Genomic DNA, 55784 nt, shown 5'->3' with positions numbered 1-55784 from the left:
GGCGGCACTGACCAGGTTCGACGCCGAGGCCGCCGCGGACGCGCCCGCCGGGCCCGCCGGTTCCGGTGCCGAGGTCGCGCTCCGCGCGGAGGCCGTGCAGGAGGACGAGGCGCAGGGGAAGCCCGAGGCGGCCGACGAGCACCAGCGTGCGGCCGCCGAACCCATGGCGGACCTGGAGAGCGCCACCCGCGAAGAGGCCGTCGCCACCGACGCGGCCGCCCAGGAGAAGCCGGTCGCCCCCGAAAGGACCGTCACCGCCGAGGAGACCGCCGCCCCGGAAGGGACGGCCCGCCCGGAAGCGGACGTCACCTCCGAGGACAGCGGCACCCCGCGTGCGGCAGCCGCCCGGGACGCAGGCGTCCCCGAGGCGCGCACGGCCGACCGGGCGGACACCGGCGCGCGGCCGGAGACTGCTCCTGCCACGAGCACGGCCGTCGCCCGGCGAGAGCCGGCCCCCCGGACACCTCAGGCTTCCCCGGCACCTCAGGCTTCCCAGGCCCCTCCGGCGGAACAGTCCTCCCGCCCGCAGCTGCCGGCGCCGGCGAAGTCCCCCGCACCCGTGCACCGGCCCTCCGGGCACTTCACCGTGCCGACCGCCGTGGCCGTCGTACCGGCCGCCGCGCCCGTGCGCAGGCCGACGACGGAGGGCGGGTTCGACTTCTTCGGCATGCAGAAGTCCGCGGAGCCGTCCGCCCTGGACGCCGTGCAGAACGCGGACCTCGCCGACGTCGTCGGCGAGGAGGCCATCGCCGTGCACAAGGCGGCGGAAGGGGAGTTCACCCCGGTGGACCCGAAGTCGCGCGACGCCGGCCAGGTCATCGACCTGACGGAGCACGACGAGACGGAGCAGATCGACCTTCAGGGGCTGCGCAGCGCGGCATCCTGACGGACCGGCAGGTCCGACGCCCGGCGTCCGCTCAGGCCATCCACCTGTCCGGCCGGGCGTCCCTGCGTCCCGTACGGGAACGCTCCGCCTGCCCGCGCAGCAGCTCCCCGGCCTCGCGCGCGTCCCGCAGGCGGGCGGTCACCGACCCGCCGGCCCCCGTGTCCACGTGCACGTCGGCGACCCGCCACAGCCGCTGCCAGGGCCCCTGCGTCAGCCGTACGCTCTGCACCTTGGCGTGCGGCACCAGCGCCACGGTGCGCCGCAGCAGCCCGTGCCGGGCGGCGAACACCGCGTCGGTGACCACCAGTCCGTAGCCCCGCCACCACACCGGCACGCACCGCCCGGCCCGCCGGGGCGGCCGCGCCGCCGCCGTGGTCATGGCCGTGGCGGCCGGCACGCCCACCCCGGGCAGCACGTGCGCGACGACCGCGTCGGCGAGCCCGCGCGGCGCGACCGGTACCAGCACCGAACCGGACGACCCGGCCACCTCCAGCTCCACCCGCACCCAGTCGCGCCGCCGCCACAGCAGCGGTTGCACGATCCGCACGCTCTGCACGCGCCCCGGCGGCACCGTCTCGTGCGCGCGGTCCAGCAGCCCGTGGTCGATGCGCAGCCCGTCCGGCGACTCGCCCAGCGTCCAGTCGTACTCACCGGCGAACCGCCCCACGCTGCGCGCGCCCGCCGCGCCGAGCAGGGGCACACCGGTCGCGAGAACCGTCCACACGCTGTGGGTGGCCAGCCACAGCACCGGCGGTACGACGAGCGCGGCGGCCAGCGCGCCCCAGGTCGCGCCGGTCAGCAGCAGCGAGACCGCGAGGTCGCGAGCAGGCACGCGCAGCAGCTGCCGGGCCGGTGCCTCGCCGACCTCGTGGACCGTCTCGGGCGCGAAACCGGCCGCCCGCGCGAGCAGTTCGGCCCGCAGCCTGCGTGCCTCGCCCTCGCCCAGGAAGGCGAGTTCGTCCTTCTTGTCCGTGCCGACGACGTCGAGCCTGAGCTTGGCGACGCCCGCCACGCGCGCGAGGAGCGGCCGGGTGACGTCGACCGCCTGGATGCGCTCCAGCCGGATGTGCGCGGTGCGCCGGAACAACAGGCCGGTCCGTATGCGCAGTTCGGTGTCGGTCACCGAGAAGTGGGTGTACCACCAGGTGAGAAAGCCGTAGAGGCAGGCGGCCGGGACGAACACGGCGAGCGCGATCAGCAGCGTCGTCGTGGTCAGCCGGGTCAGCTGCGCCTGCGCCTGGTCGGGGTCGTGCGCCGCCCACCCCGCGATCACCGCGACCGGCGCCCACGCCCGCCGGAACGGTGTGACGGGATGCAGCCGCCGCTCGGTCACGGGCCGCGGCGCGGCGACGTCGTGACCGGCGTCCGGCGCCGTCACAGCCCCGCCGACCGGGCTTCGCCCAGCTCGGTGAGCCGGTCGCGCAGCCGCTGCGCCTCGGCCGGTTCGAGCCCGGGGACGGTCGCGTCGGTCGCGGCGGCCGCCGTGTGCAACTGCACGCCGGCCAGCCCGAACCACCGCATGACGGGACCGGAGGTCACCTCGACCAACTGCATCCGCCCGTACGGCACGACGGTCTCCGTGTGCCACAGGACGCCCCGGCTCAGGAGCAGGTCGTCGGCGCGCTCGGCGTACCGCCAGGAGCGCCAGTTGCGGCCGAGCATCACCCAGCCCCACCCGGCCGCCGCCAGCGGCAGCAGCGCGAAGGCCGCCCAGGCAAGCCCCGCCAGCAGTCCGAGCAGCAGTCCCACGGCGAGGGTGATCGACCCCAGCCACACCACCAGCAGCAACCGTCGCATCCGCAGCAGTCCGGGCGGCAGCCCCGTCCACACCACCTGCTCGTCCCCTGTCGCCCCGGCCCCACCCGGGCTCCCCGTCTCCATGGGGCCAGCGTACGTAGGGGAGACTGTGTCCATGACTCCTACGACGGAGACCACGGTCGGGATCGGCGGCGCCGGGGAGAGCACCGACATGGTGCTCAACATCGGGCCGCAGCACCCCTCCACGCACGGGGTGCTGCGCCTGCGGCTGGTGCTGGACGGCGAGCGCATCGTCAGCGCGGAGCCGGTGATCGGCTATATGCACCGCGGCGCCGAGAAGCTCTTCGAGGCGCGCGACTACCGCCAGATCATCATGCTCGCCAACCGCCACGACTGGCTGTCGGCGTTCTCGAACGAGCTGGGCGTGGTCCTCGCGGTGGAGCGGATGCTCGGCATGGAGGTGCCGGAGCGCGCGGTGTGGACGCGCACGCTCCTCGCCGAGCTGAACCGGGTGCTCAACCACCTCATGTTCCTCGGGTCGTACCCGCTGGAGCTGGGCGGCATCACCCCGGTGTTCTACGCGTTCCGCGAGCGCGAGGTCCTCCAGAACGTCATGGAGGAGGTCTCCGGCGGGCGCATGCACTACATGTTCAACCGTGTCGGCGGCCTGAAGGAGGACCTGCCGGCCGGCTGGGCCGGCCGCGCCCGTGCCGCGGTGGCCGCCGTGCGCTCGCGCATGGACGTCTACGACGACCTGGTGCTCGGCAACGAGATCTTCCGCGGGCGTACGCGGGGCGTGGGCACCCTCACGGCGCAGACCGTGCACGCGTACGGCGTGAGCGGGCCGGTCGCGCGCGCCTCCGGGGTCGACTTCGACCTGCGCCGCGACGAGCCCTACCTCGCCTACGGGGAGCTCCAGGACACCCTGAAGGTCGTCACCCGGCAGGAGGGCGACTGCCTGGCCCGCTTCGAGTGCCTCCTGGAGCAGACGCACAACGCGCTGGACCTCGCCGACGCCTGCCTCGACCGGCTCGCCGGGCTGGCGCCCGGACCGATCAACCAGCGGCTGCCGAAGGTCCTGAAGGCACCCGAGGGGCACACCTACGCGTGGACCGAGAACCCGCTCGGCATCAACGGGTACTACCTGGTCAGCAAGGGCGAGAAGACCCCGTACCGGCTGAAGCTGCGGTCCGCCTCGTACAACAACATCCAGGCGCTGACCGAGCTGCTGCCGGGCACGCTCGTGGCGGACATGGTGGCCATCCTCGGCTCACTGTTCTTCGTGGTCGGGGACATCGACAAGTAGGGCGCGCGGGTTTGTGATCCCCACCGGCTGAAGCAGCCACCCGAAGTCGCCCAGCCCCCCGGGCGCGGTCAGTTCGGCGGCCTCTCCGGCCTGCGCGAGAGCGCGGACGTACGCCGCAGGGTCGCTGGAGGCGAGCGCGAGCGGGGGGCGTGCGCCGGTGAGACCCAAGCAGCGCAGCGCCGTGCGCTGCGTGATCCGGCGTGCGCCCGCGAGCGCGCAGGCGTCCAGCGCGACATGCGCCGTGATGTCGCACGAACCGTCGGGCACCGGCGTCGTCCCGCGCCCCTCCCGGAAGCCGGTCAGCGTCCCGAACGGGGGGCGCGCGTCCAGGGTGTGCGCGTAGTCCACGGCCACCGCGAGTCCCCGCGTCACACGGGAGACGGCGGCCGCCCACGCACGGTCCCGGGGGAGCCCGATCTCCGCCCGCAGCCCCTCCTCGTCCGGCAGCGGCCACCAGCGTGCGAGCCAGTCCGCCGCCGCTCCCCGGACCGGTTCCCCGAGCCGCTCGGCACCGTCGGCCCGGACCAGCACCAGCCGCGCCACCCCCGCCGCGTCCACCTCGACGACGTCCACGGGCACGTTGTCCAGCCACTCGTTGGCGAACAGCAGCCCGGTGACCTCCCGTGGCGGCTCGGCCAGCCAGCCGATCCGGGGGTCGAGACCGGACGGACGGTCCGCGATCTCGACGGCGCAGGCGCGCGTGCGGGCGGCGACGTCCGCGGGCAGCGCGGCGAGCACCCCGCGGACCAGCTCGCCGCGGCCGGCGGCCAGGTCGACGAAGTCGAGCGCGGCGGGCCGCCCCAGGGCCTCGTCGACCCGGCACAGCAGCCGGGCCACCGCCTCGGCGAAGAGCGGCGAGGCGTGCACCGACGTACGGAAGTGCCCCGCGGGGCCCTCCGGCCGCCGGTAGAAGCCGTCCGGACCGTACAGGGCGTCCTCGGTCGCCACCCGCCAGCCGCGCCACCCGTCCGCCGGGTCCGTCGTGTCCTGCTCCACCCCGACAGAGTAGGCGTCGTGGTGATCACGGCCTCCACCTTGCGGAGTACGCGCGTCGGGCACGGATCGGCCCTCCGGTTGACCCCCACCCACATCAGGCTTCCCTACGCTGGGTTGCGTGCAGCGCCTCTATGACCTCATCCGCAGACACCCGACCTGGGTCGACAGCTTCTGGGCTGCCGTCCTGTTCGGGATCTCGGTCGCGGGTGGAGCCGCTCGCGGGGAGACCGCGGGCACCGACTCCCCGGTCCGGATCATCCCCGTGACGTTCCTGCTGTGCCTGGTGGTCGCGCTGCGCCGACGTCTGCCGGTGCAGATGCTGCTGCTGACGGCCGTGCTCGGGGTGGCGCAGCTGGTGCTGGACGTCGAGACGACGGCCGCCGACTTCGCCATGCTGGTGATCGTCTACACGGTCGCCGCGACCGGCGCCCGCTGGGCGTCCTGGCTCGCCCTGGGCATGGGCCTGGTCGCGGCCGCCCTGGCCCAGCTGCGGTGGCCGAACGAGAACTCCAGCGCCGTGGGCAACCTGGCGATCGTGATCTTCCAGACCGTGCCGTTCGCCCTCGCCTGGGTGCTCGGCGACTCCATGCGCACCCGCCGGGCCTACTTCGCCCAGCTGGAGGAGCGGGCCGCGCGTCTGGAGAAGGAGCGCGAGGCCCAGTCGAAGGTCGCGGTCGCCGCCGAACGCGCCCGGATCGCGCGCGAGCTGCACGACGTGGTCGCGCACAACGTGTCGGTGATGGTGGTGCAGGCCGACGGCGCCGCCTACGTCCTCGACGCGGCGCCCGACCAGGCCAGGAAGGCCCTGGAGACGATCTCCTCCACCGGCCGCCAGGCCCTCGCCGAGATGCGCCGCCTGCTGGGTGTGCTGCGGACCGGGGAGCATCAGGAGGTCGGGGAGTACGTGCCGCAGCCCGACGTCCAGCAGATCGAGGACCTCGTCGAGCAGTGCCGGGACGCGGGACTGCCGGTCGACTTCAAGATCGAGGGCACACCGCGCCCGCTGCCCAGCGGCGTGGAGCTCACGGCGTACCGCATCGTGCAGGAGGCGCTCACCAACACCCGCAAGCACGGCGGGCCGAACGCCGGTGCGAGCGTGCGCCTGGTCTACTTCGACGACGGCCTCGGCCTGCTCGTCGAGGACGACGGAAAGGGTGCCCCGCACGAGCTCTACGAGGAGGGCGGCGCCGACGGCCGGGGGCACGGCCTGATAGGCATGCGCGAGCGCGTGGGCATGGTCGGCGGCACCCTCGACGCGGGCCCGCGGCCGGGCGGAGGATTCCGTATCAGCGCCCTGCTCCCGCTCAAACCCGCGCACTGACCCCGACGCGCGCCGCCCGTTGACACCTGTCACGCCCCCGCCCGACCCACCGACCGCGAGCAGGCCGCCCGACCGGGAACCGCCCGACCGGGAACCGCCCGATCACGAACTGCTCGCCCACGAACTGCTCGCCCGCGAACCACGAAACGGAAGAGGCTCATGACGATCCGCGTGATGCTCGTCGACGACCAGGTGCTGCTGCGCACCGGATTCCGGATGGTGCTCGCCGCCCAGCCGGACATGGAGGTCGTCGCGGAGGCGGGCGACGGGGTCGAGGCGCTTCAGGTGCTGCGCTCCTGCGAGGTCGACGTCGTCCTGATGGACGTCCGTATGCCGAAGCTCGACGGGGTCGAGACCACCCGTCGGATCTGCTCGGAGCCGGAGCCGCCGAAGGTGCTCATCCTGACCACGTTCGACCTCGACGAGTACGCCTTCTCGGGCCTGAAGGCGGGCGCGTCCGGGTTCATGCTCAAGGACGTGCCGCCGGCCGAACTGCTGGCCGCGATCCGCTCGGTGCACAGCGGTGACGCCGTGGTCGCCCCCTCCACCACCCGCCGTCTCCTCGACCGCTTCGCGCCGATGCTGCCCTCAACCGGCAAGGAACCGCGGCTCGCCGAGCTGGAGCGGCTCACCGACCGTGAGCGCGAGGTGATGGTGCTGGTCGCCCAGGGGCTGTCCAACGGGGAGATCGCGGCCCGGCTGGTGCTGTCCGAGGCGACCGTCAAGACGCACGTGGGCCGCATCCTGACGAAGCTGGGGCTGCGGGACCGGGTGCAGGTGGTGGTCCTGGCCTACGAGACGGGCCTGGTGCGGGCCGGCGGCGGCCACCGCTGACCTCGCCGAGCCCGGAGGACCCGGCCGACCCGACCGCCCCGGCCGACCCGAACGGCACGCCCTAGCGGAGGATGCCCTCCAGGAAGTCGCTGCCCAGCCGGGCCACCACGGAGACGTCCAGCTGGTGCAGGACGTACCGGCCGCGCCGCCGGGTGGTGACCAGGCCCGCCTTCTTCAGCACCCCGAGGTGACGGGAGATCTCGGGTGCCGTCATGCCGTACACCTGGGCCAGCTCGCTGGTGGTGTACTCGCTGCGGGCCAGATGGCGGCAGATGCGCATCCGGACGGGGTGGGACAGCGCGGTCATCCGCAGGGCGAGCTGCTCGACCGGCGGGGCGGAGACCGGCTCGGACGATCCGACCGGGTAGTGCAGCAGCGGCTGCCAGCCGTAGCGGTGCAGCACCGTCAGATGCGGCCGGCCGAAGCTGCTCGGCACCAGCAGGAGGCCGCCGCCCGCCGTGGCCGTACGGCCCTGGACCAGCTTGTCCACGAGGATCCGCCCGGCGGTCTCGTCGACCGTCACGACGGGGGAGACCGCGGCCAGCGCCTCGGCCAGCCCCTTGCGCCGCAGCAGCTCCGTCTTGTGCCGGGCGTCCGCCGTCAGCTGGTGGCGTAGCCGGGACCAGGCCTCGTCGAAGAACGCCTCGTCGCAGTCCTCCAGGAATCGCCGCAGCCAGGCCCGGACGCTGGGCGGGTCGTCGAGCAGCCGTTGCGCGAAGCGCACCTGCTGCGGGCCGCGGGAGGCGGCTATCTCCAGCGCGCGGCGCCGGGCGTCGGCGTCGGCGAGCAGGTCCGGGGCCTGGACGTCGTAGTTCAGCGTGCACGTGAACTCCATGGCCGCGTCCACGAACTGCTCGTCCGTCAGCTGGTCCAGGAGGTCGAGGTCGTCGGCGAGCGTGGCGCCGGGGAGCGTGAGCGTGCCGCGGCCCGGGATGCCCGCGAACGGCAGGAACAGGTCCGAGAACGTCGTGCGCCACAGGAAGTCGGCCTCGCACATCCGGTCGGCCAGATGCGAGTCGAGCCGGCTGGTGACGCTCGTCACCCAGCCCTGGAGTTCGGGATGGTGACCGGGCTCGGCCAGGGCGTGCAGCGCCATGCCGAGCTCGGCCAGCGGGGAGGGCACGACGGTGACCCTCTCCGGCCGCAGCCCCGCGATGTCGATGCTCACGCTCATGTCCCCATGGTGCACTCCACCACCGACAACACTGCCCACGGCCGCCGGCCCCGCGGTCCACGACCGTCGGCCCGGTCCGGGCCCTCCGGGCGGTTCAGCCGTCGCTGTGCCCGTCCGCCCGGTGCAGCCGGGAGACGAAGTCGGCGACGGCCGCCGTCACGTCCTGAGGCGTCCACTCCAGGCCGGTGGCGCGCACACCGACCTCGGTGAAGGCCAGGCCCGGACCGCCGGGCCGCCAGCCGGAGGCGAAGAGCAGGGTCCCCGTCTCCTCGCCCTGGCGCACCGCGACCTCGTTGAGAAGGTCCGCCTCGTACGGCAGCCACACCTGGAACTCGTGGGTGTGCGGCTGCTCCGGGTGCACCCGTGCCCACGGCACCCCCGCCTCGGCGAACCCCGTCCGCAGGGCGGCGGCCACCACGCGCGCGTGACGTACGTAGTCGGGCAGCCGGGGCAGCTCGCGGTCGAGGCCGACGAGGGCCGACAGCGCCGTGGGGAACTGCTGGAACGCCAGGCCGCCGTACCGGTGCCGCCAGACCTTCGCCTCCTCCACCAGCATGGCGGGCCCGGCGAGCGCGGCGCCGGCGAAGGCGTCGAGGGACTTGTAGAACGAGACGTAGACGCTGTCCGCGAGGCCGGCGATCTCCGCCAGGGGGCGGTCGAAATGGACGGTGGACTCCCACAGCCGCGCGCCGTCGAAGTGCACCACCGCGTCCCGCTCGCGCGCCGCCTCCACGACCTCGCCGAGCTCCTCCCAGGTGGGCAGGACGAAACCCGCGTCCCTGAGGGGCAGTTCCAGCATCAGTGTCCCGAAGGGCTCCGGGAAGTCGCGCACCTCGTCGGCGGTCGGCAGCCGGGGCTCGTTCGTCAGCCGTACCGGGCGCAGCCCGCTGACCTGGCTGAGCGCGTGCCGCTCGTGCACCTCGGGGTGCGCCAGCGCGTGCAACGCGACCGCGCTGTCGCCGGTGCGGCCCGCCCAGCAGCGCAGGGCCACCTGCTGGGCCATCGTGCCGGTCGGGAAGAACGCGGCGGCCTCCGTGCCCAGCAGGGCGGCGACCCGCTCCTCCAGACGCTCCACGATCCCGTTGCCGTAGATGTCCGCCGGTTCGTCGAGGTCGTACACCTCGGGTGCCGTCTCGTGCAGGTACGCCAGCCGGTCGCGCAGCGTGGCCCGGGAACCCGTGCGGGACAGCGTGCGCCGGGCCTCCCGCAGGACGGCCGAGCGCCGCTCGGCCAGCGATCCGGGTGACGTCCCGGTGCCCTCCGGGCTCTCCGTGCCCCGCGCGTCCCCCGCACCCTGCGTGTCCTGCGTGTCCCTCGTGCCCTGCCGCGTCGTCTCGTCCATGCCCTGGATCATGCCGTGCGCGGGTCCGTGCGGGCACGCGCGCGCAGCGGATCCGGACCGGTCCGGAAACCCACAGCCTGTGGACAACCGGACCGGGGGAAGCCGATCGCGTTAACATGACGAGAAATCGTCCGGTACCCAGAGCGGACTGGAACGGGAAGGTCGCGGTCGCGTGAGTACAGTCCAACAGCCAGACCCCAGGGACCGCCCCGCGCGGCTCACCGTCGGCGTCGTCGGCGCCGGCCGGGTGGGCCCCGCGCTGGCCGCGTCCCTGGAGCTCGCCGGCCACCGCCCGGTGGCCGTCTCCGGGGTCTCCGACGCCTCCCGCAGGCGGGCCGCGCTGCTGCTGCCCGACGTGCCGGTCGTGCCGCCCGCAGAGGTCCTGCGCCGCGCCGAGCTGGTGCTGCTGACCGTCCCGGACGACACCCTGCCCGGCCTGGTGACGGGACTCGCCGAGACCGGCGCCGTGCGCCCGGGACAGCTGCTCGTGCACACCTCCGGACGGTACGGCGCGAAGGTGCTGGACCCCGCCCTGCGCGCGGGCGCCCTGCCGCTGGCCCTGCACCCCGCGATGACCTTCACCGGCACCCCCGTGGACGTGCAGCGGCTGGCCGGCTGCTCGTTCGGCGTCACCGCCCCCGGCGAGCTGCGACTGGCCGCCGAGGCCCTCGTCATCGAGATGGGCGGCGAACCGGAGTGGATCGCCGAGGAGAACCGGCCGCTCTACCACGCGGCCCTCGCACTCGGCGCCAACCACCTGGTCACCCTCGTCGCCCAGGCCATGGAACTGCTGCGCACGGCCGGCGTCGACGCGCCCGACCGGATGCTCGGCCCGCTGCTCGGCGCCGCCCTCGACAACGCCCTGCGCTCCGGTGACGCGGCGCTGACCGGCCCCGTCGCGCGCGGGGACGCGGGCACGGTCGCCGCGCACATCGGCCAGCTGCGCGAGCACGCCCCGGGGACCGTCGCCGGCTATCTGGCGATGGCCCGCGCGACCGCCGACCGGGCGCTCGCCCACGGACTGCTCAAGCCGGAACTCGCGGAGGACCTGCTCGGGGTACTCGCCGACGGGGCGGACCGCACCGACGGAACCCACGGCACCGAAGGAGCCGCCGGATGACCACCACCTTGCTGCGTACCGCGGGAGAGCTGCACGCACGCGTGCCCGCGGGCCGCCGAGCCGTCGCGATGACCATGGGCGCCCTGCACGAGGGGCACGCCACCCTGATCCGCACCGCGCGCGAGCTCGCCGGTCCGGACGGGGAGGTCGTGGTCACGGTCTTCGTCAACCCGTTGCAGTTCGGCGCGGGCGAGGACCTCGACCGCTACCCGCGCACCCTGGAGGCCGACCTCAAGCTCGCCGAGCAGGCGGGCGCCGACGTCGTCTTCGCCCCGTCCGTGGAAGAGGTCTACCCGGGCGGCGAACCGCAGGTCCGGATCGGCGCGGGCCCCATGGGCGAACGCCTGGAGGGCGCCACCCGCCCGGGCCACTTCGACGGCATGCTCACCGTGGTCGGCAAGCTGCTGCACCTCACCCGGCCCGACGTGGCGCTGTTCGGGCAGAAGGACGCCCAGCAGCTCGCCCTGGTCCGGCGCATGGTGCGGGACCTGAACTTCGGCATCGAGATCGTCGGTGTGCCGACCGTGCGCGAGGAGGACGGGCTGGCCCTGTCCAGCCGCAACCGCTACCTCTCGCCGGGGGAGCGGCACACCGCCCTCGCCCTGTCCCAGGCCCTGTTCGCGGGCCGCGACCGGCACGCGGCCCAGGAGGCGCTGCGCGCCCGGGCCCGTGCGACCCCCGTCACGCACGCCCGTGCCGAGGCGCTCAGCGCCATCGGGGAGTCCCGCGCGGCCGCCGACACCCACGCCGTCGCCAAGGCCGTGCCCGGCTGCGCGGCGGCCGTGCGCGCCGCCGCGCGGCTGGTGCTCGACGAGGCCGCCCGGCTGGACCCGCCGCTCGAACTGGACTACCTCGCGCTGGTCGACCCGTCCGACTTCACCGAGATCGACGACGACTTCACCGGCGAGGCCGTCCTCGCCGTGGCCGCCCGGGTCGGCACCACCAGGCTGATCGACAACCTTCCTCTCACCTTCGGAGCCGCCTCGTGACCAGCACAGGCATACGACTGCACGCGCCCGCGCCCGGGTGGTCCATCTCCGCGGACGTGGTGGTCGTCGGCTCCGGGGTGGCCGGCCTGACCGCGGCGCTGCGCTGCCAGGCCGCGGGCCTGACGACGGTCGTCGTCACCAAGGCACGGCTCGACGACGGCTCCACCCGCTGGGCGCAGGGCGGTATCGCCGCGGCCCTCGGTGAGGGCGACACCCCCGAGCAGCACCTGGACGACACGCTGGTCGCGGGCGCGGGCCTGTGCGACGAGGAGGCCGTACGGATCCTCGTCACCGAGGGCCCCGACGCCGTACGGCGGCTGATCGAGACCGGTGCCCACTTCGACGAGTCCGCCGAGGGCAGGCTGGAGCTCACCCGCGAGGGCGGCCACCACCGCCGCCGCATCGCGCACGCGGGCGGCGACGCGACCGGCGCCGAGATCTCCCGGGCGCTGGTCGAGGCGCTCCACGCGCGCGGACTGCGCGCGATCGAGAACGCGCTCGTGCTGGACCTGCTGACGGACGCCGACGGCCGCACGGCGGGCGTCACCCTGCACGTGATGGGCGAGGGTCAGCACGACGGCGTGGGCGCCGTGCACGCGCCCACCGTGGTCCTCGCCACCGGCGGCATGGGCCAGGTGTTCTCCGCGACCACCAACCCGTCCGTGTCCACCGGCGACGGCGTGGCGCTCGCCCTGCGGGCCGGCGCGGAGGTCTCCGACCTGGAGTTCGTGCAGTTCCACCCGACCGTGCTGTTCCTGGGCCCCGACGCCGAGGGCCAGCAGCCGCTGGTCTCCGAGGCGGTACGCGGCGAGGGCGCCCACCTGGTCGACGCCGACGGCGTGCGCTTCATGGTGGGTCAGCACGAGCTGGCCGAACTGGCGCCGCGCGACATCGTCGCCAAGGGCATCATGCGCCGGATGCAGGAGCAGGACGCCGAGCACATGTTCCTCGACGCCCGGCACTTCGGCGCCGAGATGTGGGAGCACCGCTTCCCGACGATCCTGGCCGCCTGCCGCGCCCACGGCATCGACCCGGTGCACGAGCCCATCCCGATCGCCCCGGCCGCCCACTACGCCTCCGGCGGGGTGCGCACCGACTCCCACGGCCGTACGACGGTGCCGGGCCTGTACGCCTGCGGCGAGGTCGCCTGCACCGGCGTGCACGGCGCCAACCGGCTCGCCTCCAACTCCCTGCTGGAGGGCCTGGTCTACGCCGAGCGCATCGTCGCCGACATCACGAACGGCCGGGTCCGCGACGGGCTGCACGCGCGCGTGCCCGCACCGGTCGCGCAGCCCGAGAAGCCGGCCCACCCGCTGCTCGCCCCCGAGGACCGGTTCGCGATCCAGCGGATCATGACCGAGGGCGCCGGTGTGCTGCGCTCCGCCGGCTCCCTCACCCGGGCCGCCGGACAGCTCCAGCGGCTGCACAGCGAGGCCCGCGACGCCCTCGACGAGAACGGCAAGACCGCCGAGCCCGGCGTCGACACCTGGGAGGCCACCAACCTCCTGTGCGTGGCCCGCGTCCTGGTCGCCGCGGCCGGGCAGCGCGAGGAGACCCGCGGCTGCCACTGGCGCGAGGACCACGCCGACCGCGACGACAGCGCCTGGCGGCGCCATATCGTCGTACGGCTGAATCCGGACCGCTCGCTGGCCGTGCACACCACGGACACCGCAGACTTCCCCCCGACCCTCCCCTTCGCCGCCGGCCCCGCCGGGGCGGCGGGGACCGCCACGCACCGTCCCCAGGAGCAGTGACAGCAGTGAGTACCTCCGACCTTCCCCTCGCCTCGTCCGACGGCTGCGGCGACGGCTGTGCCTGCGGCGCGGACTCCGGCGAGGAATACCTGGAGTGCGGGCTCGACCCCGCGCTCGCGCAGCTCCTGACCGAGGCGGGTCTCGACCCGCTGGAGGTCGAGGACATCGCCAATGTCGCCATCCAGGAGGACCTGGACAACGGCGTGGACGTGACGACGGTCGCGACCATCCCCGAGGACGCCGTGGCCACCGCCGACTTCACCGCGCGCGAGGCCGGTGTCGTGGCCGGGCTCAGGGTCGCCGAGGCGGTGATCTCGGTCGTCTGCACGGACGAGTTCGAGGTCGAGCGGCACGTGGAGGACGGCGAGCGGGTCCAGGCCGGGCAGAAGCTCCTGTCGGTCACCACGCGCACGCGCGACCTGCTGACCGCCGAGCGCAGCGCGCTCAACCTGCTGTGCCGGCTGTCCGGCATCGCGACCGCCACGCGCGCGTGGGCGGACGCGCTGGAGGGCACCAAGGCGAAGGTCCGCGACACCCGCAAGACGACGCCGGGCCTGCGCTCGCTGGAGAAGTTCGCGGTGCGCTGCGGCGGCGGCGTGAACCACCGGATGTCGCTGTCCGACGCGGCCCTGGTCAAGGACAACCACGTGGTCGCCGCGGGCGGCGTCGCCCAGGCCTTCGCGGCCGTGCGCGAGGCCTTCCCCGACGTACCGGTCGAGGTCGAGGTCGACACCCTGCACCAGCTGCGCGAGGTGGTGGAGGCGGGCGCCGACCTGATCCTGCTGGACAACTTCACGCCGGAGCAGTGCGCGGAGGCGGCCGGGATCGTCCGCGAGCGCGCGCTGCTGGAGGCGTCGGGCCGGCTGACCCTGGAGAACGCCAAGACCTACGCCGACACCGGCGTGGACTTCCTGGCGGTCGGGGCGCTGACCCACTCCTCGCCGATCCTGGACATCGGTCTGGATCTGCGAGCGGCGGAGTAGGGAGCGGGGACCGGCCATGCTGCTGACGATCGACGTAGGCAACACGCACACGGTGCTCGGCCTGTTCGACGGCGAGGACATCGTCGAGCACTGGCGGATCTCCACGGACGCCCGTCGCACCGCGGACGAACTCGCGGTGCTCCTCCAGGGGCTGATGGGCATGCACCCGCTCCTGGGGGAGGAGCTGGGCGACGGCATCGACGGGATCGCCATCTGCGCGACCGTGCCGTCCGTGCTGCACGAGCTGCGCGAGGTCACCCGCCGGTACTACGGCGACGTGCCCGCGGTGCTGGTGGAGCCCGGGGTGAAGACCGGCGTGCCGATCCTCACCGACAACCCCAAGGAGGTCGGCGCCGACCGCATCATCAACGCGGTGGCGGCCGTCGAGCTGTACGGCGGTCCGGCGATCGTCGTCGACTTCGGCACGGCGACGACGTTCGACGCGGTCAGCGCGCGCGGGGAGTACGTGGGCGGGGTCATCGCGCCCGGGATCGAGATCTCGGTCGAGGCGCTGGGCGTCAAGGGCGCCCAGCTGCGCAAGATCGAGGTCGCCCGGCCGCGCAGCGTGATCGGCAAGAACACGGTCGAGGCGATGCAGGCCGGGATCGTGTACGGGTTCGCCGGCCAGGTCGACGGCGTCGTCAGCCGGATGGCCCGGGAGCTGGCGGACGACCCGGACGAGGTGACGGTGATCGCCACCGGCGGGTTGGCGCCGATGGTGCTGGGCGAGGCGTCCGTGATCGACGAGCACGAGCCGTGGCTGACCCTCATCGGCCTGCGCATGGTCTACGAACGAAACGTGTCCCGCCTCTGAGGCGACACGAGCGACACGACAGAGCCGGGACGTTCCAACCCGTGGAGCGCCCGGCTCTGTCGTGTCGTCGTGGTCCGGCGTGTGCCGGTGGCACGGACGTCCGCGGGCCCGGGCGCCCGGCGCGTCCGCGGACGGTGGTGCGGAGCGGTCCGGCGGTCGTACGGGGCGGTCCGGCGGTCGTACGGGGCGACGCCGGACGGGCCGTCACGCCCGCCCGGGACCGTGCCGATCACGGTCGGGCGCGGTCGGGTACGGGCGGTGGCCTGGTGCGGGCGTCGGACGGGCGGCGCGGTCCGGGCCGGGCGGTGGTGCGGGGATGCGTCGGACAGGTGTGGCGCGGTCGGCCGGGCAGCGTGCCGATCACGGCCGGGCAGCGCGGCGCCGATCACGGTCGGGTGGCGGCCAGCCGGGTGGACGCGCGCGCCACGCCCATCCGCTATGCGGAATTTGTCTGATTAGCGCGTACCGTCGCTCCATGCCCACGCCATACGGATCCCGCGGCGGCATGGCGTTCGGCGTGGAGGAGCTGCGCGTGCTCCGCCGCGCTCTCGCCCTCGCCCTGAACCCCGCCCCCGCCTCGGCCGAGGACGTCCAGGACTGCCTACGCGTCGCCGAGTCCCTAGACGAGGCGATGCGCGAGGGCGCCAGGCTGCGCGCCTTCCTGGTGGCCGACCTCGCCCGGTACCGCGCCGCCCTGCCCGGCACCGCGAGCGGCTATCTCGCGCTCCTGGAGGAGGCGCTGGGCGCCGGGTACCGCCCCGACCCGGACGACCTCGCCGCGCTCCGGGCGCTGCGGGGCGGCCCCGTCGCCGCCGCCCTCCTCGACCGCTGCCGCACGCTCGCGGAGCAGGACGTGCGCGCCCGGCTCGCCCGCAGCGCCTCCCGGCGGGCCCCGGCGGGCGCCCAGGCGTCCGCGGCCGGCCCCTCGGCCATCTCGTCCACCCCGACCGTCCCCGCCTCCCGTACCCGCCTTCTGGCGCTCCCCGGGGGCCTTTCCGGCGGTTCCGCCGGCGGCCTCGGCGCCGATGTCCGCACGGTCGCCGAGGAGTCGGCCGACAAGCCCCGGAAGGAGCCCGCCGTGAAGCCCGCACCCGCCCGCCCCGGTTCCGCCCCGCAGGAGCCCGCTCCGGCCCGCCGCCCGATCCCCACCCCGGGCGAGGTCTTCCCGCGCCGCAAACCGGCCTCGCCGTCCGGGAGCCCGTCCGAGCGGCTCGCCGTGGGCTGACCGGACCCCGGGGCCGCGGGGCGGGGCCGGCGCCCACCCGCCCCCGCCCCGGCCGGTCGGCGTCCCCCGCCCCCTGCGCGGCGTTCCGGCGTGGCTACCCTGGGGGCATGGACTACGTCTCCGCGCTCGTGCCCCCGGTCGTGATGGCCGCGTTCTTCATCGGTCTCATCAGGGTGATCGTGAAGACCCAGGGCGGAGCCAACAAGGCCAAGGAGGACGCCGCCGTCGACGCGGCCCTCGCGCGCGCCGAGAGCGCCCGCCAGGCCACCTCCGTGCAGTCCGAGGCCTGACGGAACCCGGGCCGCGGGGCCGTGGAGCCCCGCATCCCGCCCCCCCGCACCCCGAGCACCGGCGCCTGTCGGCGCACGACGCTGCCCGCGCGGCCAGGACCCCACCCCGTCCTGCCCGGCGCGGGCATTTTAGCCGTCGTGCGCCCTTTTTGTTCGCGTTTGCAGCTTAAAGTGCACGTCCGGCACGCCATTGCCTGGATCTCCCACTATTGTTCTGAGCTGTGCCTCGCCCATTGGGAGAACTCGAAGACGCGGTCATGACGCGGGTGTGGAAGTGGAACCGCCCGGTCACCGTTCGGGAAGTCCTGGAAGACCTACAGCGGGAACGGACCATCGCCTACACCACGGTGATGACCGTTTTGGACAATCTCCATCAGAAGGGCTGGGTGCGCCGGGAGGCGGAAGGCCGGGCCTATAGATATGAGGCGGTCTCCACCCGTGCCGCCTACGCGGCCGCGCTGATGAACGACGCCTGGGCGCAGAGCGACAACGCCGCCGCCGCTCTCGTCGCCTTCTTCGGCATGATGAGCGACGAACAGCGGCAGGCCCTGTCGGACGCCATGCGCATCGTCCAGGTACCGGAAACGCCCGAGCCCGGCCGGACCCCCGATACGGCCGGCGATGCCGGTGATACGGACGCGCCCGATACGTCGTCGCGGGAGAACCCCGGCTCGGCGGCGAAGGGCGGCGGGCGATAGCGTCCGCTCATGTCAGAGAGCCCCGAAGTCGCTAAAACCATCACCGTCCGGCGGGCCCGGACCGGCGATGTCCCGGCCGTGCGCCGACTCCTTGACGCGTACGCCCGGGACGGCATCCTGCTCGACAAAGCGATGGTGACGCTTTACGAGGACATCCAGGAGTTCTGGGTCGCCGAACGGGACGACAACGCCGAGGTGGTCGGCTGCGGCGCGCTGCACGTCATGTGGGAAGACCTCGCGGAAGTGCGCACCCTCGCGGTGAAGCCCGGCCTCAAGGGCCACGGCGTCGGCCACCGGCTGCTGGGGAAGTTGCTGGACACGGCCCGTCGGCTCGGCGTTCGCCGGGTTTTCTGTCTGACCTTCGAAGTGGACTTCTTCGTCAGGCACGGCTTCGTGGAGATCGGGGAGACGCCGGTCGACGCCGATGTGTACGCGGAACTCATGCGCTCCTATGACGAGGGCGTCGCGGAGTTCCTCGGTCTCGAACGAGTGAAACCGAACACCTTGGGCAACAGCCGGATGCTTCTGCATCTGTGATCGCCGGGCATCGCGAGGTTCCTCAAGGCATATTCCGCCGGGGCACAAGCGGACAACCCAACGGACGCTGCCCAGGTTCCCTATGTCCGAAACGCGCATGTTTCCGGCACGGGAGCGGCCCTTGGGTCTCTGCCGGGGGTTTGTGTTTTTCCCGCAAAAGCGGTTTGCTTTCCGACGTACTGCAGTAGTGGATATAACAAGGGGCGGTGAAACGGCGGACGCCGCAGACCCCCGGCCCTCACGTTTTCGATGAAAGGAAATCCGGTGGCACAGAAGGTTCAGGTCCTTCTTGTCGACGACCTCGACGGCGGCGAGGCGGACGAGACCGTGACGTTCGCGCTGGACGGCAAGACGTACGAGATCGATCTCACGACCGTCAATGCGGACAAGCTGCGCAGCCTTCTCGACCCCTATGTGAAGGGTGGTCGGCGTACCGGAGGCCGCGCTTCTGGTGGACGTGGAAAGGCGCGCGCCGCTTCCGGTGGCAGCCAGGACACCGCGCAGATCCGCGCCTGGGCCAAGGAGAACGGTTTCGAGGTCAACGACCGCGGCCGTGTTCCCGCGATGATCCGCGAGGCCTACGAGAAGGCCAACGGCTGAACGCCCGCGCGCCGCAGCCTGGCACGGTGGCACTGCGTGGCCACCGTGTCCACGAGGCGTGCGAGATCGGGGGCGCCCCCACCGCCCCCCACGGCGGACAGCGTCGGCAGCGACGCCTCGATCTCGCGTCCCGGCGCGGGGGGCCGCAACCACACCGCGGCCCCCTGAAGAGGCCGGCAGCCGTCCGGGGAGAACTGCGGGCCGCCGGTCGGCCCAGGGCCGGGCGGTAGCGGCGCCTCGGTGTGTCCGCCCGCGCCGAGCGCCACCAGATCCGGCGCCAGCGCCCCCCACTCCAGCCAGTCCAGGAGTCCCGGCAGCTCCTCCGCGCTGCCGACGGCCGTCAGCAGCCGCATCCGGTCGCCTTTCAGAGCCACCGGAGAGTCCGGCGCCAGGTGCCTCAGGGCCCCCAGACCCGCCTCGGCGGGTACGTCGAGGACGTCGAAGCGCAGGCCCGTGACCAGCCGTACCGGCTCTCCGGGCACGGTCGTCCACCCCAGCGCGTTCTCGTACCAGTGCCGCGTCCGGCCGTCCGGCGCCGGGAGCGGACGGGAAAGGGGCGCCGCGGTGACTGAGCCAACCATGCCAAGTGCAACCGTCCCAAAACCCCCCGAGTTACGCTGGGTGCACCGATGGCTGCACAGCGTGAGAATTCGAGGGGGCGTACGGGGGTGCGCACAGGCGCGAGGTTGTTCGCCCGTAGCGGAGGGAATCGGTGCGCGCGGCATGGAGTGTCCGCTCCCACGGGTAAGACATCCCTAGTGGGAGGGGGCGACACGCAGGAAAGGCCGTCTCACGTTCGCCATCGGCGTACTGCTGGTGAGGGTAACTGCCTGGCCTGCGGGAACATCGTCTCGCACCATCGGGTTGGAGCAGATGTCGGCGTTCGGGGTCAGGAGGCCAAGGACGGTGTCGGCAGTTGGAATGAGCGGTCCCCGCTCGCGGGACTAAGCTGCGGAAGGACAGGGAGGGGAAGTTCCCCCCACTGCCTGACCGCTCTGAGGAGCGATTAACGATGTTCGAGAGGTTCACCGACCGCGCGCGGCGGGTTGTCGTCCTGGCTCAGGAAGAAGCCCGGATGCTCAACCACAACTACATCGGCACCGAGCACATCCTCCTGGGCCTGATCCACGAGGGTGAGGGTGTCGCCGCCAAGGCCCTTGAGAGCCTCGGGATTTCGCTCGAGGCGGTCCGCCAGCAGGTGGAGGAGATCATCGGCCAGGGCCAGCAGGCCCCGTCCGGGCACATCCCCTTCACCCCTCGTGCCAAGAAGGTCCTGGAGCTGTCGCTCCGCGAGGCTCTTCAGCTCGGCCACAACTACATCGGCACGGAGCACATCCTGCTCGGCCTGATCCGCGAGGGCGAGGGCGTCGCCGCCCAGGTCCTGGTCAAGCTGGGTGCCGATCTCAACCGTGTCCGCCAGCAGGTCATCCAGCTGCTGTCGGGCTACCAGGGCAAGGAGACCGCCACCGCCGGCGGGCCTGCCGAGGGCACTCCCTCGACGTCCCTGGTCCTCGACCAGTTCGGCCGGAACCTCACCCAGGCCGCTCGTGAGTCCAAGCTCGACCCGGTCATCGGGCGCGAGAAGGAGATCGAGCGGGTCATGCAGGTGCTGTCCCGCCGTACCAAGAACAACCCGGTGCTGATCGGTGAGCCCGGCGTCGGCAAGACCGCCGTCGTCGAGGGCCTCGCCCAGGCCATCGTCAAGGGCGAGGTGCCCGAGACCCTCAAGGACAAGCACCTCTACACCCTCGACCTCGGTGCCCTGGTCGCCGGTTCCCGCTACCGCGGTGACTTCGAGGAGCGCCTGAAGAAGGTCCTCAAGGAGATCCGCACCCGCGGCGACATCATCCTGTTCATCGACGAGCTGCACACGCTGGTCGGAGCCGGCGCGGCCGAAGGCGCCATCGACGCGGCTTCGATCCTCAAGCCGATGCTGGCCCGTGGTGAGCTCCAGACCATCGGTGCGACCACGCTGGACGAGTACCGCAAGCACCTGGAGAAGGACGCGGCCCTGGAGCGCCGCTTCCAGCCCATCCAGGTCGCGGAGCCGTCCCTGCCGCACACGATCGAGATCCTCAAGGGTCTGCGCGACCGCTACGAGGCGCACCACCGCGTGTCCATCACGGACGAGGCGCTGGTCCAGGCCGCCACCCTGGCCGACCGGTACATCTCGGACCGCTTCCTGCCGGACAAGGCCATCGACCTGATCGACGAGGCCGGCTCCCGGATGCGTATCCGCCGGATGACCGCGCCGCCGGACCTGCGCGAGTTCGACGAGAAGATCGCCGGTGTCCGCCGGGACAAGGAGTCCGCGATCGACTCGCAGGACTTCGAGAAGGCCGCCTCCCTGCGCGACAAGGAGAAGCAGCTCCTCGCCGCGAAGGCCAAGCGGGAGAAGGAGTGGAAGGCCGGCGACATGGACGTCGTCGCCGAGGTCGACGGCGAGCTGATCGCCGAGGTCCTCGCGACCGCCACCGGCATCCCGGTCTTCAAGCTGACCGAGGAGGAGTCGTCCCGCCTGCTGCGCATGGAGGACGAGCTCCACAAGCGGGTCATCGGCCAGGTCGACGCCGTCAAGGCGCTGTCGAAGGCGATCCGCCGTACGCGTGCCGGTCTGAAGGACCCCAAGCGTCCCGGTGGCTCGTTCATCTTCGCCGGCCCCTCCGGTGTCGGTAAGACCGAGCTGTCCAAGGCCCTCGCCGAGTTCCTCTTCGGTGACGAGGACGCGCTGATCTCCCTCGACATGTCGGAGTTCAGCGAGAAGCACACGGTCTCGCGCCTGTTCGGTTCGCCCCCCGGCTACGTGGGCTACGAAGAGGGCGGCCAGCTGACCGAGAAGGTCCGCCGCAAGCCGTTCTCCGTCGTCCTCTTCGACGAGGTCGAGAAGGCCCACCCGGACATCTTCAACTCGCTGCTGCAGATCCTGGAGGACGGTCGGCTGACCGACTCCCAGGGCCGGGTCGTGGACTTCAAGAACACGGTCATCATCATGACGACCAACCTCGGCACCCGGGACATCTCCAAGGGCTTCAACCTGGGCTTCGCGGCCTCGGGCGACACGAAGACCAACTACGAGCGCATGAAGAACAAGGTCTCGGACGAGCTCAAGCAGCACTTCCGCCCCGAGTTCCTCAACCGCGTCGACGACGTGGTCGTCTTCCCGCAGCTCACCCAGGCGGACATCCTGCGGATCGTCGACCTGATGGTCGGCAAGGTGGACGAGCGCCTGAAGGACCGGGACATGGGCATCGAGCTCTCCCAGTCCGCGAAGGAGCTGCTGTCCAAGAAGGGCTACGACCCCGTGCTGGGCGCCCGGCCGCTGCGCCGCACCATCCAGCGCGAGATCGAGGACACGCTCTCGGAGAAGATCCTCTTCGGCGAGCTGCGTCCCGGTCACATCGTGGTCGTGGATACCGAGGGCGAGGGCGACTCCGCGACCTTCACCTTCCGCGGTGAGGAGAAGTCGGCGCTGCCCGACGTCCCGCCGATCGAGCAGGCGGCCGGCGGTGCCGGACCGAACCTGAGCAAGGACGCGTAAGCCCCAGGGCGACGCCAGAAGGGGGCCGGTGCTGGAAAGCACCGGCCCCCTTCCGCATGTCCGGGAGCGGCCGAGGCCAGGCCCTGGGCAGGCCTTGAGCAGGCCTTGGCAAGGCCTGGGGCAGGCCCTGGGGGCCTGTCCTAGGACAGCTGCCCGTCGTAGTCCGGCAGCTTGTACGTCTTCTCGGCGTGGCCGCCCGAGAGGTCGGTGGCGCTGTTGCCGATGTTCGCGATGATCGTGTAGCCCTTCGACTCGATGTCGACGCGCTGGGCGGTCTTGTAGGCGGCGACGTCCTTGAAGAGGTCGAACAGCCCGCGCACGTAGAGACCGGAGACCTCGTAGCCGTCGTGCTCGAGGTTGTACTCGGTGGGCAGGTAGATGATCCCCGGCCGGGCGGTGACGAAGAAGACGGAGACGCCGTGCGCCTGGGCGTACCGGGCGACCGCCAGGACCGGGGCGTTGGCCGGCTGCGGGTAGCTGAAGCCGAAGTCGGTCTCCAGGGCGGTGTTGTCGATGTCGAGCACGATGGCGGGCTTCTCGCCGGGCCCGGCGGCGGCGATGCGCTGCCGAAGGTACGGCAGGGCCTGGTCCATCACGGCCTGGCAGTCCCGCTGCCAGGTCGCGTAGTCGGTCTTCGCGGCGGCGGCCGAGGCGGTGCCGCTCGTCGTGGCGGCCGAGGCGGTGCCGCTCGTCGTGGCGGCCTCGGCGGGGGCGGCCATCGCCACCAGGGCGGCCGCGGAGACGGCGGCGGCCGATATACGGCGGGTCCAGGAGCCTGTGTTCATGCGTGGGGGGTCCTCTCACATCCGTGCACTGCCGGGATCATGGGCATGATCGTGGGTGAGGGTGGCGCGAGGGGAACCGTAGGGTTACCGGGTAGTAGGCGTACAGAGATGTGCGTCACAAAGCGGCGGGAAACGCGCTCAGTTGAGACGTGAGCGGCCACGGCACCCGTAAGTCGGTCCCGCGGGATGCGATCTGGCGGTCCGTCAGCGTTCCGGCGGCTCGACGAGGCGGTGTCGGACGTCAATGCGGCGCGTGTGGCGGCCGGTTCGCGCACCCGCTCCCGGAGGTCCCGGTGCGGGCTTTCGCGGCGTAGCCCGCGTCACATTTGCGGGCCCCCTGATCTCGTCGCCCGGTGACAAGCGGCACAGGCGATTTGTTCCCTACTATCCCGGTTAGTGAAACCGCAGATAATGACAAATCGGACATTCGCCCCCAAGTCCTCGCGCTCTTTCCCGTGGCCTCGGTGTTGTCGTACCGAATGGGCGTTGTGTCAAGAAGTGTGCATTTTGGTGTTTATTTACTACCTCTCGTCGTAGATCACACGTTTGAGTGCAGATGAGCCCACGGGTTACCAAGGTGTGGCCACTCCGGCGAACGTCTGTCCGCCGGGTGGCGATCCTGTCCCCGAAGTCGTGAGGTTCCTATGTCGCAGCGTGTCCAGTCCCGTAACGCCCGTACGTCCCTGCTCCGCAACCGCGTCGCCGTTCTGGGGGCGGGCCTGGGGATGTCGGTCACGCTGGGAGCCGGGGTCGCGGCCGCCGCGCCCGCCACCGCGCCGGCCGCGGCCAAGCCCGCCGCCAAGTCGGTCGCGCCGGGGAGCGTGTGGGTCAAGCCGGTGAAGTACTACGCGCTGAGCGCCACCTTCAACCAGGCCGGCGGCATGTGGGCGCACAAGCACTCGGGCCAGGACTTCGCCGTGCCGAGCGGCACCAACGTCGTCGCCGCGTCCGGTGGAACGGTCGTCAAGGCCGGTGGCAGGGGTGCCGGTGACGGCTCGGCCTACGGCAACGCCATCGTCATCAAGCACGCCAACGGCCTGTACTCGCAGTACGCCCACCTGTCCCGCGTCGACGTGCGCATAGGTCAGTACGTCGGGGCCGGTCAGCACATCGCCCTGTCGGGCAACACCGGCAACTCCAGTGGCCCGCACCTGCACTTCGAGATCCGTACGACCCCGAACTACGGTTCGGCGGTCAACCCGGTCGCCTTCCTGCGCGCCAAGGGCGTGCTGGTCTGACCGACCGGGTCACGATCCGCCGGACGGGCCCTGGGTCAGGAGCCCCGGTGAGCTTGCGTCACTTGATCGATGGCGACCTCCAGGACGGCCTTGCGCTTGTCCTCGGGGTCGCCTTCGAGGTCCTGCATGACGAACATGCCGGCGTGCAGCGTGAACAGGGCGCTGAGGCAGCGGACCTGATCGACCAGTGCCGCGTCCGGGTCCATGATGATGTCGCGCAGGCCGCGCATCCGGTCCTTGAACGTGTCGCCGATGCGCAGTTCCCGTACCGTCGCCTGGTTCTCCTGCATGAAGCGGAACAGCGGTGACGCGTCTATGAGGGCCTGGTGGTAGCGCCGTACGATCTCCTGCTTGGTCTCCAGGGTGTGCGGCTGCCCCTTGCCCCACTCGATCAGTTCCCCGATGGGCCGCGTCAGGTCCTCGAAGATGCTGACCAGGATCTCTTCCTTGGTCTTGAAGTGGTAGTAGAGGGCGGCCTTGGTGACGTCCAGGCCCTCGGCGATCTCGCGCAGCGAGGTCTTCTCGTACCCCTGCTCGGCGAACAGTTCGAGTGCGACGTCCTGGATGCGCTGGCGCGTGTTCCCGCGGCGCTGCTGCTTGGTGCCGTCCATGATGCCGCCCATCCTCGTACTCCTCGCGCTCCCAGGAAACTTACTTGACGACCGGCTAGTTACGGGTCTATCTTGCCCAGTGTAGTCAACTAGCCGGTCGGCAAGTAAGTACTTGGCCCGGGGGAGTGGGAATGATGGCGGACACACAGGCGGTCGACGCGGTCGACACGGACGAAGAGAAACAGCCCAGGAGCGTGCGGGTGGTCCTGCTCGCGCTGATGCTCACGATGATGCTGGCGATGCTCGACAACATGATCGTCGGCACGGCCATGCCGACGATCGTCGGTGAGCTCGGCGGCCTGGAGCACCTCTCCTGGGTCGTGACGGCGTACACCCTCGCCACCGCGGCCTCCACCCCGATCTGGGGCAAGCTCGGCGACATGTACGGCCGCAAGGGCGCCTTCATGTCGTCGATCGTGATCTTCCTGATCGGCTCCGCGCTGAGCGGCATGGCCCAGGACATGGGCCAGCTCATCGGCTTCCGGGCCGTCCAGGGTCTGGGCGCCGGCGGTCTCATGGTCGGCGTCATGGCGATCATCGGTGACCTGATCCCGCCCCGCGAGCGCGGAAAGTACCAGGGCATGATGGCCGGCATCATGGCGCTGGCGATGATCGGCGGTCCGCTGATCGGCGGCACCATCACCGACAACTGGGGCTGGCGCTGGTCCTTCTACATCAACCTGCCGCTGGGCGCGGTCGCGCTCACCGCGATCAGCATCGTCCTGCATCTGCCGAAGAAGCGCTCCAAGACGCGCATCGACTATCTGGGTGCCGCGCTGCTGACCATCGGCATCACCTCCATCGTCCTCGTCACCACCTGGGGCGGCACGGAGTACGACTGGACATCCCCGCAGATCATGGAGCTCATCGGCCTCGGTGTCGCCGCGCTGGTCGGGTTCTTGTTCTGGCAGACCAAGGCGGCCGAGCCGATCGTGCCGCTGCACATCTTCCGCAGCCTTAACTTCACCCTGATGTCGGTCATCGGCTTCATCACCGGCTTCGCCATGTTCGGTGCCACGCTCTTCCTGCCGCTGTACCAGCAGGCGGTGCAGGGTGCCTCCGCGACCAACTCCGGTCTGCTGCTGCTGCCCATGCTGGGCGCGATGCTCGTGACGTCGATGGTCGCCGGCCGGGTCACCACCAACACCGGTCGCTACAAGATCTTCCCCATCGTCGGCGGTGTGCTGATGGTGATCGGTCTCTACCTGCTGTCGACGATGGACACGGACACCACCCGGTTCATCTCCGGTGTCTACATGGCCGTCCTCGGCCTGGGCATGGGCTGCCTGATGCAGGTCACCATGCTGGTGGCGCAGAACAGCGTGGAGATGAAGGACATGGGCGTCGCGTCCTCCACCACCACCCTGCTGCGCACGCTCGGTTCGTCGTTCGGTGTCGCGATCATGGGCGCGCTGTTCAACCACCGGGTCCAGGACGTCATGGCCGAGCGGGCCGGCGCGCTGGGCGCGAAGATCACCGAGCAGTCCGCGCAGCTCGACGCGGCGAGCCTGGCCAAGCTGCCGGCGGCGGCGCGCGAGGCCTACCAGCACGCGGTGTCGGCCGGTACGCACTCCGCCTTCGTCCTCGGCGCGGCGGTGGCCGTGATCGTGGTGGTGGCGTCGGTGTTCGTCAAGGAGGTCGCGCTCAAGGGATCGGGGCCGAAGCAGGACGGCGCCGAGGGCGACGCGGCGATGGCCGCGATGGCCGAGTCCGTCTGATCCACCGGTCGACGGAGCGGGTCCGGTCCGTTCGGCCGGCCGCGCTCCTCCGATCCAATCGATCCACTCGCTCCACTCGATCCGCCCCGTGCGTTCGGTTCGCCGGATGCGGCGGATGCGGCGGATCGGGCAGTCGACCGAAGGCCCCCGGCTGGTGTCCGCCCCGGGGGCCTTCGGCTGTGCCGTCGCACCGTTCGCCGCTCACGGTCCTGGCGCCGGGCGGCGGCTCAGGGTTCCGGCGTCGGGCGGCCGCGCACCGTCCTGCCCGGGTGGCGCCGCGTACGGCTCCCGCCGGTGGCCGTCGGACGACGCCGGGAGGAACCCGCCAGGGGCCGCAGGGACGGTGCCGGGAGGACCCCGCCAGAAGGGGCCCAGGGACAGCGCCGGGCGGATCCCCAAGGGCCGCAGGGACGGTCCTGGGCGGGACACCCAGGGCCCCGGCCCCCAGGGACGGCCGCAGGCGGATCCCCAGGCCCCCGGGGACGTCCGTAGGCGGATCCCAGGCCCCCGGGGAGGGCCGTGGGCGGATCCCCAGGCCCCCGGGGACGGCCGTGGGCGGATCCCAGGCCCCCGGGGAGGGCCGTGGGCGGATCCCGGGGCCGTAGGGCCGCCCCGGCGCTACTGTCCGGTCGGCAGCATCGGGTGGCTTCCGGTGTTCGTCGGCGCGTGTTCCGGCAGCCACAGGACGGCGACCGCGCCCTCGGCCGGGATGTGCTCGGGTGCCCCGGCCGGGCGGACGTTACGGAAGGTCAGGCGGGCACCCAGCACCCGGGCCTGGCCGGCCGCGATCGTCAGGCCGAGCCCGTGGCCGCGCCCCGAGCGGTCGCTGCTGCCCGTGCGGAACCGGCTCGGCCCTTCGACGAGCAGGTTCTCGGGGAAGCCGGGGCCGTGGTCGCGGACCCGGATCACCCGGCCCTCGACGGTGACCTCGACCGGCGGCCTGCCGTGCCGGGCGGCATTGGCCAGCAGGTTGAACAGCACCCGTTCCAGGCGCCGCGGGTCGGTGGTGACCTCCGACTCGTGCACCACCCGCACCTCGACACCGGGGTCCTTCGCCGCCACCCGCCGGGACACGAAGTCGCCCAGCAGGATGTCCTGCAACTCGGCCCGCTCCGAGGCGCCGTCCAGCCGGGCCACCTCCAGCACGTCCTCGACCAGCGTGCGCATCGCCTTCGCCCGGTCCAGCACGAGTTCCGTCGGCCGGCCCGGCGGCAGCAGTTCGGCCGCTGTCAGCAGCCCGGTCACCGGGGTGCGCAGCTCGTGCGCGATGTCCGCGGTGACCCGTCGCTCCGCCTCCAGACGCTGCTGGAGGGCGTCCGCCATCGCGTCGACCGCGTGCGCCAGGTCGTCCGTCTCGTCCTGCACGACCCCGCCGATGGCGTCGCGCACCCGTACGTCCGGCTCGCCCCTGGCGACCTCGTTGGCCGCGGCGGCCGCCTTGCGCAGCCGGCGCGACAGCTGACCGCCGATGAGCACGCCGAGCGCGCTTCCGCCGAGGACCACCGCGATCGAACCGATCACCAGAGCCTGGTCGAGATCCTTGAGGATGTCCGTGCTGCGGTCGGTGAAACCGGTGTGCAGCGACAGCACATGCCCGTTCTTGACCGGCACGGCCGCCCAGATGTCCGGCTCCCCGCCAGCGCTGTCGGACACGAAGGTCGCCCGGCGCCCCTCGGCCACCTTCTCCCGCAGCTCCGCCGGCAGGTCCATGTCGTCGATCTTGATGTTGGGGAAGTTGAGCCGCCCGGACGCCTCGTAACCGCGCTGGGCGATCAGCACCCGTTCGTCGGCGAGGTCGCGCGCGTTGTCCAGCATCGAGACCCGGGCGGCGTTGTGCACGACCACGCTGAGCGCGAGCGCCACCAGCGCGCCGACCAGCGCGATGGCCGCGCTCAGCTTCCACCGCAGCCCCGTACGGATGCCCGGGTGCCTGTCGCCGAACGAGCGCAGACGTCCGAGGATCCCCCGTGTGACCTGCATGAATCGCCCCGCTCAGGCCTTCAGCTTGTAACCGAAACCGCGGACTGTCTCGATGCGGTCCTGACCGATCTTGGTACGCAGCCGCTGCACATGGACGTCGACCACGCGGGTGTCCCCGCCCCACCCGTAGTCCCACACGCGCTCCAGGAGCTTGTCGCGCGAGAGCACCGTGCCCGGCGCCGAGGAGAACTCCAGCAGCAGCCGCATCTCGGTCGGGGTGAGGGCCACCGGCTGTCCGGCGCGGCGCACCTCCATGCCCTCGGTGTCGATCTCCAGTTCGCCGAAGGCCAGCACCCCGCCGGCGGCGGCAGCGGCCTCGCCCGCGCGGTCGGCCCCGCCGGCGTGACCGAAGCGGCGCAGCACGGCACGGATGCGGGCCACCAGCACGGCGCCGTCGAACGGCTTGGTCACATAGTCGTCGGCGCCGGCCTCCAGGCCGAGGACGACGTCGATGGCGTCGGCGCGCGCCGACAGCATGATCACGGGAACCGTGGACTCGTCCCGGATGCGCCGGCACAGGCTGACGCCGTCCAGGCCGGGCACCATGACGTCCAGCAGCGCGATGTCGGGGCGGTTCGCGCGGAACGCCTCCAGGCCCGACAGCCCGTCGGGCATCGCGGTGACCACGAAGCCGTCCCGCTCCAGCGCGAGTTGGGTGGCCTCGCGGATGACGTCGTCGTCCTCGACGAACAGCACGTGGGTCTGGTCTGCCATCCCGGTGTTCTCAGTCCTTCCGGCGGTCGGTGCGGTGGTCGGTCGGGTCGGTCGGATCGGGCGGGCCGTTCGGGCCCGGGGTCATCCCGCGCCGCGGCCGGTCCGTGCCCGGCTCGGCCGTGCCCCGGGTCATCTGCGGTCGGGCGCCGGGGTCGGCGCCGTGCCCGCGGCGTTGCTGTAGTCGTTGTACGACCGGTACTCCTCGGTGAAGCGGTCCGCGGACCAGCGGTACGTGATCACGTCCTCCCCGGACGGACTCGAGACCGGGTCGTCCTTGCCGTACACCTGCTTGGTCACCACCAGGTCGCCGCGGTCGATCTCCGCGTAGGCCGGGGGCTCCTCGACCTTGAACACGTCCGTGTACCGGCCGTCCTGCTCGCGATACACGTAGGAGCCGAGACCGATCGTGTCGGCGCAGGTCAGCACGTTCACGACGATGTCGCTCGACGACCCTCCGGTCAGGTCGCCGTAGGAGACGTCCACCGGGTAGTCGTCGCCGGCACACGGCTTCAGCCCCCGCTTGACCTCGGCGGAGACCTGCGGGTCGGCCTTGACGAGTTGCACCACGTCCACCCGGGCCGGGGTGCCGGAGGGCGAGGCCGCGAGGGAGGGGACGGCGCCCGGCACGGTGTCGGAGTGGGCCGGTCCCTCGTCACGGGCGCCGGTGCCGCCGGTGGCGCAGCCGGCGGCGAAAAGCCCGAGGGCGGTGATCACGAACATCGCCGTGAACACCGCCTGGAAGGTTCCGCGGGCCGCTGTGGGCCCGGTGCCGGTCAGGCCGCGCAACGCTCCTGCTCCTCACGCTCCAGCGCGCGTGCGTCCAGATCACGGCTCTCCAGCTCCTCGCGGAGCCGGGCGAGCGCCCGGTGCAGCGTGCTCTTGACCGTTCCGGCCGACATGCCCAGGGCAGCGGCCGTCTCCTCCGTGGACATCTGCTCCCAGTGTCGCAGCACGACGACGCTGCGCTGCTTCGGGGCGAGCACCTTCAGGGCGTCCATCAGCAGGGCACGGTCGGCGTGCTGCTCGGTGGAGTCGTCGATGCAGGCGTCCGGCAGCTGCTCGGTCGGCACCTCTTCGAGCTTGCGCGCCCGCCACCACTCGGTGCGTGTGTTGATCATGACCCGGCGCAGGTAGGCGTCGGCCAGCCGCTTGTCCGCGATGCCCTCCCAGCGGCCGTACGTCCGCGCCAGCGCCGTCTGGAGGAGGTCCTGGGCGTCGACCGGGTCCGGGACCAGCCGGCGCGCACTGCGCAGCAGCGCGTCCTGCCGGGTGCGGACGTACTCCTCGAATTCGAGCACCTCGCCCTGCGCCATGATCGACCGCCTCCGTTCCCCGTTTTACTCCGGCCCGTGTCCGTCGTCCCCGTGTTGGTGCCGGGCACGCAGACGAAGCTACGGAGGTGTTGTCACGAGGCTGTGCGAAGCAGCCTGCGGGGAGCCCTCGGCTGTCCGTCGGTTGTGTAACGGAAGTAGGTCCGGGGTAAGGGGGCGAGGTGAATCATGCTGATATGGGGGATTTGGGTGTCGTCGAAGCTAGGTGCGGTCCTGGAGTCGGCTGTGAAGAAGCCCGCCTTCCTGTGAGGTGACCATGCGTCAGGTCAGCGGCAGCCGGTACCGGCCGCCCGGCAGCGGCTCCACCAGACCGTCCGCGACGAGCCCGTCCAGGGCGCGGGCGCGCTGCACCGGCTCGTGCCACACCCGGTCGAGCGCGGCCTGCGGGACCGGGGTGTGGGCCTCGCGCAGGACGGCCAGCAGCTTGCCGCGGACCTGCCGGTCCGTGCCCGCGTACGTCTGACCGCGGCGCGGCGGTCCCTCGTGCTCCGGCTTCCCGGCCAGCCGCCAGGCGCACTGGCCGGCGATCGGGCAGCGGTGGCAGGCCTCGCTCTTCGCCGTGCACACCAGCGCGCCGAGCTCCATGGACGCGGCCGCCCAGCGTGCCGCGGTCCGCTCCTCCTCGGGCAGCAGGGCGCGGGCCAGCTTGCGTTCGGCGGCGGTGGTCGCGTTCGGCGGATACCGCACGCCGGTCACGGCACGGGCGAAGACCCGGCGGACATTGGTGTCCAGCACGGCGTGGCGTCGGCCGTACGCGAACGACGCGACGGCGGCGGCCGTGTACTCGCCGATCCCGGGCAGGGCGAGCAGCTGGGCGTGGTCGGACGGTACGTCGCCGCCGTGCCGGTCCGTTATGGCGACCGCGGCGCCGTGCAGGCGCAGGGCGCGGCGCGGGTAACCGAGCCGGCCCCAGGCGCGCACGGCCTCGCCGGGGGCCTCCGCGGCGAGGTCGGCGGGGCGTGGCCAGCGGGCCATCCACTGCTCGTAGACCGGCAGGACACGGTTCACCGGCGTCTGCTGGAGCATGAACTCGCTCACCATCACGCCCCAGGGGCCGGCCTCCGGGTGCCGCCAGGGCAGGTCGCGGGCGTGGGCGTCGAACCAGGTGATGACGGGTGTGTGCAGATGCGTCCCGTCGACCGGGCTGCCGGAGGAACCGGGGGCCGGGACGGTGTGCGGGGGTTTCGTGGGCGCAGTCATGGCATTTCCGATCCTGCCACGGGTCGGCCGGGCGTGGTTCGAGGCTGGCCCGGCGCAGGGGCCGTCCGGTGGCCTCTGTGGCCGCCTCGCCGGTGACCGGGCCGACCGCATCGGAAAACGGACCGGAACCTCTGTTTCCGGAATGATGATCCGGAAAAGTTGAGGATCGGCGGCGGGTGGGGCCAGCTAACGCGGGGATCTCTCGTAAAGTTTGCGCCGTGGGATCTCTGCGCAATCCGATCGGGCCACTTCCCTCCACCATCTACTGGCGCCGGAGGGCCGTAATGCTGTCCGTGGTCGCCCTGTTGGCGCTACTGGTGACATGGATCGTCACCTCGGGCGGCGGGGGCGCCAAGCATGACGCCGACGGTTCGAACGGCAAGAATCCCGTCTCCTCGATCACTCCCGGGCCGTCCGGTTCCGGGCCGGCGATAAGTCAAGCCCCGGGCGGACGCGACGAGTCGAGCGGCGGCGCCACCGGCAGCCCCTCCGACTCGGGCTCGGCGTCCGGCTCGGCCTCCGGTGCGGACTCCGGTGCGGGCGGCTCCGACGGATCCGCGGGCGGCGACGACTCCGCTTCCTCCGGGGGCGGTTCGGGCGGCGGTGGCGGTACGGGCGCCCTGCCAGCCGGCTCCCCGCTGCCCAACTGCACCGCCAGCGTGATCACGTTGACGCTGAACAGCGTCCGCAACACCTACACGCCGGACCAGGCGCCCGCCTTCCGGCTGACCGCTAAGAATTCCTCCGCCAACGACTGCAAGGTCGATCTCGGGCCGCAGAACACGGTGTTGACGATCACTCAGACCGGCAGCGGGAGCGCGTACTGGGCGTCCGACGACTGCCCCGGGGACTCCGCGAGCCTGTTCTACCGGGTGCCGGCGGGCAGCAGTGCCACGTACACCGTGCAGTGGGACCGCAGGCCGAGCGCCCCCAAGTGCGCGACGCCTCCGGCCGGTTCGGCGGGGCCGGGCACGTATCTGGTGGAGGCGAAGGCCCCGGGCTTCCCGAAGAAGCAGACGTCGTTCGTCCTGTCGGCGGACTGAGCCCGCTGCCGGCGGACCGGGCCCTGCGCCCGCTGCCGGCGGACCGGGCCCTGCGCCACCGCTGTCGGCGGACCGAGCCCGCTGTCGGGGCGGGGCGGCACCGCGGCGGGCGGCGCCGGGGGCGGTCTGCCCGCCGGGTTTCTGTGGGGCGGGCGCTGCGGACAGGGCTCAGACGTAGCGTTCCAGGATCGACGACTCCGCCAGCCGCGACAGGCCCTCGCGGACACTGCGGGCCCGCGCCTCGCCCACGCCGTCGACCGTCTGGAGGTCGTCCACGCTGGCGGCGAGCAGCTTCTGCAGTCCGCCGAAGTGCTCGACCAGGCGGTCGATGATGGCGCCCGGCAGCCGCGGCACCTTGGCCAGCAGGCGGAAGCCACGCGGGGACACCGCGGAGTCGAGCGTCTCGGGAGAGCCGGTGTAGCCCAGCGCCTTCGCCACCGTGGACAGTTCGAGCAGTTCGGCGTGGCTGAGGGCGTCGAGCTCGGCGAGCGCCTCGTCGACCGTGCGGGAACGCTTGGCGGTGGGCTCGGGCACGTAGTCCCGGACGACGAGTTCCCGCTCGGGTTCCACGCCCGCGATCAACTCGTCGAGCTGGAGGGCGAGAAGACGGCCGTCCGTGCCCAGCTCGACGACGTACTCGGCGATCTCGGTGGCGATGCGCCGCACCATCTCCAGGCGCTGCGAGACCGCCGAGACATCGCGGACGGTGACCAGGTCCTCGATCTCCAGCGCCGACAGCGTGCCCGCGACCTCGTCGAGGCGGAGCTTGTAGCGCTCCAGGGTCGCCAGGGCCTGGTTGGCGCGGGACAGGATCGCCGCCGAGTCCTCCAGGACACGGCGCTGGCCGTCCACGTACAGGGCGATCAGCCGCATGGACTGGGAGACCGAGACCACCGGGAAGCCGACCTGCTTGGAGACCCGGTCCGCCGTGCGGTGCCGGGTGCCGGTCTCCTCGGTGGGGATCGTGGGGTCGGGCAGCAGCTGCACGCCCGCGCGCAGGATCTTCGACAGGTCCGACGACAGCACGATGCCGCCGTCCAGCTTGCACAGCTCACGCAGCCGCGTGGCGGTGAACTCGACATCCAGCACGAAACCGCCCGTGCACATCGACTCGACGGTCTTGTCGGACCCGAGCACGATGAGCCCGCCGGTGTTGCCCCGCAGAACCCGCTCCAGACCGTCGCGCAGGGCCGTACCGGGCGCCACAGCACTCAGCGAGGCGCGCATCCGGCCCTCGATGCCGGAACTCCCGCCGGACTTCCCGGGAGCTGCTCCCCGGTCGTTGGCTGCCACTGCACTCCTCCGGTCGCAGGTTCTGGGCGCTCCCGTTTCGCGCACTCTTTTCGTACGGACGGGCGAGACCAGGGCAAAGTCTACCGGCGGTCCTACTCCTCCCGTGGGGCCTCTCGGCGACGCGAGCGCGGCAGGACCCGCAGCGCGTCCCCCACGTCGGCGACTTCCAGGACCTTCATACCGGGAGGGATCTTGCCCGGGTCGCCCGGCACGAGCGCGTGCGTGAAGCCCAGCCGGTGGGCCTCGGCGAGCCGGCGCTGCACGCCCGTGACCCGTCTGACCTCGCCCGCGAGGCCCACCTCGCCGATCGCGACGAGGTTCTTGGGCAGCGGGGTGTCGCTCGCCGCCGAGGCGAGCGCGAGCGCGACGGCCAGGTCCGCGGCCGGCTCCGAGAGCTTCACCCCGCCCACCGTCGCGCAGTAGATGTCCCGCTTGCCGAGGGCGCTGATCCGGCCGCGCTGCTCCAGGACGGCGAGCATCATCGAGACGCGGGAGGTCTCCAGGCCCGAGGTCGTGCGGCGCGGGGAGGGGATCTGCGAGTCGACGGTGAGCGCCTGGACCTCGGCCACCAGGGGACGGCGGCCCTCCAGGGTGACCGTCAGACAGGTCCCGGGGACCGGTTCGTCACGCCGGGTCAGGAAGAGCCCGCTCGGGTCGGTGAGGCCGATGATGCCCTCGTCGTGCAGTTCGAAGCAGCCGACCTCGTCCGTCGCGCCGTACCGGTTCTTGACGCCGCGCACCAGGCGCAGGCGCGCGTGCCGGTCGCCCTCGAAGTGGAGCACGACGTCCACCAGGTGCTCCAGCAGGCGGGGGCCGGCGATCGCCCCGTCCTTGGTGACGTGTCCCACCAGCAGGGTCGACATCCCGCGCTCCTTGGAGGCCCGGATCAGGGCTCCCGCGACCTCGCGCACCTGCGCCATGCCGCCGGGGGCGCCGTCGATCTCCGGCGAGGCCACCGTCTGGACGGAGTCCAGGATCAGCAGCGAAGGCTTCACCGCGTCCAGATGGCCGAGCACGGCGGAGAGGTCGGTCTCGGCGGCGAGATACAGATGGTCGTCGAGGGCCTTGATGCGGTCGGCGCGCAGCCGGACCTGGCTCGCCGACTCCTCGCCCGTGATGTAGAGCGTGCGGTGCTCGTCACTGGCCGACTTCGCCGCGACATCGAGCAGCAGGGTGGACTTGCCCACGCCGGGCTCGCCCGCCAGGAGCACCACCGCGCCGGGCACGAGTCCGCCGCCCAGGACCCGGTCCAGTTCGGGCACCCCGGTGCTCCGGGCGGTGGCCTGCCGGCTGTCGACCTGTCCGATGGGCACCGCGGAGGTGGTGACCCGGCCCGGTGCCGTCGTACGGACCGCGGGTGCGCCGTACTCCTCGACCGTCCCCCACGCCTGGCACTCGGCGCAGCGGCCGAGCCACTTGGCCGTCTGCCAGCCGCACTCCGTGCAGCGGAAGGACGGGCGGTCCTTGGTGGTCTTCGTACGGGCAGCCATGGACGAAACCGTAGCCGTAGGCACCGACAACGCGACCGCGCCCACCCGAATTCGGCCCGCACCCGGCCCGCACCCGCCGTGCAGCAGGCCCGCACCCGCCCGCCGGGCACCCGGCCCGGCGCACCCCCGGCGCACCCCCGGCGCACCCGGGCACGCAGCCACGCAGGCGCTGCGCGCCGCGCCCGTCCGCGTGCCCGGAGCGCCCGTCCGCGTGCCTGCCGTGCCGGTCCGTGCGCCTGTCGTGCCGGTCCGCGTGCCCGCCGCGCACCCCGTTCCGGGCCCGCCGTGAACCGGCCACGCCCGGTCGTGAACGAGCCACGGAGCGGAACCCTCCTGTCCCCTTATGAGGGATCGTTTCACCCGTCCGGATTAAAAGTGCTCAAGGCGCCGGAAGGTACCTGCTCGCGCCGCCTACGGTCGCACAGGTGATGAGCAGCAGTCCGGACACCTCGCCCCGCACCACCGGCGCACACCGGGCGCGCGGTCATGCCGCGGCGCGCAGACAGCACCCGCGGCCGCCCGCGTGCTACGAGCCCTACCTGGACGGCCTGTTCACGTACTGCCTGTCGGTGCTCTGCGACCACGACACGGCGACCGCCGCCCTGGGCGACGTCCTGGCACTCGTCGAGCGGCGCGGGCAGCGCGTTCCGGAGGCCACCGGGGAGCTCAGGGCCTGGCTGTACGCACTGGCCCGCTGGGCCTGCCTGCGCAAGCTGACCGAGGCCAGGCAGCGGCGCCAGAGCGTGTACGCGGCGGGCCGGTCCGGCACCCGGCGGCACACCCCCCAGCCGGCCGCACAGCCCGCACCACAGCCCCCGCAGTCCGCCGGGCACCCCGCACCGCAGTCCGGGCGGCCCGCGCGGTCCGCCGGGCGGTCCGTGGGGCAGCCCGCTCCCTCGACCGCCGGGTCGCCCGTGTCCGAGGAGGTCCAGGAGCTGCGCAGGCGGGAGCTCGCCCGGCTGGCCTGGCCGGAGGCCGCGGGCACCAGCCCCGAGCAGCGCGAGGCGCTCGAACTCGCCGTACGCCACCACCTCGCCGCCCACGAGGTGGCCGCCGTCGTCGGCCTGGATCCCGCGGTCGCCCGCGAACTGCTCGCCTCCGCCGCCTGCGAGGTCGAGCGCACCCGCGCAGCCCTCGCCGTCGTCGAGACCGGCGGCTGCCCCGGCGTCGCCCATCTCACCGGCGATCACCAGCTGGTCCTCAGCGCGATCCTGCGCCGCGAACTGGTCCGGCACGTCGACGACTGCCCGCGCTGCCGCCGCGCCGCCGAGCGCGCCGTGCCCGGCCGCTGGCCCGGGGCCATGTTCACCCCCGCCGAACTGCCCGTCCTGGAGGCGCCCCGCGCGGCACTGCACGCGGCGATGGCGCACGCTCCCCGCGCGCGGAGTGCGTCGCCGCGCTTCGACCGGCGCGGCTTCCCGATGGACCCCAAGGACCACGCGGCCCGCCGGGACCGGCTGCGCGCGCGTGCGGTCACCACGACCGTCGTCGCCACCGTGGTCGCGGCTCCCGTGCTCGCGCTGTGGGCCGCCTACCGGGGCACCGAGACCGGGGAGGGCCCCGACGGGCGCTCCACGAGCACGAGCGAGGCGCAGGGCCCCGGGAGCCTCGACGGCGAGGAGGCGGGCGGCTACGAGAACGCGGGCAACGCCAGTACCAGGGCCGGCACCCGCGCGGCCGGGAAACCGGACGTCTCCGTGGCGGTGGTCAGTGTCGCGGGGGTCGGCCGCAAGAGCGCGGGCCACCTCGACGTGACGGCGGGCAGCAGCGGTGACACCACGCTGATCACCCTCACCGCGACCGGCGACTCCCCGGTCCGCTGGTCGGCCACGACGGGCGCGGCCTGGCTCTACCTCAGCCGGTCGTCGGGAACGCTGGCGCCCGGCGCGTCGCTGACGATCAAGGTGCACGTCGACCAGCTGCGCGAGCCGTCCGGGCACTGGAGCGCCCGGGTGGCGATCGCCCCGGCCGGAACGGTCGTCTCGATCGACGGATACGGCACCGCCCCCGCGCCCTCCACACCGAGCAGCCCCGGCAGACCACCGTCCACGACCCCGACCGGCACGGCCTCGGCCTCCGCCTCTCCGACGCCGTCCGCTCCACCGACACCCGCCGACCCGGATCCCACCCCCACCGAGACGGCCTCGTCCGACCCGGAAAGCCCGTCACCGCCGCCGGACAGCGACGACGATGACGACGACGACCCGAGCCCGGCCACCTCGTAGACCCGGCGGGCGCGGCACACATGCGACGACCGGCCCACCGGATACGCCGGACGCGAGGGGACCTGTACCCGTACCGCTACCGGGACCGGTACAGGTGCCCGCTCAGTCGACCGGATCCGCCGGATGCGGTGCCAGCAGCGGGAGCTGCGAGGCCAGCCGCTCCTCGCACAGTTCGACCAGACGGTCGTAGCCGGCCTTGCCCATCAGTTCGATCAGCTCGGGCCGGTAGGAGACGTACACCGGGTCGCCCGCGCCGTGCGCCGAGGTCGCCGACGTGCACCACCAGTGCAGGTCGTGGCCCCCGGGCCCCCAGCCCCTGCGGTCGTACTCACCGATCGACACCTGGAGCACACGGGTGTCGTCCGGCCGGTCGATCCAGTCGTACGTACGCCGCACCGGCAGCTGCCAGCAGACGTCGGGCTTCGTCTCCAGCGGCTCGCGGCCCTCGCGCAGGGCGAGGATGTGCAGCGAGCAGCCCGCGCCCGCGGCGAAGCCGGGCCGGTTCTGGAAGATGCACGAGCCCTGGTAGGGGCGGGTCTGGCGGGAGCCCTCGTCGTCCTCGGAGACCCAGCCGGTCTCGGTGCCCACGGCGTGGTTCTGCCAGATCTCCGGGGTCAGCCGCGCCACGTGTCCGGCGACCCGCTTCTCGTCGTCCTCGTCGGAGAAGTGAGCGCCCAGCGTGCAGCACCCGTCGTCCGCGCGGCCCGCCTGGATGCCCTGGCAGCCGCTGCCGAAGATGCAGTTCCAGCGAGAGGTCAGCCATGTCAGATCGCACCGGAAGACCTGTTCGTCGTCTGCCGGATCAGGGAACTCCACCCACGCGCGCGCGAAGTCGAGTCCCTTCTCGTCGCTCACCGTCGGGGCCTGCTTCGACCGGGGCGCCTTCGGCTGCGAGGGACCCTTGGTGGATTTGGCCGACTTTCCGTCCTTCGCCTTTTTCGTCTTTGGCACCTGTCCAGGGTAAGTCGCCCCGGAGCGCTTCAGGGACCGCCGAGGGGGCTGAGCACGGCGTTCCTGGCAGTAGCGTTCCCTACATGAGACTCGGTGTCCTCGACGTGGGATCGAACACGGTGCATCTGCTGGTGGTGGACGCCCACCCCGGCGCCCACCCGCTTCCCGCGCACTCGCACAAGGCGGATCTGCGCCTGGCCCAACTCCTCGACGCGGACGGAGCGATCGGTCCCGAAGGGGTCGACAAACTGATCTCGGTCATCGACCGCGCGCTCCAGGCCGCCGAGGACAAGGGCGTCGAGGATCTGCTGCCGTTCGCGACCTCGGCCGTGCGCGAGGCCACCAACGCCGACGACGTCCTCGCGCGCGTGCAGGCCGAGACCGGTGTCCGGCTGCAGGTGCTCACCGGAGCGGAGGAGGCCCGGCTCACCTTCCTCGCCGCCCGCCGCTGGTACGGCTGGTCGGCCGGGAAGCTGCTGGTCCTGGACATCGGCGGGGGCTCCCTGGAGATCGCCTTCGGCATGGACGAGGAGCCGGACGCGGCCGTCTCGCTGCCCCTGGGCGCGGGCCGCCTCACCGCGGGCTGGCTGCCCGGGGACCAGCCGGGCCCCGAGGAGATCAGGGCGCTGCGTCGTCATGTGCGGGCGCAGATCGCCCGCACGGTGGGGGAGTTCAGCCGGCTCGGCGTCCCCGACCATGTCGTCGCCACCTCGAAGACCTTCAAGCAGCTGGCCCGGATAGCCGGCGCCGCAGGCTCCGACGAGGGCCTGTACGTGCAGCGCGAGCTCAAGCGGGAGTCCCTGGAGGCCTGGGTGCCCCGGCTGGCCGGGATGACGCCGGAGCAGCGCGCGGAGCTGCCGGGTGTCTCCGCGGGCCGCGCGGGCCAGCTGCTGGCGGGCGCGCTGGTCGCCGAGGGCGCGATGGACCTGTTCGGCATCGAGGCGCTGGAGATCTGCCCCTGGGCGCTGCGCGAGGGTGTGATCCTGCGCAGGCTGGACCACATGGACGCGGAGCCGAGGCCCTGACGTCCGGCCCGCGTGTGCGACGCGTCACACACGCGGGCGGGCCTGAACCGGGGGCACGCGTCACGCACCCGGGCGGGCACGGGAGGCCGCGCCGGAACCGGAGCCGGAACCGGACCGGAACCGGGCGGGAGACGGTGCCCGAGCCGGAACCGGGCGGCAATCGGAGCGGGAACCGGGCGGCAGACGGTGCCGGAACCGGGCCGGAACCGGGGCGGGAGCCGCTGCCGGAGCCGCTGCCGAAGCAGGTGCGGGAGCCGGTGCCGGAGACCACGGCGGGAGGCCGGCAGGGGCCGGTCGCCGCACCCGCCCGACGTCCCGCGCCCTCCGGCGTGATCCGACGCCCCGTACGCTGTCCTTCGTGGCAGAACCAGTCGTGCGCATCCCGGATGCGAAGGTCGCCCTGTCGACGGCTTCCGTTTATCCGGAGTCGACGGCTACGGCCTTCGAGATCGCCGCGCGCCTCGGCTACGACGGTGTCGAGGTCATGGTCTGGAACGATCCGGTCAGCCAGGACATCGAGGCACTGCGTCGGCTCAGCGACCACCACCGGATCCCGATCCTCGCCGTGCACGCCCCCTGCCTGCTCATCACCCAGCGGGTGTGGTCCACCGACCCCTGGGTCAAGCTCCAGCGCGCCCGCGCGGCCGCCGAGAAGCTCGGCGCGAGCACCGTCGTCGTACACCCGCCGTTCCGCTGGCAGCGGCAGTACGCGCGCGACTTCGTCGGCGGGATCTGGCGGATGGCGAACGAGACGGATGTGCGGTTCGCCGTCGAGAACATGTACCCCTGGCGCTATCGCGACCGCGAGATGCCGGCGTACGCCCCCGACTGGGACGTCACGAAGGACGACTACCGTCACTTCACGCTCGACCTCAGCCACACCGCCACCGCCCGGACCGACGCGGTCCAGATGATCGACCGGATGGGCGACCGCCTCGGCCATGTCCACCTGGCCGACGGCAGCGGCTCGGGCAAGGACGAGCACCTGGTGCCCGGACGCGGCGGCCAGCCCTGCGCCGAGCTGCTGGAGCACCTCGCCCGGACCGGCTTCGACGGGCACGTCGTGATCGAGGTGAACACCCGTCGGGCCATGTCCAGCGCCGAGCGGGAGGCCGATCTGGCGGAGGCGCTGGCCTTCACCCGCCTGCATCTGGCGTCGGCGGCGAAGGCGCACCGGCCGTGACCGGCCCGATCGCCCGCAAGCGCGGCCGGCCCCCGCGCGCGGAGTCCGCGGACACCCGCGAGCGCATCCTGGGTGCCGCCCGCGAGGAGTTCTCCGAGCGCGGCTACGAGAAGACGTCCGTACGCGGCATCGCCAAGGCGGCGGGCGTGGACCCGGCCCTGGTGCACCACTACTTCGGCACCAAGGAGCAGGTCTTCGAGGCCGCGATCGAGGTCGCCGCCGGGCCCGTGCTGAACGGCCCGACGGCACTGGCCGACGGCCCGCCGGACGAGGTCGGCGAACGCCTGACCCGCTTCATGTTCGGCGTCTGGGAGAACCCCGCCACCCGTACGCCCCTGCTGGCGATCGTCCGTTCCGCCGTCAACAACGACACCGCGGCCGCCGTCTTCCGCCGCCTGGTCGTCTCCCAGCTGCTGGGCCGTATCGCCGCACGGCTCGACCTGCCGGACGCGGAACTGCGCGTCGAGCTCGCGGCCGCCCAGCTCGTGGGCTGCGCGATGCTGCGCTATGTGATCAAGGTGGAGCCGCTGGCGTCGGCGGACCTGGAGCAGGTCGTCGCGCGGGTGGCACCGGCGGTGCAGGCCCACCTCACGGGACCGTGACGCCGTACGGCGCGTCTCGTCCGCCCGTACACGCCGTACGGGTCAGTGAGACATGTGTCCCGTATTCCGGACACACCGTCCCGACCCCTGGATGACCGGCGTACGCTCGTCAGCAGTCAGAAGTCTCTGATCGCAGTCTCTGAAGGAGCGAGCGCGATGCCCGAGCTGAGGTCCCGCACAGTCACCCACGGCCGCAACATGGCGGGCGCCCGCGCCCTTATGCGCGCCTCCGGTGTACCCGGTGCGGACATCGGCCGCAAGCCGATCATCGCCGTCGCCAACAGCTTCACCGAGTTCGTCCCCGGCCACACCCACCTCCAGCCGGTCGGCCGGATCGTCAGCGAGGCCATCCGCGAGGCCGGCGGCATCGCCCGCGAGTTCAACACGATCGCGGTCGACGACGGCATCGCGATGGGCCACGGCGGAATGCTCTACTCCCTGCCCTCCCGCGACCTGATCGCGGACAGCGTGGAGTACATGGTCGAGGCGCACTGCGCCGACGCCCTGATCTGCATCTCCAACTGCGACAAGATCACGCCCGGCATGCTGATGGCTGCCCTGCGCCTGAACATCCCCACGGTCTTCGTCTCCGGCGGCCCGATGGAGTCCGGCCGCGCCACCCTCGTCGACGGCACGGTCCGCACGCTCGACCTGGTCGACGCGATCTCCGACGCCGTGAACGACAAGATCTCGGACGAGGACATCCTCCGTATCGAGGAGAACGCCTGTCCGACCTGCGGCAGCTGTTCCGGCATGTTCACCGCCAACTCGATGAACTGCCTCACCGAGGCCATCGGCCTCTCCCTTCCCGGCAACGGCTCGGTCCTGGCCACCCACACGGCCCGCAGGGCGCTCTACGAGAACGCGGCCCGCACGGTCATGGACATCACCCGCCGCTACTACGAGCAGGACGACGAGACCGTCCTGCCCCGTGCCGTCGCGAGCTTCGCCGCCTTCCAGAACGCCATGGCGCTCGACATCGCGATGGGCGGCTCGACCAACACGATCCTGCACCTGCTGGCCGCGGCCCAGGAGGCGGGCGTCCCGTTCGGCCTGGAGGAGATCAACGAGGTCTCGCGCCGCGTCCCGTGCCTGGCGAAGGTCGCCCCGAACGTCGCCAAGGACCGCACGTACTACATGGAGGACGTGCACCGCGCCGGCGGCATCCCCGCCCTCCTCGGCGAGCTGCACCGCGCCGGTCTGCTCAACGAGGACGTGTACTCGGTGCACAGCCCGTCCCTGGCCGACTGGCTGAAGACGTGGGACGTGCGCGGCGGCTCCCCGTCCGCCGAGGCGGTGGAACTGTGGCACGCGGCCCCCGGCTGTGTCCGTTCCGCCGAGGCCTTCTCCCAGTCGGAGCGCTGGGAGGCCCTCGACGTGGACGCCGAGAACGGCTGCATCCGCTCCGCCGAGCACGCGTACTCCAAGGACGGCGGTCTCGCGGTCCTCAAGGGCAACCTGGCGGTCGACGGCTGTGTGGTGAAGACGGCCGGCGTCGACGAGTCGATCTGGACCTTCGAGGGGCCCGCGGTGGTCTGCGAGTCCCAGGAGGAGGCCGTCGAGAAGATCCTCAACAAGCAGGTGACCGACGGGGACGTCGTCGTCATCCGCTACGAGGGTCCCAAGGGCGGCCCCGGTATGCAGGAGATGCTCTACCCGACCTCCTTCCTCAAGGGCCGCGGCCTGGGCAAGACCTGCGCCCTGATCACCGACGGCCGCTTCTCCGGCGGGACCTCCGGACTGTCCATCGGCCACGCCTCCCCGGAGGCCGCGTCCGGCGGCACGATCGCCCTCGTCGAGGACGGCGACCGGATCCGTATCGACATCCCGAATCGCACCATCGACCTGCTGGTCGACGACGCGGAGCTGGCCCGGCGCGAGCAGGCCCTCGGTGGCGTGTACGCGCCGAAGCAGCGGGAGCGGAAGGTGTCCGCGGCGCTGCGCGCCTACGCGGCGATGGCGACCAGCGCGGACAAGGGCGCCGTGCGCGACGTCAGCAAGCTGGGCTGACGTCCGCACAGGGTGGGTGAAGGGGCCGTCTCCCCGGAGGCGGCCCCTTCCACCTGTCCGGTCACCACTCCGCGGGATGCCGGGCGTCCACGGCGAAGACGGTGCCGTCGGGGGCGGCCGCGTAGACCCGGTGACCTTCGACGACCGGCTGGGGGAGGGCGGCGACGACGTGGTCGGAGTTCGCGGCCAGCCGCGGCCGGGTCTGCCCGAGCAGCCGGCCGGTGCGCGCGTCGACGGCGAGCAGACGTCCGTCGGGGGTGGTGACGTACACCTGACGGCCGTCGGAGGCCGGCTCCGAACCCCGGAACGCGCCCGTCTCCAGCCGCCACAGTTGTCGTCGCGCATTCATGTCGACGGTCACCAGCGATCCACCGGAGGCCATGAGGTGGACGAGGCTCCCGCGCACGGTGACGTGGGCCTGTTCGAGTGGGGTGGTGAGTGCGACCCGTTGCGCCGCGCCGGTGGCGGGGGTGTAGCGGACCACGGCCGTCGTGTACCCGTACACCGCGTCGAGGGAGAGCAGGAAGACGGATCCGTCAGCCGTGCCGACCACCTTCAGCGAGCCCTTGAGCCGTGCCTCCCACCGCACGTCGCCCGTGCCGGGGTCCACTGCGGTGACCCGCGTGGTCGTCTGGTCGTCGGACGGGGTCGCCGCGTACGCCAGGGGGTCACCGGCGAACGCGGAGAAGCCCGGCGCGCTCTGGCCCGGTATCCGGCGGTTCCACTTCGTGTCGCCCGAGGCGCTGTCCACGCCGGTGACCGTTCCGTCGGCACCGGTGACCAGGAGCATGTTTTCGGTTCGCGCCAGCCAGTCGTATGCGGGCAGGTCCCGCTGCCAGGAGGTCCGGCCCGAGGCGGGTTCGAGCGCCTTCAACCGCCCATCCTTGCCTGACGCGGGTTGTACGAGACCGCCCGCCAGCACCGGCGGTCCGCTTGTACGTGTTCCGGCCACGGACTGCCGCCACAGCCGGTGTCCGTCGGAGGGATCGAGCGCGAAGACCACGCCAGGCTGGGCGCAGAGCAACTTGCCCGCACCGTAGGAGCACTGGGGTGTGCCCGTCTCGGACACGGGTGCCGCCTGCCAGCCGTCGAACCTCGCGGACGCGGTGGGTGAGGTGGTGCTTGTCGGTGTTCCGCTCCCTCCGTCGAGGAGGTGGACCGAGACCAGTGCGCCGAGCACGGCGAGGCCGAGCGCTCCGGCGCCGAGAGCCGCCGTCGCGCCTCTGCGCCGGACGGAGCGCCGGGCCGGTTCTTCGGTGCGGGGTTCGCTCGTGCCGCCGGTCCGCTGGGCCGGGATGAAGGCCTGTGTGTCGTACGACGCCGCCACCGAACGCAGTTCCCGCATCAGCTCGTCCGGTGTGGGCCGGTCCTCGGGCTCCTTGGCGAGACAACGCAGCACCAGGGGTGCCAGGTCCTCCGGTACGCCGGTCAGGTCGGGCTCGTCGTGCACGACCTGGTAGGCGACGACGTACGGACTGTCGGAGTCGAACGGTCCGCGTCCCGTCGCCGCGTGCACCATCACGGATCCGAGCGCGAAGATGTCGGCGGCGGGCCCCACCTCCCGCGGCCGTCGGAACTGCTCGGGCGCCATGAACGGTGGCGTCCCGATCAACTTCCCTGTCTCGGTACGCAGTTCGCTGTCCGTTGGCCGGGAGATGCCGAAGTCGATGACCTTCGGCCCGTCCTCGGCGAGCAGTACGTTGCTCGGCTTCAGGTCCCGGTGCACCACGCCGACCCGATGGATGTCGCGCAGCGCCTCGGCCAGTCCGGCCATCAGCCGGCGCAACTGGGCAGGCTCCATAGGGCCGTTCCGCTTCACCTGGTCGGAGAGGGTCGGCCCGGGGATGAAGAGGGTCGCCATCCAGGGCCGTCCGGCCTCCGGGTCGGCGTCGACGACGGATGCGGTGAAGGCTCCGCTGACCCGTCGCGCGGCTGCCACCTCCTGCCGGAACCGCCCCCTGAACTCGGGGTCCTTGGCGAACTGGGCGTGTACGACCTTGACCGCGAGTTTCAGTCCAGAGGTGCTCCGGGCCAGGTGCACCACGCCCATGCCGCCGGAGCCCAGACAGGCCTCCAGCGGGTAGTGCCCGGCGTATTCGGGAAGTTCCGCTTCCGCGCCCGCTCCGATGTTCTGCTGCGGCGCCATGGAGCCACCCCCGTGCTGTTCTTCCGTGCGCGCGACGGACGGAGCCTAGTCGATGACCCGTTCGAGACAGAGGCGACTTGCTAGCCTTCATGTGCGAATCGTGTACGCGTGTTTCGTGGCGCGATTCGGGGGAATCAACGGGGCCCCATGGCAGTCATGGGGTGCAACGGGGGAGGAATTCCATGTCTGTCGAGCGTGTCGAAGAGGCAGAGGGCGCAGCCGAGGCGCAGGGCCTCAGCACGGTGCTGACGTACTACTCGATCGCACCGGGTGTCCGTCTGAACGTCCGCAGCGGTCCCGGCACCGGCTACACCATCGTCCGTGTCCTGGCCGAGGGGTCCAAGGTCCCGATCTTCTGCCAGACACCGGGCACCGCGGTCGCGGGTCCGTACGGCACGTCGAACATCTGGGACAGCATCGACGACGGCGAGTACGTCTCGGACACGTATGTGCACACGGGCAGCGACGGATACATCCGGCCGCGCTGCGCCTGAGACCGTCACCACCATCCAGGGGGAACCGATGACATCCCGTAGACGCCGATCCGTGCTTGCGGCGGGCACCGCCGCCGTAGCACTTCTCATGGCGATGAGCTCGTCAGCGACCGCCGCGGCGGCCCCGCTGCCCTACTACACGACGGCGGACGTCCGCCTCAACGTCCGCAGCGGCCCCGGTACGGGCTACAGCATCACGCGCACTCTGCCTGGGGCGTCCAAGGTCGTCATCTACTGCCAGACGCCGGGCACGACCGTCACGGGCACGTACGGCACGTCGAACATCTGGGACAACATCAGCAACGGCGAGTTCATCTCGGACGCCTACGTCAACACGGGCAGCGACGGCTACGTGGCTTCGCGCTGCGCCTGATCCCCCAAGAAGCCCGCGGACCGCCGAGCCATAATCAAGGAGTGACCGACAAGACCGACCCCCCGTCCGACCCCATGTCCAGCCCCGCGGGCTCCGAGGGCGGCGGGCCCCGCCCCGAGCCCCTCCGCTTCTTCGGCACGAGCTGGGTGAACCACGACGACGGCTACCGGCCGCGGCGCATCGGCGTGGCCGTCGGCTCGCTCGTCGCGGCCGCCGTCGCCTGTCTGGTCCTGCGCTTCGCCTACCAGGGACTTCAGATCGCCGACGTCGGCAGCTTCGTCACGGTGCTGGTGGTCGTGATGTTCGCGATCTGCAGCGCGCTGGCCTTCGGCCACACCTGGGAGTCCTTCCGCAAGCGTCCCGACGCCGACCGGCAGGCCTCCCTCCGCGGCCTGCTGGCCATCGGCTTCGTCGGCTCGCTCCTCGCCTACTTCTTCCGCTCCTTCACCGAGGCTCCCGGCGAGGTGCTCCACCGCGAGGAGTACGAGGCGGCCCGGCAGGCGTACGAGAAGCGCTCGACCCGCCGCACCGGCAACCCGTCGAAGAAGCGCCGCCGCTGACCGATTCGGCCGCAAGCCCCGCCAGGCGCGCCCCGGTCCACCCCACCCCGCGCGTCCCGCGGGTCCCGCGGGACCCGAGCATCCTGGGCGTCCCGAGCATCCTGGGCGTCCCGAGCATCCTGGGCATCCCGCGCGTCCCGAGCATCCCGGGCGTCCCGCGCGTCCCGGGATCCGCGGGCGTCCCGGGATCCGCGGGAATCTCCTGCGCATCGGCCGGCTCACGCACCCCCGACGGTTCAAGCCGTCGGCTGAACCGCGTGTACTGCCCGGCCGCCGGCGCAAGCATCACGACATGACCACCTTCTCCTCCGCCGACCGGGCCCGGTCCTTCGACGCCGCCGCGGCCCGGTACGCGGCGAACCGCCCCGGCTACCCGCCCGCCCTCTTCGACGCGATCGAGGACCTCGCGGGCCGCCCGCTGCGTGGCGCCCGGGTCGCGGACATCGGCGCTGGCACCGGCATCGCGACCGCCCTGCTGCGCGCCCGCGGCGCCGAGGTGACCGCGGTGGAACCCGGGGACGGCATGGCGGCCCAGCTCCGCCGCACCCTCCCCGAGGTCCCCCTCGTGCGCGGGAACGGCAACGCGCTCCCCCTCGCCACCTCCTGCGTCGACCTGCTCACCTACGCCCAGGCCTGGCACTGGACCGATCCCGCGCGCTCGCTCCCCGAGGCCGCACGTGTGCTGCGGCCGGGCGGCGCGCTGGCCCTGTGGTGGAACACGGACCCGCACGACGTGCCGTGGATCACCGACCAGGCGCGGCGCATCGGGCGCCACTTCGGCAGCGAGTACGACAACAGGCAGGGCTCGCCCGGGTATCTGACACCGCACGTCTTCGAGGGCGTGCCGGCCGTCCCGGAGCACGCGCGGCGCACGGTCCGCTGGAGCCGCACGGTCCCGCTCGACACCCACCTCGCCAACCTCGGCAGCCACTCCCTCTTCCTCGTGCACGGCAAGTCGGCGGCCGACGCCTTCCTCGCCCGTGAGCGCGAACGCCTCCTGGAGATCTTCCCGGCCGGCCTGGTCGAGGAGGTCTACGACGTCCTGCTGATCGTCGCCGCTCCCTGACGCTCCTGCCGCGCGGCGGCCCAGCCCTCCAGAGCCGCCGCGCAGGCGTGGTCCAGGTGCCGCAGCCCGCCGAGTTCCAGCCGGATCTCCCGGTCCCGCGGCAGCGCCTCCAAGGCGTCCAGCAGCTTCGGCAGCCGCAGGAACGTCGCATGTCCCAGCACCCGGACCACGAGCCCCGCCGCCCCCACGTCCTCCGTCTCCACGTGCACATGGCTGGTCTCCCACGCCGTCTTGGCGACGGCCAGCGCGAGCCCGACCAGCACGCCCTCCAGCAGGTTCCCGACGACGATCGCGACCGCCGTCACCCCGAGCACCACCACCTCCCCGCGGTGCTCGCGCCACAGCCCCCGCACCTCGCGCACCGGCACGAGCTTGCACCCGGCGTGCACCAGCAGCCCGGCCAGCGCCGCCACCGGGATCACCCCGAGCGCCCCGGGCAGCACCGCGGTGAACAGCAGCAGCCACACCCCGTGCAGCACCCGGGAGGCCTTGGTCCGCGCCCCGGCCCGCACGTTCGCCGCGCTGCGCACGATCACCGCCGTCATCGGCAGCGCCCCCAGCAGCCCGCACAGGGTGTTGCCCGCGCCCTGCGCCATCAGCTCCCGGTCGTAGTCCGTACGCGGTCCCGTGTGCAGCCGGTCCACCGCCGCCGCGCTGAACAGCGACTCCGCGGAGGCGATCAGCGCGAAGGCCAGGACGGTCCCGAGCACCCCCACTTCCGTCAGCCGCCCGAACTCCGCCACCGGCGGCACCTGTACGACATCCAGCAGCCCTTGGACCTCGACCCGCCGCACCTCCAGGTCGAACACCCCGGTCACCGCCGCCGCCAGCCCCACCGCGACCAGCGGCGCGGGCACCAGCCGAGCCCCCCGCCGCCAACGCGGCCACAGCAGCAGTACGGCCATGGTGGCACCGCCCACCGACAACGCCACCGGGTCCATCCGGCCGGGCAGCGACACCAGTCCGGCGAGCTTTTCGAGCCCGCCGCCCGGAGCGGCCACGTCTCCGAGGGCGTAGACCTGCCCGGCGATCAGCACCAGTCCGATCCCGGCGAGCATCCCCTGGACGACGGCCACGGACACGGCCCGGAACCACCGCCCGAGCCGCAGCGCGCCAAGGGCGAGCTGCACCAGACCGGCCGCGCACACCAGGACCCCGAGTGCTTCGAGGCCGTACGTCCGTACGGCCTCGTACACGAGCACGGTCAGCCCCGCCGCCGGACCGCTCACCTGGAGGCTGCTGCCGGGCAGCGCCCCGGCGACCAGGCCGCCGACGATCCCGGTGACCAGGCCCAGTTCGGCCGGTACACCGGAGGCGACGGCGACGCCCACGCACAGCGGCAACGCGACGAGGAACACGACGAGTGAAGCGAACAGATCGGCCTTGCGTACGCCACAGCGCATGACAGCAGCACCTCCGGTCGACAGCGGGAGACGCGTGGGCGCCGCCGAGCCGGGGGAGGGCTCGGCGAACTGAATTCCATTGTCGGAAACGGGCGCCCGCCATGGGGCCCGTCGATGTGTGCGGCCGGTGAACGCGGAGGCGCAGGAACCGGACGCCCCGCCTCCAATCCCACCGCCGCGCGCCTGCGCCGCCCCGCGCACCCACTTGACGGCGCGCCCGCTCGCGAGAATTATTCATCGCATGATGAATTACTTGCCCGACCCCGGGGGAACCAGCCTCGGTACCAACACCGGTACCGACACGAGTACCGACACCGGGACTGCCACCGCCGCCCCCGCCCCGCCCGCGATCCGCGCCGAAGCCCTCACCGTCCTGCGCGGCTCCAGGTCCGTCCTGCGCGGCCTCGACTTCACCGTCCCGCGCGGCCAGATCACCGGTCTGCTCGGCCCCTCCGGATGCGGCAAGTCGACGCTCATGCGCGCGATCGTCGGCACCCAGGCCAAGGTCACCGGCACCCTGGAGGTCCTGGGCCGCCCCGCGGGCCACCCCGCCCTGCGCACCCGCATCGGCTACGTCACCCAGGCCGCCTCCGTCTTCGACGACCTGACGGTCCGGCAGAACCTCGACTACTTCGCCGCGATCCTCGACCCGGGCCGCGCCGCCACCGACCGCCGCCGTGCCGACGTCACCCGGGCCATCGCCGACGTCGACCTCGCGAGCCACGCCGACGCCCTGGCCGGCAACCTCTCCGGTGGCCAGCGCAACCGCGTCTCCCTCGCGGTCGCCCTCCTCGGTGCCCCCGAACTCCTGGTCCTGGACGAGCCGACGGTCGGCCTCGACCCGGTCCTGCGCCGGGACCTGTGGAACCTCTTCCACCACATCGCCGCGTCCCGCGGCGCCACCCTCCTCGTCTCCTCCCACGTCATGGACGAGGCCGAGCGCTGCCACCGGCTGCTGCTCATGCGCGAGGGCGAGATCCTCGCCGACGACAGCCCCGACGCCCTGCGCACCCGCACCGGCTCCGAAACGGTCGAGGCGGCCTTCCTGCACCTGGTGGACGAGGCCGTCGCGGCCGGCCACACGAAGGAGACAGCCCGATGAGCACGACCTCACCCGCCCCCGCGGCCGCCCTGAATCTCTCCCGCACCACGGCCACCGCGGCCCGTGTGCTGCGCCAGCTCCGCCACGACCCGCGCACCATCGCGCTGCTGATCCTCGTCCCCTGCCTGATGCTGGTCCTGCTGCGCTACGTCTTCGACGGCAGCCCGCACACCTTCGACAACATCGGCGCGTCCCTGCTCGGGATCTTTCCGCTGATCACGATGTTCCTGGTCACGTCCATCGCCACGCTGCGCGAACGCACCTCGGGCACCCTCGAACGACTCCTCGCCATGCCCCTCGGCAAGGGCGACCTGATCGCGGGTTACGCCCTCGCCTTCGGCGGCCTCGCGATCGTCCAGTCCGCCCTGGCCACGGGTCTCGCCGTCTGGCTCCTGGGCCTGGACGTCACCGGCTCCCCCTGGCTGCTGCTCCTGGTGGCCCTGCTGGACGCGCTCCTGGGCACCGCCCTCGGCCTGTTCGTCTCGGCATTCGCCGCCTCGGAGTTCCAGGCGGTCCAGTTCATGCCCGCGGTGATCTTCCCGCAGCTCCTGCTGTGCGGCCTGTTCACCCCGCGCGACCAGATGCACCCGGTCCTGGAGGCCATCTCCGACGTCCTGCCCATGTCGTACGCGGTCGACGGCATGAACGAGGTGCTCAAGCACACCGACATGACGGCCACCTTCGTACGGGACGTACTGATCGTGGCCGGCTGCGCCCTGCTGGTCCTCGGCCTGGGGGCGGCCACCCTGCGCCGCCGTACCGCCTGACCCCGCAAACGCCCCACCGCAGACGCGCGCCCCGGCGCACGCTCCCGGCCCCCCGCCCTCCGACACCCGCGTCCGCCCACCGGACACCCACCCGCACCCGGCGCCCCTGGTGCGAGGATGAGCCGGGACGACGCACCCCTCGGAGGGCACCTCAGCCATGATCCAGAAAGTCGCGGTCCTCGGCACCGGCAAGATCGGCGAAGCTCTGCTCAGCGGAATGATCCGCGGCGGCTGGGCCCCGTCCGACCTCCTGGTCACCGCCCGCCGCCCGGAACGAGCCGAAGAACTCCGCACCCGCTACGGAGTCGTCCCGGTCAGCAACGCGGAGGCCGCCAAGACCGCCGACACCCTGATCCTGACCGTCAAACCGCAGGACATGGGCACCCTCCTCGACGAACTCGCCCCGCACGTCCCCGCCGACCGCCTGGTCATCAGCGGAGCCGCCGGCATCACCACCGCCTTCGTCGAGGACCGCCTCACCGGCGGCACCCCCGTGGTCCGGGTCATGACGAACACGCCCGCCCTGGTCGACGAGGCGATGTCCGTCATCTCCGCCGGCGCCCACGCCACCGCCGACCACGTCAGCCACGCCGAAGCGATCTTCGGCGCGGTCGGCAAGACCCTGCGCGTCCCCGAGTCCCAGCAGGACGCCTGCACCGCCCTCTCCGGCTCGGGCCCGGCGTACTTCTTCTATCTGGTCGAGGCGATGACCGACGCCGGGATCCTCCTCGGCCTGCCCCGCGACAAGGCCCACGACCTGATCGTCCAGTCCGCGATCGGTGCCGCGACCATGCTCCGCGACAGCGGTGAGCACCCGGTCAAGCTCCGCGAGAACGTCACCTCGCCCGCCGGCACCACCATCAGCGCCATCCGCGAACTCGAGAACCACGGCGTACGGGCCGCCCTGATCGCCGCTCTCGAAGCCGCCCGCGACCGCAGCCGCGAACTGGCCTCCGGCAACAACTGACCCACGCCGCCGCCCGCACACCGCTGCCCGCCGCCCGCACGCCGGGCAGCAGGCGGCGGCACGGCACCCGCGCCTGCTCTGCTCACTCCACCGAGCCGACGATCTCCTCCGTGGTCACGACCCGGGCGAACCCGCCCCCGTGCAGCGACACCGCCGCCGCTTGCGCGAGCTCCTCCGCCTCGCGCCGCCAGCCGAACGGCCCTTCGAGGTCGAAGGTGTACGTCGCGTCGTAGGCGACCACCACCTCGTACCCGAGGTTCCCGCCCATCCGCGCCGTCGTCTCCACACACATGTTGGTCTGGATCCCGGCCACGACGATCTGCCCGATCCCCTCCGCCTTCAGCCAGGCGTCCAGACCGGGCGTGCCGAGGAACGCCGAGTTCACCGTCTTCGTGATCAGCAGTTCCGCCCCGGCACCCTTCCCGCGCCGCTGTGCCACGTACTCCTTGAAGTCGTTCCCCTCGTACTCCGCCCGCAGCGGCGAGCGCGGGTTCACCGAGTCGTGCCGTACGAAGACGACGGGCCGTCCGGTCGACTGCCAGGCGTCGAGCAGCGCCGCGATGTTGTCATCGGCCCCGGGGTTGTTGCGCGCCCCCCAGAACTCCAGCTCCTCGAAGCCCTGCTGCACGTCGACGACCACAAGTGCCGCGTTCTCTGCGATGTCCATGCCCACGATCCTGCCGCCGCGCGCCCCGCCGCCCCAGCAGAACAAAAGCCAGCGATCGATGGTTTACTGCCATCGTGGACACCGCGGACAGCTTGGCCAGCGCTGACACCGTCGGCAGCGTGGACAGCACCCCGCGCCCGGTCGGCCGCCCCTACCGCGTGGCCCTGGTCGCCTTTCCCGGCATCCGGGCCTTCGACGCCTCCGTCATCACCGAGGTCTGGGGCCAGGACCGCACCGACCGTGGCGCCCCGGCCTTCGACCTGCGCCGCGCCGCGTCCGACACCGCCACCGCCGTCCCGATGCGCGGCGGCCTCTCCCTCCTGCCCGACCGCACCCTCGGCTGGCTGGACCGCGCGGACCTGATCGTGATCCCCGGCCTCGACGACCACCTCACCCCCGCGCCCACCCCCGTCCTGGACGCCCTGCGCCGCGCCCACACCCGCGGCACCACCCTCGCCGCTCTGTGCGGCGGTGCCTTCACCCTCGCCCAGGCCGGACTGCTCGACGACCGCCGCGCCATCACCCACTGGAACCTGATCGACGAGTTCCGCGCCCACCACCCGCAGGTCACCGTCGTCCCCGACGCCCTCTTCATCGAGGACGACAACATCTGGACCGCGGCCGGTACCGCGGCGGGCATCGACCTCTGCCTCCATCTCGTCCGTATCGCCCACGGCGCGGAAGCGGCCGCCACCATCGCCCGCTCGATGGTCACGGCCCCCTTCCGCACCGGCACCCAGGCACAGTTCATCGAGCGCCCCACCCCGCACGCCGACCGCGACGCCGACACCCTCGCCGCCGTCCGCGAACACGCCCTGCGCCATCTCCACCAGCCGCTCACGGTCGCCGACCTGGCCGCCCGCGCCGGCATGTCGGCGCGGTCCTTCGCCCGCCACTTCGCCGCCGAGACCGGCACCACGCCGTTGCGCTGGCTTCTCGACCAGCGCATCGCCGCCGCCCAGAAGCTCCTCGAACGCACCGACCTGCCCATGCCCGAGGTGGCCCGCCGGGCCGGCTTCGGCAGCGAGGTCACGATGCGCCAGCACTTCGCCTCGCGCCTCGCCACCAGCCCGCGCGCCTACCGCGCCGCGTTCACCACCACCTCCGACACCGGCGGCAGCAGCCCGATCGAGCGATAGGCCGCATCGACGACCGGCCGGGCCATCGCCCGAGCCCGCTCCGCCCCGTCCCGCAGCACTCCCTCCACATAGGCGGGGTCCGCGCACAGGTCCTTGTGCCGGGCCTGAAGCGGCCGGAGCGTCTCGACCACGGCCTCCGCGGTGTCCTTCTTCAGAGCGCCGTACGAGTCGTAGGCCTCACCCAGCGCCCGGGGATCCCCCTCCGTGCAGGCGGCGAGGATCTCCAGCAGATTCGCCACCCCCGGCCGCTGCTCACGGTCGTACACGAGATCCCGGCCGCTGTCGGTCACCGCCCGCATGACCTTCTTCCGCACCGTGTCGGGTTCGTCGAGCAGATAGACGATGCCCGGCCCGACGTCCTCGCTCTTGCCCATCTTCGACGTGGGGTCCTGGAGGTTCATGACCCGCGCCGCCACCGTCGGGTGGGTCGCCCTGGGCACCACGAACGTCTGCCCGTACCGCTGGTTGAACCGCACCGCCAGATCCCGGGTCAGCTCGACGTGCTGCGCCTGGTCGTCACCGACCGGCACCTCGTCGGTCCCGTACGCCAGGATGTCCGCCGCCATCAGCACCGGATACGTCAGCAGCGACAGCCGCACACTCCCGCCGCGTTCCCGTTCCCGCGCGGCCTTCTCCCGGTACTGGATCATCCGCCGCATCTCGCCGTCGGTGGCGACGCATTCCAGTACGTACGACAGCCGCGCGTGCTCGTCCACATGGCTCTGCACGAATACGGTGCACAACTCGGGATCGAGTCCGGCCGCGAGCAACAGCGTCGCGGACTGACGGCTCAGCCGTCGTACCCGGCCGGGATCGTGCTCGACGGTCAGCGCGTGCAGATCGACGACGCAGAACAACGCGTCCGCCCGGTGCTGGTCGACCGCGACCCACTGCCGCATGGCCCCCAGGTAGTTCCCCAGCGTCAGATGCCCGGTCGGCTTGACCCCGCTGAAGACCCGCTTCATCTCGTCACCTCCTGATCGGGACCGCCGCCCCCGGCCGGCCGCCCCTCAGGAGGGAGAAACACCAACGGCCGCCGAGGCGGCGGCCGTTGAGTACATACGTGTGTACGGCCGCCGTCAGGCGGCCCACCACAGCTGGGTGCACGTACGTGTAGTCATGCCGCCCAGCGTACGGGCAGAGGGGCCCCTGGGGCAGCAAGTTGACACGCCGCACCGCGATCCGTAATGTTCTCCGAGTTGTCCGACGTGAGCGCCGACTCCGGTCGGTCCCCGGACAGCCATTCCGCAAGTACCAGTCACTACTCGACGCTCAGTCGGCATGTCTGCCCGGCTGCGTCGTTTCATTGGCGTGCGTATTTGCGAAATGAGGAATCCGCGTTCGAAAGAACACGACCCCCGATTAGCTCGGGAGCCGGGAATCCGCTAAAGTCTCACTCGTCGGAACGGCCCAACGGCCGGGAAGGCAAAGCCCGCTGACCGGGAGTCAGGCCCGAAAGAGTCTGATAGAGTCGGAACCGCCGGAAAGGGAAACGCGAGAGCGGGAACCTGGAAAGCACCGAGGAAATCGGATCGC

The 55784-nt window shown here is 72.3% G+C and carries 51 protein-coding genes (1 of these 51 running past the window's edge); 31 read left to right on the top strand and 20 right to left on the bottom strand.

What is annotated here, in order from left to right; genetic code table 11:
• Nucleotides 1-886 carry the 3' portion of a hypothetical protein gene (locus tag ACZ7OY_RS11735; protein ID WP_471911256.1) on the top strand. The gene continues 749 nt to the left of window position 1, outside the view, so only the last 886 of its 1635 coding nucleotides appear in the window; the start codon falls outside the window, past its left edge; it ends in the stop codon at nucleotides 884-886.
• A 31-nt stretch (nucleotides 887-917) separates the two neighbouring features.
• Here the strand turns inward: ACZ7OY_RS11735 and ACZ7OY_RS11730 are convergent, their stop codons facing one another.
• Both ACZ7OY_RS11730 and ACZ7OY_RS11725 read right to left on the bottom strand, forming a co-directional pair.
• The gene (locus ACZ7OY_RS11730) at nucleotides 918-2264 is read right to left on the bottom strand and encodes a PH domain-containing protein (RefSeq protein WP_471911255.1); all 1347 of its coding nucleotides are present in this window, start codon (nucleotides 2262-2264) and stop codon (nucleotides 918-920) included.
• A complete protein-coding gene (locus ACZ7OY_RS11725) occupies nucleotides 2261-2767 on the bottom strand; it encodes a PH domain-containing protein (RefSeq protein ID WP_471911254.1) in 507 nt (168 codons plus the stop codon). Before ACZ7OY_RS11725 ends, ACZ7OY_RS11730 begins: the two co-directional genes overlap by 4 nt.
• A 31-nt stretch (nucleotides 2768-2798) precedes the next feature.
• Here ACZ7OY_RS11725 and ACZ7OY_RS11720 point away from each other — a divergent pair, with 31 nt between their 5' ends.
• Nucleotides 2799-3950 (top strand): NADH-quinone oxidoreductase subunit D, encoded by a 1152-nt coding sequence (locus ACZ7OY_RS11720; protein ID WP_471911253.1) that lies wholly within the window; start codon nucleotides 2799-2801, stop codon nucleotides 3948-3950.
• Here ACZ7OY_RS11720 and ACZ7OY_RS11715 read toward each other — a convergent pair.
• Nucleotides 3915-4946, bottom strand: a complete 1032-nt coding sequence (locus ACZ7OY_RS11715; RefSeq protein WP_471911252.1) for an SAM-dependent methyltransferase — start codon at nucleotides 4944-4946, stop codon at nucleotides 3915-3917. The two genes, ACZ7OY_RS11720 and ACZ7OY_RS11715, sit on opposite strands and share 36 nt — an antisense overlap.
• 118 nt (nucleotides 4947-5064) lie before the next feature.
• Here ACZ7OY_RS11715 and ACZ7OY_RS11710 point away from each other — a divergent pair, with 118 nt between their 5' ends.
• Both ACZ7OY_RS11710 and ACZ7OY_RS11705 read left to right on the top strand, forming a co-directional pair.
• Nucleotides 5065-6267 carry a sensor histidine kinase gene (locus tag ACZ7OY_RS11710; protein WP_471911251.1) on the top strand — a complete coding sequence of 401 codons (1203 nt, stop codon included), beginning with the start codon at nucleotides 5065-5067 and terminating at the stop codon, nucleotides 6265-6267.
• A 159-nt stretch (nucleotides 6268-6426) separates the two neighbouring features.
• Complete coding sequence (locus ACZ7OY_RS11705; RefSeq protein WP_351615618.1) at nucleotides 6427-7101, top strand: response regulator transcription factor; 675 nt, start codon at nucleotides 6427-6429, stop codon at nucleotides 7099-7101.
• 61 nt (nucleotides 7102-7162) lie between these two features.
• Here ACZ7OY_RS11705 and ACZ7OY_RS11700 read toward each other — a convergent pair whose 3' ends face one another.
• Nucleotides 7163-8275 (bottom strand): DUF5937 family protein, encoded by a 1113-nt coding sequence (locus ACZ7OY_RS11700; protein ID WP_471911250.1) that lies wholly within the window; start codon nucleotides 8273-8275, stop codon nucleotides 7163-7165.
• A gap of 94 nt (nucleotides 8276-8369) precedes the next feature.
• A complete protein-coding gene (locus ACZ7OY_RS11695) occupies nucleotides 8370-9617 on the bottom strand; it encodes a threonine aldolase family protein (RefSeq protein WP_471911249.1) in 1248 nt (415 codons plus the stop codon).
• Between the two features lie 172 nt (nucleotides 9618-9789).
• Here ACZ7OY_RS11695 and ACZ7OY_RS11690 point away from each other — a divergent pair, with 172 nt between their 5' ends.
• From ACZ7OY_RS11690 to ACZ7OY_RS11645, 10 genes are all read left to right on the top strand, one after another.
• Complete coding sequence (locus tag ACZ7OY_RS11690) at nucleotides 9790-10737, top strand: Rossmann-like and DUF2520 domain-containing protein (RefSeq protein WP_471911248.1); 948 nt, start codon at nucleotides 9790-9792, stop codon at nucleotides 10735-10737.
• Nucleotides 10734-11726 carry a pantoate--beta-alanine ligase gene (panC, locus tag ACZ7OY_RS11685; protein ID WP_471911247.1) on the top strand — a complete coding sequence of 331 codons (993 nt, stop codon included), beginning with the start codon at nucleotides 10734-10736 and terminating at the stop codon, nucleotides 11724-11726. The genes ACZ7OY_RS11690 and panC overlap by 4 nt, the downstream gene beginning before the upstream one ends.
• Nucleotides 11723-13480, top strand: a complete 1758-nt coding sequence (locus tag ACZ7OY_RS11680; protein ID WP_471911246.1) for an L-aspartate oxidase — start codon at nucleotides 11723-11725, stop codon at nucleotides 13478-13480. Before panC ends, ACZ7OY_RS11680 begins: the two co-directional genes overlap by 4 nt.
• Before the next feature lie 5 nt (nucleotides 13481-13485).
• Complete coding sequence (nadC, locus tag ACZ7OY_RS11675) at nucleotides 13486-14463, top strand: carboxylating nicotinate-nucleotide diphosphorylase (protein WP_471911245.1); 978 nt, start codon at nucleotides 13486-13488, stop codon at nucleotides 14461-14463.
• 16 nt (nucleotides 14464-14479) lie between these two features.
• Nucleotides 14480-15277, top strand: a complete 798-nt coding sequence (locus ACZ7OY_RS11670) for a type III pantothenate kinase (RefSeq protein ID WP_152887713.1) — start codon at nucleotides 14480-14482, stop codon at nucleotides 15275-15277.
• Between the two features lie 505 nt (nucleotides 15278-15782).
• Nucleotides 15783-16502 (top strand): hypothetical protein, encoded by a 720-nt coding sequence (locus ACZ7OY_RS11665; protein ID WP_471911665.1) that lies wholly within the window; start codon nucleotides 15783-15785, stop codon nucleotides 16500-16502.
• A gap of 107 nt (nucleotides 16503-16609) precedes the next feature.
• Complete coding sequence (locus ACZ7OY_RS11660; RefSeq protein ID WP_471911244.1) at nucleotides 16610-16792, top strand: hypothetical protein; 183 nt, start codon at nucleotides 16610-16612, stop codon at nucleotides 16790-16792.
• A 221-nt stretch (nucleotides 16793-17013) separates the two neighbouring features.
• Complete coding sequence (locus ACZ7OY_RS11655) at nucleotides 17014-17490, top strand: BlaI/MecI/CopY family transcriptional regulator (RefSeq protein ID WP_384731045.1); 477 nt, start codon at nucleotides 17014-17016, stop codon at nucleotides 17488-17490.
• A 9-nt stretch (nucleotides 17491-17499) separates the two neighbouring features.
• Nucleotides 17500-18027, top strand: coding sequence for an amino-acid N-acetyltransferase (locus tag ACZ7OY_RS11650; RefSeq protein WP_471911243.1), 528 nt, complete (start codon nucleotides 17500-17502; stop codon nucleotides 18025-18027).
• A gap of 264 nt (nucleotides 18028-18291) precedes the next feature.
• Entirely contained in the window at nucleotides 18292-18627 is a 336-nt protein-coding gene (locus tag ACZ7OY_RS11645) for an Lsr2 dimerization domain-containing protein (protein WP_162470015.1), read from the top strand.
• Here ACZ7OY_RS11645 and ACZ7OY_RS11640 read toward each other — a convergent pair.
• Entirely contained in the window at nucleotides 18606-19208 is a 603-nt protein-coding gene (locus ACZ7OY_RS11640) for an SCO3374 family protein (RefSeq protein ID WP_471911242.1), read from the bottom strand. The two genes, ACZ7OY_RS11645 and ACZ7OY_RS11640, sit on opposite strands and share 22 nt — an antisense overlap.
• A gap of 431 nt (nucleotides 19209-19639) precedes the next feature.
• Here ACZ7OY_RS11640 and ACZ7OY_RS11635 point away from each other — a divergent pair, with 431 nt between their 5' ends.
• On the top strand, nucleotides 19640-22165 hold the full coding sequence (locus ACZ7OY_RS11635; RefSeq protein WP_351618069.1) for an ATP-dependent Clp protease ATP-binding subunit: 2526 nt from the start codon (nucleotides 19640-19642) through the stop codon (nucleotides 22163-22165).
• Nucleotides 22166-22305: 140 nt separating this feature from the next.
• Here the strand turns inward: ACZ7OY_RS11635 and ACZ7OY_RS11630 are convergent, their stop codons facing one another.
• Nucleotides 22306-22950: an HAD family acid phosphatase gene (locus ACZ7OY_RS11630; protein WP_471911241.1), complete on the bottom strand. Its 645-nt coding sequence runs from the start codon at nucleotides 22948-22950 to the stop codon at nucleotides 22306-22308.
• Nucleotides 22951-23594: 644 nt separating this feature from the next.
• On the opposite strand from ACZ7OY_RS11630, the gene ACZ7OY_RS11625 reads away from it, so the two are divergent.
• On the top strand, nucleotides 23595-24188 hold the full coding sequence (locus ACZ7OY_RS11625) for a M23 family metallopeptidase (protein WP_471911240.1): 594 nt from the start codon (nucleotides 23595-23597) through the stop codon (nucleotides 24186-24188).
• A 35-nt stretch (nucleotides 24189-24223) separates the two neighbouring features.
• Here ACZ7OY_RS11625 and ACZ7OY_RS11620 read toward each other — a convergent pair whose 3' ends face one another.
• A complete protein-coding gene (locus tag ACZ7OY_RS11620; RefSeq protein WP_351618060.1) occupies nucleotides 24224-24811 on the bottom strand; it encodes a TetR/AcrR family transcriptional regulator in 588 nt (195 codons plus the stop codon).
• A gap of 122 nt (nucleotides 24812-24933) precedes the next feature.
• On the opposite strand from ACZ7OY_RS11620, the gene ACZ7OY_RS11615 reads away from it, so the two are divergent.
• The gene (locus ACZ7OY_RS11615) at nucleotides 24934-26517 is read left to right on the top strand and encodes an MDR family MFS transporter (protein WP_471911239.1); all 1584 of its coding nucleotides are present in this window, start codon (nucleotides 24934-24936) and stop codon (nucleotides 26515-26517) included.
• Nucleotides 26518-27135: 618 nt separating this feature from the next.
• Here the strand turns inward: ACZ7OY_RS11615 and cseC are convergent.
• The 5 genes from cseC to ACZ7OY_RS11590 all read right to left on the bottom strand — a co-directional run bounded on the left by cseC (nucleotide 27136) and on the right by ACZ7OY_RS11590 (nucleotide 31742).
• On the bottom strand, nucleotides 27136-28497 hold the full coding sequence (gene cseC / locus ACZ7OY_RS11610; protein ID WP_471911238.1) for a two-component system sensor histidine kinase CseC: 1362 nt from the start codon (nucleotides 28495-28497) through the stop codon (nucleotides 27136-27138).
• A 12-nt stretch (nucleotides 28498-28509) separates the two neighbouring features.
• On the bottom strand, nucleotides 28510-29211 hold the full coding sequence (cseB, locus tag ACZ7OY_RS11605) for a two-component system response regulator CseB (protein WP_351607948.1): 702 nt from the start codon (nucleotides 29209-29211) through the stop codon (nucleotides 28510-28512).
• Nucleotides 29212-29340: 129 nt separating this feature from the next.
• The gene (locus ACZ7OY_RS11600; protein ID WP_471911237.1) at nucleotides 29341-29997 is read right to left on the bottom strand and encodes a hypothetical protein; all 657 of its coding nucleotides are present in this window, start codon (nucleotides 29995-29997) and stop codon (nucleotides 29341-29343) included.
• The gene (locus ACZ7OY_RS11595; protein WP_152895151.1) at nucleotides 29985-30524 is read right to left on the bottom strand and encodes a SigE family RNA polymerase sigma factor; all 540 of its coding nucleotides are present in this window, start codon (nucleotides 30522-30524) and stop codon (nucleotides 29985-29987) included. Before ACZ7OY_RS11595 ends, ACZ7OY_RS11600 begins: the two co-directional genes overlap by 13 nt.
• 279 nt (nucleotides 30525-30803) lie before the next feature.
• Nucleotides 30804-31742: an HhH-GPD family protein gene (locus tag ACZ7OY_RS11590; protein ID WP_471911236.1), complete on the bottom strand. Its 939-nt coding sequence runs from the start codon at nucleotides 31740-31742 to the stop codon at nucleotides 30804-30806.
• 218 nt (nucleotides 31743-31960) lie between these two features.
• Here ACZ7OY_RS11590 and ACZ7OY_RS11585 point away from each other — a divergent pair, with 218 nt between their 5' ends.
• Entirely contained in the window at nucleotides 31961-32785 is an 825-nt protein-coding gene (locus ACZ7OY_RS11585; protein WP_471911235.1) for a hypothetical protein, read from the top strand.
• A gap of 168 nt (nucleotides 32786-32953) precedes the next feature.
• Here the strand turns inward: ACZ7OY_RS11585 and disA are convergent, their stop codons facing one another.
• A complete protein-coding gene (disA, locus tag ACZ7OY_RS11580) occupies nucleotides 32954-34078 on the bottom strand; it encodes a DNA integrity scanning diadenylate cyclase DisA (RefSeq protein WP_384731072.1) in 1125 nt (374 codons plus the stop codon).
• 92 nt (nucleotides 34079-34170) lie between these two features.
• Complete coding sequence (gene radA / locus ACZ7OY_RS11575; protein WP_385525353.1) at nucleotides 34171-35568, bottom strand: DNA repair protein RadA; 1398 nt, start codon at nucleotides 35566-35568, stop codon at nucleotides 34171-34173.
• Between the two features lie 425 nt (nucleotides 35569-35993).
• Between radA and ACZ7OY_RS11570 the strand changes: the two genes are divergently transcribed.
• The gene (locus tag ACZ7OY_RS11570) at nucleotides 35994-37793 is read left to right on the top strand and encodes a BACON domain-containing protein (RefSeq protein ID WP_471911234.1); all 1800 of its coding nucleotides are present in this window, start codon (nucleotides 35994-35996) and stop codon (nucleotides 37791-37793) included.
• A 102-nt stretch (nucleotides 37794-37895) separates the two neighbouring features.
• Here ACZ7OY_RS11570 and ACZ7OY_RS11565 read toward each other — a convergent pair whose 3' ends face one another.
• Nucleotides 37896-38744: a DUF3109 family protein gene (locus ACZ7OY_RS11565; RefSeq protein ID WP_471911233.1), complete on the bottom strand. Its 849-nt coding sequence runs from the start codon at nucleotides 38742-38744 to the stop codon at nucleotides 37896-37898.
• Between the two features lie 83 nt (nucleotides 38745-38827).
• On the opposite strand from ACZ7OY_RS11565, the gene ACZ7OY_RS11560 reads away from it, so the two are divergent.
• The 4 genes from ACZ7OY_RS11560 (at nucleotide 38828) to ilvD (ending at nucleotide 43564) form a co-directional block, all read left to right on the top strand.
• Nucleotides 38828-39769 carry a Ppx/GppA family phosphatase gene (locus tag ACZ7OY_RS11560; RefSeq protein ID WP_471911232.1) on the top strand — a complete coding sequence of 314 codons (942 nt, stop codon included), beginning with the start codon at nucleotides 38828-38830 and terminating at the stop codon, nucleotides 39767-39769.
• 358 nt (nucleotides 39770-40127) lie between these two features.
• Nucleotides 40128-40952 carry a sugar phosphate isomerase/epimerase family protein gene (locus ACZ7OY_RS11555; RefSeq protein WP_351607921.1) on the top strand — a complete coding sequence of 275 codons (825 nt, stop codon included), beginning with the start codon at nucleotides 40128-40130 and terminating at the stop codon, nucleotides 40950-40952.
• Nucleotides 40949-41554, top strand: a complete 606-nt coding sequence (locus ACZ7OY_RS11550; protein ID WP_351607918.1) for a TetR/AcrR family transcriptional regulator — start codon at nucleotides 40949-40951, stop codon at nucleotides 41552-41554. The genes ACZ7OY_RS11555 and ACZ7OY_RS11550 overlap by 4 nt, the downstream gene beginning before the upstream one ends.
• Before the next feature lie 156 nt (nucleotides 41555-41710).
• Complete coding sequence (gene ilvD / locus ACZ7OY_RS11545; RefSeq protein ID WP_471911231.1) at nucleotides 41711-43564, top strand: dihydroxy-acid dehydratase; 1854 nt, start codon at nucleotides 41711-41713, stop codon at nucleotides 43562-43564.
• 61 nt (nucleotides 43565-43625) lie between these two features.
• On the opposite strand, the gene ACZ7OY_RS11540 is transcribed toward ilvD, so the two are convergent.
• Nucleotides 43626-45710: a protein kinase domain-containing protein gene (locus ACZ7OY_RS11540; protein ID WP_471911230.1), complete on the bottom strand. Its 2085-nt coding sequence runs from the start codon at nucleotides 45708-45710 to the stop codon at nucleotides 43626-43628.
• 182 nt (nucleotides 45711-45892) lie between these two features.
• Between ACZ7OY_RS11540 and ACZ7OY_RS11535 the strand changes: the two genes are divergently transcribed.
• The 4 genes from ACZ7OY_RS11535 (at nucleotide 45893) to ACZ7OY_RS11520 (ending at nucleotide 48203) form a co-directional block, all read left to right on the top strand.
• Nucleotides 45893-46204 (top strand): SH3 domain-containing protein, encoded by a 312-nt coding sequence (locus tag ACZ7OY_RS11535; protein WP_471911229.1) that lies wholly within the window; start codon nucleotides 45893-45895, stop codon nucleotides 46202-46204.
• A gap of 94 nt (nucleotides 46205-46298) precedes the next feature.
• Nucleotides 46299-46577 (top strand): peptidase, encoded by a 279-nt coding sequence (locus ACZ7OY_RS11530; protein ID WP_471911228.1) that lies wholly within the window; start codon nucleotides 46299-46301, stop codon nucleotides 46575-46577.
• Nucleotides 46578-46651: 74 nt separating this feature from the next.
• Nucleotides 46652-47137: an EamA/RhaT family transporter gene (locus ACZ7OY_RS11525; protein ID WP_471911664.1), complete on the top strand. Its 486-nt coding sequence runs from the start codon at nucleotides 46652-46654 to the stop codon at nucleotides 47135-47137.
• A 292-nt stretch (nucleotides 47138-47429) separates the two neighbouring features.
• On the top strand, nucleotides 47430-48203 hold the full coding sequence (locus ACZ7OY_RS11520; protein WP_471911227.1) for a class I SAM-dependent methyltransferase: 774 nt from the start codon (nucleotides 47430-47432) through the stop codon (nucleotides 48201-48203).
• Here the strand turns inward: ACZ7OY_RS11520 and ACZ7OY_RS11515 are convergent.
• Complete coding sequence (locus ACZ7OY_RS11515; RefSeq protein WP_471911226.1) at nucleotides 48170-49606, bottom strand: SulP family inorganic anion transporter; 1437 nt, start codon at nucleotides 49604-49606, stop codon at nucleotides 48170-48172. The genes ACZ7OY_RS11520 and ACZ7OY_RS11515 overlap by 34 nt on opposite strands.
• 241 nt (nucleotides 49607-49847) lie before the next feature.
• Here ACZ7OY_RS11515 and ACZ7OY_RS11510 point away from each other — a divergent pair, with 241 nt between their 5' ends.
• The 3 genes from ACZ7OY_RS11510 to proC all read left to right on the top strand — a co-directional run bounded on the left by ACZ7OY_RS11510 (nucleotide 49848) and on the right by proC (nucleotide 52442).
• The gene (locus ACZ7OY_RS11510; RefSeq protein ID WP_471911225.1) at nucleotides 49848-50708 is read left to right on the top strand and encodes an ABC transporter ATP-binding protein; all 861 of its coding nucleotides are present in this window, start codon (nucleotides 49848-49850) and stop codon (nucleotides 50706-50708) included.
• Nucleotides 50705-51475: an ABC transporter permease gene (locus tag ACZ7OY_RS11505; protein ID WP_471911224.1), complete on the top strand. Its 771-nt coding sequence runs from the start codon at nucleotides 50705-50707 to the stop codon at nucleotides 51473-51475. The genes ACZ7OY_RS11510 and ACZ7OY_RS11505 overlap by 4 nt, the downstream gene beginning before the upstream one ends.
• Nucleotides 51476-51632: 157 nt before the next feature.
• Entirely contained in the window at nucleotides 51633-52442 is an 810-nt protein-coding gene (proC, locus tag ACZ7OY_RS11500) for a pyrroline-5-carboxylate reductase (RefSeq protein ID WP_471911223.1), read from the top strand.
• Nucleotides 52443-52524: 82 nt separating this feature from the next.
• Here proC and ACZ7OY_RS11495 read toward each other — a convergent pair whose 3' ends face one another.
• Nucleotides 52525-53109: a cysteine hydrolase family protein gene (locus tag ACZ7OY_RS11495; RefSeq protein ID WP_471911222.1), complete on the bottom strand. Its 585-nt coding sequence runs from the start codon at nucleotides 53107-53109 to the stop codon at nucleotides 52525-52527.
• 158 nt (nucleotides 53110-53267) lie between these two features.
• Here ACZ7OY_RS11495 and ACZ7OY_RS11490 point away from each other — a divergent pair, with 158 nt between their 5' ends.
• Complete coding sequence (locus ACZ7OY_RS11490; protein ID WP_471911663.1) at nucleotides 53268-54248, top strand: GlxA family transcriptional regulator; 981 nt, start codon at nucleotides 53268-53270, stop codon at nucleotides 54246-54248.
• Here the strand turns inward: ACZ7OY_RS11490 and trpS are convergent.
• Nucleotides 54188-55213 (bottom strand): tryptophan--tRNA ligase, encoded by a 1026-nt coding sequence (trpS, locus tag ACZ7OY_RS11485; RefSeq protein WP_471911221.1) that lies wholly within the window; start codon nucleotides 55211-55213, stop codon nucleotides 54188-54190. The two genes, ACZ7OY_RS11490 and trpS, sit on opposite strands and share 61 nt — an antisense overlap.
• Nucleotides 55214-55784: the final 571 nt, after the last annotated feature.

The organism is Streptomyces sp. NPDC107559, from assembly GCF_055657365.1.
The sequence above is the reverse complement of the archived record's forward strand: the minus strand, read 5'-3'. Positions and strand labels throughout refer to the sequence as shown.

What these genes read in the sequence shown, in the direction of transcription:
- ACZ7OY_RS11725 (WP_471911254.1), bottom strand. Translation starts at nt 2,767, where the DNA reads ATGGAGACGGGGAGCCCGGGTGGGGCCGGGGCGACAGGGGACGAGCAG.
- ACZ7OY_RS11720 (WP_471911253.1), top strand. Translation starts at nt 2,799, where the DNA reads ATGACTCCTACGACGGAGACCACGGTCGGGATCGGCGGCGCCGGGGAG.
- ACZ7OY_RS11705 (WP_351615618.1), top strand. Translation starts at nt 6,427, where the DNA reads ATGACGATCCGCGTGATGCTCGTCGACGACCAGGTGCTGCTGCGCACC.
- ACZ7OY_RS11700 (WP_471911250.1), bottom strand. Translation starts at nt 8,275, where the DNA reads ATGAGCGTGAGCATCGACATCGCGGGGCTGCGGCCGGAGAGGGTCACC.
- ACZ7OY_RS11695 (WP_471911249.1), bottom strand. Translation starts at nt 9,617, where the DNA reads ATGGACGAGACGACGCGGCAGGGCACGAGGGACACGCAGGACACGCAG.
- panC (WP_471911247.1), top strand. Translation starts at nt 10,734, where the DNA reads ATGACCACCACCTTGCTGCGTACCGCGGGAGAGCTGCACGCACGCGTG.
- ACZ7OY_RS11670 (WP_152887713.1), top strand. Translation starts at nt 14,480, where the DNA reads ATGCTGCTGACGATCGACGTAGGCAACACGCACACGGTGCTCGGCCTG.
- ACZ7OY_RS11665 (WP_471911665.1), top strand. Translation starts at nt 15,783, where the DNA reads ATGGCGTTCGGCGTGGAGGAGCTGCGCGTGCTCCGCCGCGCTCTCGCC.
- ACZ7OY_RS11660 (WP_471911244.1), top strand. Translation starts at nt 16,610, where the DNA reads ATGGACTACGTCTCCGCGCTCGTGCCCCCGGTCGTGATGGCCGCGTTC.
- ACZ7OY_RS11650 (WP_471911243.1), top strand. Translation starts at nt 17,500, where the DNA reads ATGTCAGAGAGCCCCGAAGTCGCTAAAACCATCACCGTCCGGCGGGCC.
- ACZ7OY_RS11640 (WP_471911242.1), bottom strand. Translation starts at nt 19,208, where the DNA reads ATGGTTGGCTCAGTCACCGCGGCGCCCCTTTCCCGTCCGCTCCCGGCG.
- ACZ7OY_RS11635 (WP_351618069.1), top strand. Translation starts at nt 19,640, where the DNA reads ATGTTCGAGAGGTTCACCGACCGCGCGCGGCGGGTTGTCGTCCTGGCT.
- ACZ7OY_RS11630 (WP_471911241.1), bottom strand. Translation starts at nt 22,950, where the DNA reads ATGAACACAGGCTCCTGGACCCGCCGTATATCGGCCGCCGCCGTCTCC.
- ACZ7OY_RS11625 (WP_471911240.1), top strand. Translation starts at nt 23,595, where the DNA reads ATGTCGCAGCGTGTCCAGTCCCGTAACGCCCGTACGTCCCTGCTCCGC.
- ACZ7OY_RS11620 (WP_351618060.1), bottom strand. Translation starts at nt 24,811, where the DNA reads ATGGGCGGCATCATGGACGGCACCAAGCAGCAGCGCCGCGGGAACACG.
- ACZ7OY_RS11615 (WP_471911239.1), top strand. Translation starts at nt 24,934, where the DNA reads ATGGCGGACACACAGGCGGTCGACGCGGTCGACACGGACGAAGAGAAA.
- cseC (WP_471911238.1), bottom strand. Translation starts at nt 28,497, where the DNA reads ATGCAGGTCACACGGGGGATCCTCGGACGTCTGCGCTCGTTCGGCGAC.
- cseB (WP_351607948.1), bottom strand. Translation starts at nt 29,211, where the DNA reads ATGGCAGACCAGACCCACGTGCTGTTCGTCGAGGACGACGACGTCATC.
- ACZ7OY_RS11595 (WP_152895151.1), bottom strand. Translation starts at nt 30,524, where the DNA reads ATGGCGCAGGGCGAGGTGCTCGAATTCGAGGAGTACGTCCGCACCCGG.
- ACZ7OY_RS11590 (WP_471911236.1), bottom strand. Translation starts at nt 31,742, where the DNA reads ATGACTGCGCCCACGAAACCCCCGCACACCGTCCCGGCCCCCGGTTCC.
- radA (WP_385525353.1), bottom strand. Translation starts at nt 35,568, where the DNA reads ATGGCTGCCCGTACGAAGACCACCAAGGACCGCCCGTCCTTCCGCTGC.
- ACZ7OY_RS11560 (WP_471911232.1), top strand. Translation starts at nt 38,828, where the DNA reads ATGAGACTCGGTGTCCTCGACGTGGGATCGAACACGGTGCATCTGCTG.
- ilvD (WP_471911231.1), top strand. Translation starts at nt 41,711, where the DNA reads ATGCCCGAGCTGAGGTCCCGCACAGTCACCCACGGCCGCAACATGGCG.
- ACZ7OY_RS11540 (WP_471911230.1), bottom strand. Translation starts at nt 45,710, where the DNA reads ATGGCGCCGCAGCAGAACATCGGAGCGGGCGCGGAAGCGGAACTTCCC.
- ACZ7OY_RS11535 (WP_471911229.1), top strand. Translation starts at nt 45,893, where the DNA reads ATGTCTGTCGAGCGTGTCGAAGAGGCAGAGGGCGCAGCCGAGGCGCAG.
- ACZ7OY_RS11530 (WP_471911228.1), top strand. Translation starts at nt 46,299, where the DNA reads ATGAGCTCGTCAGCGACCGCCGCGGCGGCCCCGCTGCCCTACTACACG.
- ACZ7OY_RS11525 (WP_471911664.1), top strand. Translation starts at nt 46,652, where the DNA reads ATGTCCAGCCCCGCGGGCTCCGAGGGCGGCGGGCCCCGCCCCGAGCCC.
- ACZ7OY_RS11520 (WP_471911227.1), top strand. Translation starts at nt 47,430, where the DNA reads ATGACCACCTTCTCCTCCGCCGACCGGGCCCGGTCCTTCGACGCCGCC.
- ACZ7OY_RS11515 (WP_471911226.1), bottom strand. Translation starts at nt 49,606, where the DNA reads ATGCGCTGTGGCGTACGCAAGGCCGATCTGTTCGCTTCACTCGTCGTG.
- ACZ7OY_RS11510 (WP_471911225.1), top strand. Translation starts at nt 49,848, where the DNA reads ATGATGAATTACTTGCCCGACCCCGGGGGAACCAGCCTCGGTACCAAC.
- ACZ7OY_RS11505 (WP_471911224.1), top strand. Translation starts at nt 50,705, where the DNA reads ATGAGCACGACCTCACCCGCCCCCGCGGCCGCCCTGAATCTCTCCCGC.
- proC (WP_471911223.1), top strand. Translation starts at nt 51,633, where the DNA reads ATGATCCAGAAAGTCGCGGTCCTCGGCACCGGCAAGATCGGCGAAGCT.
- ACZ7OY_RS11495 (WP_471911222.1), bottom strand. Translation starts at nt 53,109, where the DNA reads ATGGACATCGCAGAGAACGCGGCACTTGTGGTCGTCGACGTGCAGCAG.
- trpS (WP_471911221.1), bottom strand. Translation starts at nt 55,213, where the DNA reads ATGAAGCGGGTCTTCAGCGGGGTCAAGCCGACCGGGCATCTGACGCTG.